General features: G+C 39.8%; 56 protein-coding genes and 1 pseudogene (1 of these 57 running past the window's edge). 10 read left to right on the top strand and 47 right to left on the bottom strand.

All coding sequences use genetic code 11. The features are described from left to right. Positions 1–38 carry the start of an FAD-containing oxidoreductase gene (locus A3I9_RS0105250; RefSeq protein ID WP_018377998.1) on the bottom strand. The gene continues 1,279 nt to the left of window position 1, outside the view, so the window shows 38 of its 1,317 coding nt (coding positions 1–38); its start codon is at positions 36–38; the stop codon falls past the left edge of the window. A gap of 530 nt (positions 39–568) precedes the next feature. Beyond that, the gene (gene nox / locus A3I9_RS0105245) at positions 569–1,936 is read right to left on the bottom strand and encodes a H2O-forming NADH oxidase (RefSeq protein WP_018377997.1); all 1,368 of its coding nucleotides are present in this window, start codon (positions 1,934–1,936) and stop codon (positions 569–571) included. A gap of 471 nt (positions 1,937–2,407) precedes the next feature. On the opposite strand from nox, the gene A3I9_RS12985 reads away from it, so the two are divergent. Continuing rightward, entirely contained in the window at positions 2,408–3,856 is a 1,449-nt protein-coding gene (locus A3I9_RS12985; protein WP_018377996.1) for a hypothetical protein, read from the top strand. Positions 3,857–3,922: 66 nt separating this feature from the next. Here A3I9_RS12985 and A3I9_RS0105235 read toward each other — a convergent pair whose 3' ends face one another. From A3I9_RS0105235 to A3I9_RS0105220, 4 genes are read right to left on the bottom strand one after another with little or no spacing between them, the layout of a single operon-like run. Beyond that, complete coding sequence (locus A3I9_RS0105235; protein WP_018377995.1) at positions 3,923–4,759, bottom strand: SDR family oxidoreductase; 837 nt, start codon at positions 4,757–4,759, stop codon at positions 3,923–3,925. 12 nt (positions 4,760–4,771) lie between these two features. Beyond that, the gene (locus tag A3I9_RS0105230; RefSeq protein WP_018377994.1) at positions 4,772–6,292 is read right to left on the bottom strand and encodes an ABC transporter permease/substrate-binding protein; all 1,521 of its coding nucleotides are present in this window, start codon (positions 6,290–6,292) and stop codon (positions 4,772–4,774) included. Beyond that, entirely contained in the window at positions 6,285–7,013 is a 729-nt protein-coding gene (locus A3I9_RS0105225) for an ABC transporter ATP-binding protein (RefSeq protein WP_018377993.1), read from the bottom strand. The genes A3I9_RS0105230 and A3I9_RS0105225 overlap by 8 nt, the downstream gene beginning before the upstream one ends. 25 nt (positions 7,014–7,038) lie before the next feature. After that, positions 7,039–7,488, bottom strand: a complete 450-nt coding sequence (locus tag A3I9_RS0105220) for a MarR family winged helix-turn-helix transcriptional regulator (RefSeq protein WP_026217343.1) — start codon at positions 7,486–7,488, stop codon at positions 7,039–7,041. Between the two features lie 199 nt (positions 7,489–7,687). Here A3I9_RS0105220 and A3I9_RS0105215 point away from each other — a divergent pair, with 199 nt between their 5' ends. Continuing rightward, the gene (locus A3I9_RS0105215; protein ID WP_018377991.1) at positions 7,688–9,424 is read left to right on the top strand and encodes a DUF1846 domain-containing protein; all 1,737 of its coding nucleotides are present in this window, start codon (positions 7,688–7,690) and stop codon (positions 9,422–9,424) included. 44 nt (positions 9,425–9,468) lie between these two features. Here the strand turns inward: A3I9_RS0105215 and A3I9_RS0105210 are convergent, their stop codons facing one another. The 12 genes from A3I9_RS0105210 to rpiA all read right to left on the bottom strand — a co-directional run bounded on the left by A3I9_RS0105210 (position 9,469) and on the right by rpiA (position 20,117). Beyond that, on the bottom strand, positions 9,469–10,404 hold the full coding sequence (locus A3I9_RS0105210) for an ABC transporter ATP-binding protein (protein ID WP_018377990.1): 936 nt from the start codon (positions 10,402–10,404) through the stop codon (positions 9,469–9,471). Then, a complete protein-coding gene (locus A3I9_RS0105205; protein WP_018377989.1) occupies positions 10,401–11,444 on the bottom strand; it encodes an ABC transporter ATP-binding protein in 1,044 nt (347 codons plus the stop codon). Before A3I9_RS0105205 ends, A3I9_RS0105210 begins: the two co-directional genes overlap by 4 nt. A gap of 9 nt (positions 11,445–11,453) precedes the next feature. Further along, entirely contained in the window at positions 11,454–12,485 is a 1,032-nt protein-coding gene (locus A3I9_RS0105200) for an ABC transporter permease (RefSeq protein ID WP_018377988.1), read from the bottom strand. Positions 12,486–12,495: 10 nt separating this feature from the next. After that, entirely contained in the window at positions 12,496–13,410 is a 915-nt protein-coding gene (locus tag A3I9_RS0105195; protein ID WP_018377987.1) for an ABC transporter permease, read from the bottom strand. Positions 13,411–13,482: 72 nt separating this feature from the next. Then, positions 13,483–15,126, bottom strand: a complete 1,644-nt coding sequence (locus A3I9_RS0105190) for a peptide ABC transporter substrate-binding protein (RefSeq protein WP_018377986.1) — start codon at positions 15,124–15,126, stop codon at positions 13,483–13,485. A 335-nt stretch (positions 15,127–15,461) separates the two neighbouring features. After that, a complete protein-coding gene (locus A3I9_RS0105185) occupies positions 15,462–16,124 on the bottom strand; it encodes an ABC transporter ATP-binding protein (protein ID WP_018377985.1) in 663 nt (220 codons plus the stop codon). Further along, positions 16,124–17,215: an ABC transporter permease gene (locus A3I9_RS0105180; protein ID WP_018377984.1), complete on the bottom strand. Its 1,092-nt coding sequence runs from the start codon at positions 17,213–17,215 to the stop codon at positions 16,124–16,126. Before A3I9_RS0105180 ends, A3I9_RS0105185 begins: the two co-directional genes overlap by 1 nt. Positions 17,216–17,360: 145 nt before the next feature. Next, positions 17,361–18,044, bottom strand: a complete 684-nt coding sequence (locus A3I9_RS0105175) for a DNA alkylation repair protein (protein WP_026217341.1) — start codon at positions 18,042–18,044, stop codon at positions 17,361–17,363. Beyond that, positions 18,013–18,381: a VOC family protein gene (locus A3I9_RS0105170; RefSeq protein WP_018377982.1), complete on the bottom strand. Its 369-nt coding sequence runs from the start codon at positions 18,379–18,381 to the stop codon at positions 18,013–18,015. Before A3I9_RS0105170 ends, A3I9_RS0105175 begins: the two co-directional genes overlap by 32 nt. A 10-nt stretch (positions 18,382–18,391) precedes the next feature. After that, on the bottom strand, positions 18,392–18,832 hold the full coding sequence (locus A3I9_RS0105165) for a VOC family protein (protein WP_018377981.1): 441 nt from the start codon (positions 18,830–18,832) through the stop codon (positions 18,392–18,394). Between the two features lie 59 nt (positions 18,833–18,891). Continuing rightward, positions 18,892–19,290: a PaaI family thioesterase gene (locus A3I9_RS0105160; RefSeq protein ID WP_018377980.1), complete on the bottom strand. Its 399-nt coding sequence runs from the start codon at positions 19,288–19,290 to the stop codon at positions 18,892–18,894. A 146-nt stretch (positions 19,291–19,436) separates the two neighbouring features. Beyond that, positions 19,437–20,117, bottom strand: coding sequence for a ribose-5-phosphate isomerase RpiA (rpiA, locus tag A3I9_RS0105155; protein ID WP_018377979.1), 681 nt, complete (start codon positions 20,115–20,117; stop codon positions 19,437–19,439). 313 nt (positions 20,118–20,430) lie between these two features. Between rpiA and A3I9_RS13650 the strand changes: the two genes are divergently transcribed. The 3 genes from A3I9_RS13650 (at position 20,431) to A3I9_RS0105140 (ending at position 24,005) form a co-directional block, all read left to right on the top strand. Continuing rightward, entirely contained in the window at positions 20,431–22,137 is a 1,707-nt protein-coding gene (locus tag A3I9_RS13650) for an SSURE domain-containing protein (protein ID WP_018377978.1), read from the top strand. Positions 22,138–22,270: 133 nt separating this feature from the next. Further along, a complete protein-coding gene (locus tag A3I9_RS0105145) occupies positions 22,271–22,960 on the top strand; it encodes a response regulator transcription factor (protein WP_018377977.1) in 690 nt (229 codons plus the stop codon). A gap of 1 nt (position 22,961) precedes the next feature. After that, positions 22,962–24,005 (top strand): sensor histidine kinase, encoded by a 1,044-nt coding sequence (locus A3I9_RS0105140; protein ID WP_018377976.1) that lies wholly within the window; start codon positions 22,962–22,964, stop codon positions 24,003–24,005. Positions 24,006–24,166: 161 nt separating this feature from the next. On the opposite strand, the gene A3I9_RS0105135 is transcribed toward A3I9_RS0105140, so the two are convergent. The 5 genes from A3I9_RS0105135 to miaA are packed head-to-tail and all read right to left on the bottom strand — an operon-like array spanning position 24,167 to position 28,644. After that, positions 24,167–24,922, bottom strand: a complete 756-nt coding sequence (locus tag A3I9_RS0105135; RefSeq protein WP_018377975.1) for an SDR family NAD(P)-dependent oxidoreductase — start codon at positions 24,920–24,922, stop codon at positions 24,167–24,169. Beyond that, positions 24,919–25,848, bottom strand: coding sequence for a ribonuclease Z (rnz, locus tag A3I9_RS0105130; protein WP_018377974.1), 930 nt, complete (start codon positions 25,846–25,848; stop codon positions 24,919–24,921). The genes A3I9_RS0105135 and rnz overlap by 4 nt, the downstream gene beginning before the upstream one ends. Before the next feature lie 54 nt (positions 25,849–25,902). Next, positions 25,903–26,529: a hypothetical protein gene (locus A3I9_RS0105125; protein WP_026217340.1), complete on the bottom strand. Its 627-nt coding sequence runs from the start codon at positions 26,527–26,529 to the stop codon at positions 25,903–25,905. Further along, a complete protein-coding gene (gene hflX / locus A3I9_RS0105120) occupies positions 26,529–27,767 on the bottom strand; it encodes a GTPase HflX (protein WP_018377972.1) in 1,239 nt (412 codons plus the stop codon). The genes A3I9_RS0105125 and hflX overlap by 1 nt, the downstream gene beginning before the upstream one ends. Next, positions 27,760–28,644, bottom strand: coding sequence for a tRNA (adenosine(37)-N6)-dimethylallyltransferase MiaA (gene miaA / locus A3I9_RS0105115; protein WP_018377971.1), 885 nt, complete (start codon positions 28,642–28,644; stop codon positions 27,760–27,762). Before miaA ends, hflX begins: the two co-directional genes overlap by 8 nt. Positions 28,645–28,785: 141 nt before the next feature. Here miaA and A3I9_RS13180 point away from each other — a divergent pair, with 141 nt between their 5' ends. Beyond that, positions 28,786–28,956 carry a DUF3042 family protein gene (locus A3I9_RS13180; RefSeq protein WP_018377970.1) on the top strand — a complete coding sequence of 57 codons (171 nt, stop codon included), beginning with the start codon at positions 28,786–28,788 and terminating at the stop codon, positions 28,954–28,956. A gap of 78 nt (positions 28,957–29,034) precedes the next feature. Here the strand turns inward: A3I9_RS13180 and A3I9_RS12495 are convergent, their stop codons facing one another. The 4 genes from A3I9_RS12495 to A3I9_RS0105090 all read right to left on the bottom strand — a co-directional run bounded on the left by A3I9_RS12495 (position 29,035) and on the right by A3I9_RS0105090 (position 32,440). Continuing rightward, positions 29,035–29,955: an FAD-dependent oxidoreductase gene (locus tag A3I9_RS12495; protein ID WP_018377969.1), complete on the bottom strand. Its 921-nt coding sequence runs from the start codon at positions 29,953–29,955 to the stop codon at positions 29,035–29,037. Between the two features lie 94 nt (positions 29,956–30,049). After that, complete coding sequence (locus A3I9_RS0105100) at positions 30,050–30,400, bottom strand: hypothetical protein (RefSeq protein WP_018377968.1); 351 nt, start codon at positions 30,398–30,400, stop codon at positions 30,050–30,052. A gap of 72 nt (positions 30,401–30,472) precedes the next feature. Continuing rightward, positions 30,473–31,651, bottom strand: coding sequence for an MFS transporter (locus A3I9_RS0105095; protein WP_026217339.1), 1,179 nt, complete (start codon positions 31,649–31,651; stop codon positions 30,473–30,475). Between the two features lie 54 nt (positions 31,652–31,705). Next, positions 31,706–32,440 (bottom strand): PHP domain-containing protein, encoded by a 735-nt coding sequence (locus A3I9_RS0105090; protein ID WP_018377966.1) that lies wholly within the window; start codon positions 32,438–32,440, stop codon positions 31,706–31,708. Positions 32,441–32,632: 192 nt separating this feature from the next. Between A3I9_RS0105090 and A3I9_RS0105085 the strand changes: the two genes are divergently transcribed. Together A3I9_RS0105085 and A3I9_RS0105080 are read left to right on the top strand one after the other, a co-directional pair. Beyond that, positions 32,633–33,703, top strand: coding sequence for a cobalamin-independent methionine synthase II family protein (locus tag A3I9_RS0105085; protein WP_018377965.1), 1,071 nt, complete (start codon positions 32,633–32,635; stop codon positions 33,701–33,703). A 91-nt stretch (positions 33,704–33,794) separates the two neighbouring features. Next, positions 33,795–34,103: a hypothetical protein gene (locus A3I9_RS0105080; RefSeq protein WP_018377964.1), complete on the top strand. Its 309-nt coding sequence runs from the start codon at positions 33,795–33,797 to the stop codon at positions 34,101–34,103. 31 nt (positions 34,104–34,134) lie between these two features. Here the strand turns inward: A3I9_RS0105080 and A3I9_RS0105075 are convergent, their stop codons facing one another. From A3I9_RS0105075 to A3I9_RS0105055, 5 genes are all read right to left on the bottom strand, one after another. Continuing rightward, positions 34,135–36,354 carry a glycoside hydrolase family 31 protein gene (locus tag A3I9_RS0105075; RefSeq protein ID WP_018377963.1) on the bottom strand — a complete coding sequence of 740 codons (2,220 nt, stop codon included), beginning with the start codon at positions 36,352–36,354 and terminating at the stop codon, positions 34,135–34,137. An 11-nt stretch (positions 36,355–36,365) separates the two neighbouring features. Next, positions 36,366–37,004 (bottom strand): DUF624 domain-containing protein, encoded by a 639-nt coding sequence (locus A3I9_RS0105070; RefSeq protein ID WP_018377962.1) that lies wholly within the window; start codon positions 37,002–37,004, stop codon positions 36,366–36,368. A gap of 94 nt (positions 37,005–37,098) precedes the next feature. Next, a complete protein-coding gene (locus A3I9_RS0105065; RefSeq protein ID WP_018377961.1) occupies positions 37,099–38,661 on the bottom strand; it encodes a type 2 periplasmic-binding domain-containing protein in 1,563 nt (520 codons plus the stop codon). Between the two features lie 22 nt (positions 38,662–38,683). Next, positions 38,684–39,568 carry a carbohydrate ABC transporter permease gene (locus A3I9_RS0105060; protein ID WP_018377960.1) on the bottom strand — a complete coding sequence of 295 codons (885 nt, stop codon included), beginning with the start codon at positions 39,566–39,568 and terminating at the stop codon, positions 38,684–38,686. Between the two features lie 9 nt (positions 39,569–39,577). Continuing rightward, complete coding sequence (locus tag A3I9_RS0105055; RefSeq protein WP_018377959.1) at positions 39,578–40,495, bottom strand: ABC transporter permease; 918 nt, start codon at positions 40,493–40,495, stop codon at positions 39,578–39,580. A 197-nt stretch (positions 40,496–40,692) separates the two neighbouring features. Between A3I9_RS0105055 and A3I9_RS0105050 the strand changes: the two genes are divergently transcribed. Both A3I9_RS0105050 and A3I9_RS0105045 read left to right on the top strand, forming a co-directional pair. Continuing rightward, positions 40,693–42,384, top strand: a complete 1,692-nt coding sequence (locus A3I9_RS0105050) for a sensor histidine kinase (protein WP_018377958.1) — start codon at positions 40,693–40,695, stop codon at positions 42,382–42,384. Then, positions 42,365–43,900: a response regulator transcription factor gene (locus A3I9_RS0105045; RefSeq protein ID WP_018377957.1), complete on the top strand. Its 1,536-nt coding sequence runs from the start codon at positions 42,365–42,367 to the stop codon at positions 43,898–43,900. Before A3I9_RS0105050 ends, A3I9_RS0105045 begins: the two co-directional genes overlap by 20 nt. 38 nt (positions 43,901–43,938) lie before the next feature. Here A3I9_RS0105045 and pheT read toward each other — a convergent pair whose 3' ends face one another. The 15 genes and pseudogenes from pheT to A3I9_RS13515 all read right to left on the bottom strand — a co-directional run. Beyond that, on the bottom strand, positions 43,939–46,341 hold the full coding sequence (gene pheT, locus A3I9_RS0105040; protein ID WP_018377956.1) for a phenylalanine--tRNA ligase subunit beta: 2,403 nt from the start codon (positions 46,339–46,341) through the stop codon (positions 43,939–43,941). An 11-nt stretch (positions 46,342–46,352) separates the two neighbouring features. Continuing rightward, a complete protein-coding gene (gene pheS / locus A3I9_RS0105035) occupies positions 46,353–47,399 on the bottom strand; it encodes a phenylalanine--tRNA ligase subunit alpha (protein ID WP_018377955.1) in 1,047 nt (348 codons plus the stop codon). 669 nt (positions 47,400–48,068) lie between these two features. Further along, positions 48,069–49,397: an ISLre2 family transposase gene (locus A3I9_RS0105030; RefSeq protein ID WP_018377954.1), complete on the bottom strand. Its 1,329-nt coding sequence runs from the start codon at positions 49,395–49,397 to the stop codon at positions 48,069–48,071. Between the two features lie 125 nt (positions 49,398–49,522). Further along, positions 49,523–49,792 (bottom strand): hypothetical protein, encoded by a 270-nt coding sequence (locus A3I9_RS0105025; protein WP_018377953.1) that lies wholly within the window; start codon positions 49,790–49,792, stop codon positions 49,523–49,525. Beyond that, positions 49,776–50,135 (bottom strand): hypothetical protein, encoded by a 360-nt coding sequence (locus tag A3I9_RS0105020; RefSeq protein WP_018377952.1) that lies wholly within the window; start codon positions 50,133–50,135, stop codon positions 49,776–49,778. Before A3I9_RS0105020 ends, A3I9_RS0105025 begins: the two co-directional genes overlap by 17 nt. Before the next feature lie 22 nt (positions 50,136–50,157). After that, a complete protein-coding gene (locus A3I9_RS0105015; protein WP_018377951.1) occupies positions 50,158–50,427 on the bottom strand; it encodes a hypothetical protein in 270 nt (89 codons plus the stop codon). Next, a complete protein-coding gene (locus A3I9_RS0105010; RefSeq protein ID WP_018377950.1) occupies positions 50,424–51,245 on the bottom strand; it encodes a ParA family protein in 822 nt (273 codons plus the stop codon). Before A3I9_RS0105010 ends, A3I9_RS0105015 begins: the two co-directional genes overlap by 4 nt. 141 nt (positions 51,246–51,386) lie before the next feature. After that, a complete protein-coding gene (locus A3I9_RS0105005) occupies positions 51,387–51,971 on the bottom strand; it encodes a hypothetical protein (RefSeq protein ID WP_018377949.1) in 585 nt (194 codons plus the stop codon). Positions 51,972–51,985: 14 nt separating this feature from the next. Continuing rightward, positions 51,986–53,371 (bottom strand): CHAP domain-containing protein, encoded by a 1,386-nt coding sequence (locus tag A3I9_RS0105000; protein WP_425423179.1) that lies wholly within the window; start codon positions 53,369–53,371, stop codon positions 51,986–51,988. Continuing rightward, positions 53,337–53,594, bottom strand: a complete 258-nt coding sequence (locus tag A3I9_RS0104995) for a hypothetical protein (RefSeq protein ID WP_018377947.1) — start codon at positions 53,592–53,594, stop codon at positions 53,337–53,339. Before A3I9_RS0104995 ends, A3I9_RS0105000 begins: the two co-directional genes overlap by 35 nt. Before the next feature lie 16 nt (positions 53,595–53,610). Further along, entirely contained in the window at positions 53,611–55,560 is a 1,950-nt protein-coding gene (locus A3I9_RS0104990) for a virulence factor (RefSeq protein WP_018377946.1), read from the bottom strand. 10 nt (positions 55,561–55,570) lie between these two features. Beyond that, positions 55,571–56,218 (bottom strand): hypothetical protein, encoded by a 648-nt coding sequence (locus tag A3I9_RS0104985; RefSeq protein WP_018377945.1) that lies wholly within the window; start codon positions 56,216–56,218, stop codon positions 55,571–55,573. After that, on the bottom strand, positions 56,218–56,523 hold the full coding sequence (locus A3I9_RS0104980) for a DUF5592 family protein (RefSeq protein ID WP_018377944.1): 306 nt from the start codon (positions 56,521–56,523) through the stop codon (positions 56,218–56,220). Before A3I9_RS0104980 ends, A3I9_RS0104985 begins: the two co-directional genes overlap by 1 nt. Before the next feature lie 142 nt (positions 56,524–56,665). Then, positions 56,666–56,950, bottom strand: coding sequence for a BRCT domain-containing protein (locus A3I9_RS0104975; protein ID WP_018377943.1), 285 nt, complete (start codon positions 56,948–56,950; stop codon positions 56,666–56,668). A 5-nt stretch (positions 56,951–56,955) separates the two neighbouring features. Continuing rightward, positions 56,956–57,671 (bottom strand): annotated as a pseudogene (locus tag A3I9_RS13515) (pLS20_p028 family conjugation system transmembrane protein); the annotation flags it as partial.

The raw sequence follows: 57,671 nt of genomic DNA, 5'->3' as shown, positions 1-57,671 counted from the left end.
TTCCCAAAACCAATCACCACTAGGTCATATTTTTTCATACTCAAATTCCTTTCCATTATTCTATCTTTAGTCTATCAAAGGATAAAGATTTTGTCAGAAATTTGCTACGGAGATTTGAACACTAGAAAGAGAATGGCACAAAAATGGGTATTTCGTGAGAATTCAATTTTTCACCCATTCTCGTTTTTTAAGTGTCCGATCTGAGACAGTCTCCCCCAGACCTTTTTTGACACTTGCTTTGTAAGCTTCATTTCCAAATTAAAAAGGTCTCCCAGACCTTTTAACCACCACAGCATAGCTCAAATGATTTGGAGAGCCTTTTAAAGTTGGAAATTTGGGAAACAGGGTTTCCCTCATTCTTTAAAACTATTCAGTTGGTAAGATTAACATGTAAGAGGAGTGAGCTACTCTACAACTGAGGATTTTCAACCTTCAATGCTCGCACACCTTGAAGCGCTCAGCAATCTTCACTGGTACTAGAGTTACTTCCAACTACCACTTCTTGTTTCATTGAAGATAATAAAATGAAGAGACCAGGATCTTGATCCCAGCCTCCTTATCATATGAATTATTTTGCACCAAGTGCTGCCATAGTGATGTAGTTGTATGGCTTGTTGAAGTGTGGTAAGAAGAAGATATCTGTCAATGCTAATTTCTCGATTGTTACTCCCTCTTGAACAGCAAGTGAGAACATGTGGATACCCATAGAGATATCTTCACGAGCTGCCATTTGTGCACCAAGGATACGACGAGAATCTTTATCATAAACAATCTTGATTGTAACTGGGAAGTTACCATGTTCCATAAATTCTGGTTTTTGGTTGTCAGTATACTCAGTTACTGCTGCATCAAAACCAAGGCGTTTTGCTTTTTCAAGTGTCAAACCAGTTGATACCAAGTTCAAACCGTAGATCGAGATACCGTTAGAGCCTTGTACACCGATACCCTCAAGGTCCGTACCACAAGCATTGTGTGCTGCTACGATACCAGTACGAACTGCGTTTGAAGCAAGTGCAATGTAGCTTGTGTCACGAGTTGCGTTGTCGTAGATTGTAGCACAATCACCGATAGCGTATACGCCTGGGATTGAAGTTTCTTGGTGTTTGTTAACAAGGAACGCGCCATTACGGAAACGTTCGATTCCTTCACCTGCAAATGCAGTGTTAGGACGGAAACCAACAGCCAAGATAACCATGTCTACATCGTATTCGTTCTTGTCAGTGATGATTTTCTCAACTTTACCGTTACCAGCAACTTCTTTTACTGTTTCACCAAATGCCAATTGGATACCATGGTCTGCCAAGTTTTGTGCCATCATATCTGACAAGTCGCGGTCATAGTAACCAGCCAAACATGTGTCTACAACGTCGATAAGCACAACTTCTTTGCCTTTACGTTGGAAAGCTTCAGCAAGTTCTACACCGATGTAACCAGCACCTACAACTGCTACACGATTGATGTCTTTGTTTTTCAAACGTTCGATAACGTCAGCAGAGTTTTGGTACAATTTCACAAATTGAAGATTTTCAAGTGTTGATTCGAATTCCAATGAACCTGGTTTGAATTCAGCACCTTTGATTGGAGGTAAGATTGGTTGTGAACCAGTCGCAAAAATCAACTTGTCAAAGCTTTCAACATGTTCTTTACCATCCACAAGAGCTGTAACAGTTTTTGCATCGTAGTCAATGGCTTGGACAGGTGATTGCATGTAGATACGAGCACCCATGCTTTCCAATTCTTCTTTATTTGAATAGAAAAGTCCATCAGCACCGCTGATTTGCTCACCAATCCAAAGAGCCATACCACAGCCTAGGAAAGAAATATTTGAGTTTTGGTCAAAAACGACAATCTCATTGGCATCTCCGTAGTTAGACAACATAGTTTTGATACATGCTGTACCAGCGTGGTTTGCACCAACAACAACGATTTTAGACATAGTAAAATCTCACTTTCAAAAAAATATTTTTTACTTTCTAAGTATACTAGATTATGTTACCGATTACAAAAAATATGCTCATTTCATCACAAATTTATTTTTCGCCCTCAAATCGCCACATTTTCGACTCTTCTCTTTCAAATATTTATGAATTGATGCAGAAAATAGACAAATTCTATCAATCAGTAAACGATTTATCACGACAAACGCATGAAGAAAACATCGTTTCCAGATAACGATTTTTCATAAAAAGTTATATTTTTAACCATAAAATTTTGTTATAATGTGGACGAAAAAGAGGATGAACCGTTGTACGTATGTAAATATTGTGGAAATCTTTTAAAAAAATGCATGTAGCTAGAAAATGGTTACATGCATTTTTTCATGCGTACGTCGTGACTATTTATTATTGACAACTATATATATTTATGTTACCTTAAACAAAAACAACATTTCTTTAAAGGAGACTATATGAAAAAGAAATCGCTCATACTGACTGGGTTAAGCCTGGTCTTACTATGTGGAGGCTCACTTACTCCAATTTCCGTCTTAGCTCAAGATAACATCACTACCACTACAATCAGCGAGAGTTCAACCACTACATCTGAAAATCAAACGGTTGCCCAGACGACCACATTGCCCACTACTGAGACATCTATTACAACTAGTTTAACTCCTTCATCTTCGACTAGTACAGAAACAACTCAGCCAACCACCTCAACTGTGACAACTAGTCCATCCACACAAGAAATCGTTTCTCAAGATGAAGCAGCCCAAGCTACCATCACAATTTACCGATTATACAATCCTCGAAATGGTGAGCATCTCTATACAGCTGATGCCAATGAAAAGAATGTACTCTTTCAAAAGCATGGATGGGGCTACGAAGGAGAGGCATGGTATGCACCAAATAAGGGAAATGGCAGCTTACCAGTCTATCGTCTCTATAATGCTGGTCTACAAAACCACCTCTACACTGTAGATACCAATGAAGTGCGCGTATTGACCACTAAGCATGGATGGCAAAAAGATAATGGTGGAAAACCTGTCTTTTATTCTGGTGGAACGGCTAATATTTTCCGAGTCTACAATCCTAAATTACGTGGTCTCCACCATTGGACTACAGATCAGAACGAGTACCGTGTTCTCCCTAAACATGGATGGTTTCAAGAAGGGATTAAATTGAAAGCCCTTCGTGTTGGTGTCCCAATTCGAACGCAATTCTCCGATGGTTTACCATCAGGTTCACAAACTATTGCGAATACTCCAGCTCATTATGCTATTGAAGCAGATGTTTCCTTACAAGGAAAAGGAACTGGCTATCATGCAAAACTAACCATGAATACCCCTACTTCTGCGATTAGCTTCGGAATGCAATTTGATAGTGCTGCACGCGCACCTCATACTGGTAAAACAGCTTTCATGGTAGAAAACATTGGCCATAATTATGCTGGCGGACAAAGTTACCAATGGACAAATCTCTATTCTCATAATCCCGGTAAATCCTACCGCCTACTATTAGCGGTGCAAAAAGATGGTTCTTATGCTGGATATATCAATGGCGCAAAAGTAATTACTGGGCGAAATGCTGCTCTTGCTAACCAAGTATTAGCACCTCGTGTAGAAGGGGCAGCTCGTAAATCAGGAGACAGCATCCAAGCGAACTTCAGTAATATCAAGATTCGTTACAACGGTTCCTATTCTGCAAGCAGAGTATGGACTGGAACACCTCGTTTCAATATCCGCAATGGCCTGACTACAAAATTAAATGGTCAAGTGGTTCCGAATAACGCTTCGGGAGACCGGCCAGTTCATCAAAACGTGAACATCTCTGGTACCCTAACTGGCCTACCAGGTCATGCTGATTGGGATACAGCAGGTTTCTTTGATAAAGTTTCCGGTCTTGTCCAATTTTATTAAGCTTCCACTAACGAAATCACTACATCCCAAAAACGAATGCTTGATTTGAGCATTCGTTTTTTTTTACTATTTGAATCGGCTTAAGTATTCTTCCAAAGTCGTTGGTCCATGTCCAGTAACACATTCAATATCCTGTGCGATTCCTTCTTGTTCACCTTTAGCAATAGCTGTGTAAGTCGACACCCAACTATCGTATTCCCACTGTTCTGCAGGCCAGGTTTTCCGCGATGCATAGGCTTCTTCTACTGTTTCATCAATATAGCGAATCGTTTTACCTGTCGCTTTCCCTACTCTATCCACTATTTCCTGCATGGTTAGGTTTTCAGGTCCCGTCATGTTGAGGACCTTATTTTCCCATTTAGCTGATTCTTTCATTATCTGACTGATGACTGCTGCAACATCCGAACGAACAACAGCTGACACCCGTCCATTTCCTGCTGGTCCCCTGATTTCATCATAGGTCAGACATAAATCCACAAAGAAATCAAGATAGAAGTTATCTCTTAGAAAGGTATAGGAAAATCCTTGCTTTTTAATATACGCTTCCGTTCGTGCATGATCACGCGCCAAAGTAAAGGTAGCATGTTCATCTGCGTTATAGAAAGAAGTATAGACGATATGCCGGACACCAGCCACTTTCGCCGCATCAATAAAATCTAGGTGCTGTTGCAGACGCTGAGGATGTTCCCTAGCAGAAACCATAAAGAGGACATCAACTCCTTCCAAGGCTTTTTGAGCTTGTGGAGAATTTTCATACCTCGCTTCTACTATTTCGGCATTCGGAAACACCTCTGCCCGCTCTGGACTGCGTGCTAGATGCCGTGCAGGAATGCCTGCTTCTGACAAACTACGAGCAATTTCCTTTCCCAAATTTCCTGTTACACCTGTCAGAGCTATGTTCATGTTTCTTCCTTTCTAGTCAATCAGCCCTTGTGACTTCAAGTATTGTTTTGCCACATCTTTAGCAGATTTCCCTTCGACCCCAACCTGGTAATTCATATCACTCATTTCTTGCTCAGAAATTTTTCCAGCCAATTGATTGAGCACTTTTTTTAATTCTGGATGTTTTTCCAGTAATTCTTTGGATAAAAGCGGTGCTCCTTGATAAGGTGGGAAGAGTTGTTTATCATCTTCCAATACCTGTAAATCGTACTGGGCAAGCTCAGCATCTGTCGAATAGGCATCTGTTATTTGAATGTCACCTGATTGAATGGCCTGGTAACGAAGAGCAGGTTCCATCGTAGAAACAGAAAGATTCAATCCATATAGAGATTGAAGCCCCTTATTCCCATCTTCACGGTCTGTAAATTCCAGTGTAAATCCTGCTTTTAATGTAGAGGCCACCTTTTGCAAATCAGAAATGGTGCGCAATTGATATTTTTCAGCTAACCGACGAGGGACTGCTACTGCATAGGTATTTTGATACTGCATTGGTTTGAGTAAGACCAACTTATCTTGCTTCAAAATCCCATCCCGCGCCTTCTCATACACTTCCGATGGATCATTCGACGTTGCTGGCGGATTCTTCAATAGACTAGAAGTTACAGTTCCTGTAAATTCAGGATAAATGTCAATATCACCAGATTTCAAAGCTTCATACAAGAAAGTCGTCTTGCCAAAGTTTGGTTTTACAACGGCCTCCATGTCCGTTTCAGCTTCAATTAAAAGGGCATACATATTAATGAGGATTTCAGGTTCTGGTCCTAATTTTCCCGCAATAACAACCGTTTCTTTCTCTTGCATTTGCGGAAAAATAACTGGTAAATAGGAGGAAACCACCCCAAAAATCAACACCAGAAAACTCAGAAAAATGGTTTTAAGAGAAGCTTTTTCTAATAATTTCAACACAAAATTAAACACGATGGCTAGGATGGCTGAGGACAGTGCACCAATGAGAATTAGGCTGCTATTATTCCGGTCAATCCCTAAGAGGATAAAAGAACCTAAGCCACCAGCCCCAATCAAAGCAGCCAGTGTAGCGGTCCCAATTACCATAACCGCTGATGTCCTCACACCAGACATAATGACTGGCATGGCTAAGGGAATTTCATATTTTTTCAGTCGCTCCCATTTAGTCATCCCAAATGCCACACCCGCTTCAATCAGACTCGGATCAATCCCATTTAAACCAGTCAGCGTATTTTGTAAAATCGGAAAAAGGGCGTAAATGACAAGGGTCGTGAGTGCAGGTAGAGTGCCAATCCCCATCAAAGGAATCAACAGTCCCAACAAAGCCAAAGACGGGATGGTTTGAAAGACACCTGCAATCTGCAAGGTCAGCTCTGCTGTTTTCTTAAAGGGACGTAGAAGAATGGTCAAGGGAATAGCAATGAGAATAGCTAATAAAATCGTCAGCAAAGAAAGCTGCAAATGTTCCACGATTGCCATCATCCAATCACTGTATCGATTTTGAAAGGTTAAAAGTACATCATGCATGGGCATTACCTCCAAATAAATCTGTAACAAATGCATTGGCTGGATGAGCTAAAATCTCATGAGGACTGGCTAATTGCACAATATTTCCCTCATGCAAGACAGCTATACGGTCCGCTAATGTCAATGCCTCATCTGTATCATGCGTTACAAATATCGTCGTCATTTTAAATTCACGGTGAAGCGCCAGAGTCAATTCTTGTAGCTGTTTTCGAGAAATGGCATCTAAAGCACTAAAAGGCTCATCCATTAATAAAATCTTCGGATTGGCAATGACGGCACGTAGAATTCCAACACGTTGTTGCTCACCCCCAGATAATTCTTTCGGATAGCGGTCTAAATAATCTTTTGCTGGCAACCCTACCTTGTCTAATAAAATCGCAGTTCTTTCCATACGTTCCTTTTTCGGCCATTTCTTCATTTCTGGAATCAGTTGAATATTTTCTCCAACTGTCATATTCGGAAAGAGGGCGATTTGCTGCAACACGTAGCCAATATCCAATCGTAATTCTCTCAGATTAAATGATTCAAGTGGTTGACCTTTTAGACAGATTTGTCCACTGGAGGGATCAATCAGGCGATTCACCATCTTTAAGAGTGTTGTTTTCCCCGAGCCACTTGGTCCTACTAATACAAGAAACTCTCCTTCCTTAATTGCTAAATCAACAGATTTCAACACATCTGCCTCTTTATAATGTTTGCTTACCTTTGAAAATGTAATCATCCATTCTTCCTTTCGTTTTGTTGTCCTAAGGCTTCTTCACAATAGCAGTTTGAAGATTTTTCAAAATTCGTTCTAGATAGGCTTCATATTGCATGATTTCTTCTTCAGAAAAATCTGCATAGAAAATATCAGCCAGTTCTTGACTCACTTTTTCACCAATCTTTTGTTGCTGCCAACCCACTTCTGTTAATCGAACTAGTTTTTTACGTTTGTCATTTGGGTGTTCTGATATTTGAAGCAACCCTTGTATCTCCAATCGCTTCAGCATACTGGTCAATGTATTATTGGCAAGACCAGTCTGTAGGGCAATATCCGTTGCAGTTTGTTCACCACTGTGTTCCCACAAGGATGATAAAATCTTTCCCTGTTCACTACGGTACAGGGCTTCTGACTCTTGATTCAACAAACGCTGAAACAAACGACCATTCAGTAATTGAACATGGAGCGTTAAATATCCTCCGCGTGCTTTTTCAATCATGATACCTCCTTTTTAGTTCTATATCGAACATTTAAATTAGATTAAAAGAATAGTACCATACTGACCCTTGAAATGCAAGAATTTGCTATATTAGATGAATTTTCGTATATTTTTAAATTTTTTAAAAAAACATACTGTTTTCTCTTGCTATTTTTTACGATTTTTCGTAAAATAAAAACAATTGAAAGGAGTCATCATGAACGAAGAAACATTAAAAGCGATGATTGAAGAACGATATGGGAGTGTTCGAGCATTTTCACTGGAAAATGATATCCCTTATACCACCATGCGCTCTATCTTAGAACGGGGCATACTCAATTCTAAGGCCGATACAATTTTTAAGATTGGAAAAATCTTGGGAATTAAATTAGAGGAATTTGATCAGACAACTAAAGTTCCTGTGGGAACACCACTCCATCATGCAGCAGTTGCAAAACCTATCCAAGTCGCTAAAAAAATAGCCTTTGACTCCGAAAAATACCTCAACTTACAGCGTGATCACATCCTAGAGCGAATCAACCAATTTGATGGCAAACTCTATATGGAATTTGGTGGAAAAATGCTGGAAGATTTCCATGCAGCTAGGGTATTACCGGGCTATGAACCAGATAATAAAATCAAACTCCTCCATGAACTGCGAGAACAAGTAGAAATCGTCATTGCCATCAATGCCAATAACATCGAGCATTCCAAAGCGCGGGGAGACTTGGGGATTTCGTATGACCAAGAAGTCTTCCGCCTCATTGATAAATTTAAAGATTTAGATCTCTATGTAGGTTCTGTGGTCATTACCCAGTACGCTGGCCAAACAGCTGCCGATACCTTCCGTTCCGAATTGACAAAAAATGGTATTGCCTCTTATCTCCATTATCCAATTGAAGGCTATCCTACTGCCATTGACCGCATCATTTCACCAGAGGGTATGGGGAAAAATGATTATATCAAGACCAGTCGCAATCTTGTCGTAGTAACTGCTCCGGGTCCTGGTTCGGGAAAACTTGCTACATGTATGTCCAACCTCTACCATGACCAAATCAATGGTGTGACTTCAGGCTATGCCAAATTTGAAACCTTCCCGGTCTGGAATTTATCCTTGCATCATCCAGTCAATCTTGCCTATGAGGCAGCTACTGCTGACTTAGATGATGTCAATATGATTGACCCCTTCCATTTGGATGCTTATGGCAAGACAACGGTCAATTACAATCGGGACGTTGAAATCTTCCCCGTTGTCAAACGGATGCTGGAACGCATTTTAGGAAAATCGCCATACGAGTCGCCAACAGACATGGGTGTTAACATGGTGGGCTTTGCCATTGTAGACAATGAAGCAGCCATCGAAGCCTCTAAACAGGAAATCATTCGCCGCTACTATCAAACACTGGTTGAATTTAAGGCAGAACGCGTATCAGCCACTGCTATCAAAAAGATAGAACTCCTCATGAATGACTTAGGCATCTCTGCTTTAGATCGAAAAGTCACCTTGGCTGCTCGTCAGAAGGCAGAATTGACTGGAGACCCTGCTCTAGCACTCGAATTGCCAACAGGACAGATTGTCACTGGTAAAACATCTGATCTCTTCGGGCCATCCGCTGCTGTGATTGTCAATGCCATTAAAGCATTAGCAGGCATTGATAAACAAACTCTCCTTATTGAACCAGAGTATGTGAAGCCGATTCAAAATCTAAAAATCAACCATCTCGGTAATCGCAATCCTCGACTTCATTCCAACGAATTACTGATTGCATTAGCTATCACTGCAATGAACAAGCCTGAAGCGGACATTGCGATGAAACAACTCGGAAACTTAAAAGGTAGCGAAGTCCATTCAACTGTGATCCTACCTGAAGAAGATAAAAATGTCTTCCGAAAACTAGGAATCAATGTAACGGTTGACCCTGTCTATCAACAAAATAAACTTTATCGAAAATAGCACAAAAAAACTGAGCTTCCACACGGAAACTCAGTTTTTTATTCTTATAGACTACGTTCTGCACGATAAGCAGCCGCTTCTTCTTCTGTTGATAAGACAAAGTGACCTGGCGTGATTTCATGCATTTGACGTGCTTGTCCATCTTGCTCTGCACTCGGATCATATTCGACATGAACGCGAGCACGTTCCACTTCAGGATCTGGTTCAGGAATAGCTGATAATAGGCTCTTTGTATAAGGGTGAATTGGATCATGATAGACATCATCCGATGTTCCAATTTCCAACATTTTCCCCCAATGCATCACGCCGATTCGATCAGAAATGTATTTAACCATTGACAAATCATGCGCGATAAAGAGGTAGGTTAATCCGCGTTCATGTTGCAATTTTTGCATCAGATTGACAACCTGCGCTTGGATAGAAACATCCAAGGCTGAGATTGGCTCATCGGCAATGATAAATTTTGGTTTCACAGCCAAGGCTCGCGCAATTCCAATCCGCTGACGTTGACCACCAGAAAATTCATGAGGATAACGTGTTAAGTGGTCCTTGTTAAGTCCAACTAAATCCAAAAGGTATTGTACGCGTTCATCACGTTCTTCCTTAGAAGAAGTCAAGCCATGAATATCCAATCCCTCTGCAACAATATCACGAATTTTCATCCGTCCATTCAGACTGGCTTGTGGATCTTGGAAAATCATTTGCGCATTTTTACGAAAATCTTTTAAGCCTTTACCAGATAAATGCGAAATTGATTCACCATCGAAAGTGATATCCCCCTCATTAAAATCATAGAGTTTTAGAATGGTCCGTCCCATCGTTGTCTTACCAGAACCTGATTCACCAACTAAACCAAAGACTTCACCCTCATAGATATCAAAAGAAACATTGTCAATTGCCTTGACTTCATTTTTCTTACCTGTATTAAATGTCAGGGAAACATTTTTGACTTCAACCAATTTTTTTCGATGGTCACTCATTTGTTTTCCTCCTTCTCCTGCCATTTTGCCCACCGTTTTTGAATGGCAATTGGGGGTGTAATCTTAGGTGCTCTCTCATCTAGCAACCAAGTTGCTGCATAATGCGTATCTGAAATTTGAAACATTGGTGGTTGTTCTTTAAAATCAATGTCCAATGCGTAAGCATTACGAGCTGCAAAGGCGTCTCCAACTGGTGGATGGAGCAAATCTGGTGGTGTTCCAGGAATAGATTCCAAACTGCCTGATTCTGTTTCAGTTGTTGGCATAGAATTTAGTAAGCCCCAAGTATATGGATGTTGAGGATTGTAGAAGACTTCTTCCACAGTCCCAACTTCGACAATCTTCCCAGCATACATCACTGCTACACGATCCGCCATACCAGCTACCACGCCTAAATCATGCGTAATAAAAATGATAGATGAACCTGTCTGCTCCTGCACTTCTTTCATCACCTTCAAGATTTGTGCCTGAATGGTCACATCTAAAGCTGTTGTTGGCTCATCGGCAATCAAAATTTCAGGATTACTTGCAAGGGCAATTGCGATGACTGCCCGTTGGCGCATACCACCTGACCATTGATGTGGGAAATCCTTGATATGCTCCTCTGCATTTGGAATACCAACTCTATTCATTAAATCAAGGGCACGTTCTAACGCTTCTTTTTTTGAGACCTTCTCATTAAGAATAATAGGCTCAGCAATCTGCATGCCAATCGTCATGGTCGGGTCCAAACTTGTCATTGGATCTTGAAAAATCATGGCAATATCATTCCCACGAATTTTCACCCAATCACTTTCTGATAGCTGACTTAAATCTTTCTCTTTGTAAAGAATTTTCCCGTCCAAGTGTGCATTTTTTGCATTAAGTCCCATTAAGGTCCGTGTCGTTACTGACTTACCAGACCCTGATTCTCCTACAATCGCTAATGTTTCGCCCTTTTTAAGGGTAAAATTTACATCACGAATAGCCTGTACCTCACCAGCGTAGGTTTGAAAGGTTACATGGAGATTCTCAACGTTTAAAATCGTTTCTTCTGTCATTATTTCCTCCTAATCTGCGCTGGATTTTGGATCCAAGGCATCACGCAAGCCATCTCCCAAGAGGATAAAGGCCAATGAAATGACTACCAATGCAATTGCTGGAATCATGACTTGGTAAGGATAGTATTGCAAGTTTTCTTGCGCATCCGTAATCAATGATCCGAGTGATGCAGTAGGTGGTTTCACCCCTAAGTTAATCGCGGACAAAACAGATTCATACATGATGGCACTTGGTACTGTCATCATAATTTGCACTATAATAATCCCTGAGATATTTGGTAATACATGTTTAAAGGCAATCTTGAGATTACTTTCTCCCAAAGCACGCGAAGCTAAGATGAAGTCACGTTCTTTGTAGGACAGTGTCAAATTCCGCACCTGCCGTGCCATTGAGGTCCACCCGACGATGGCAATTGAGATGATGATAGAGGTTACACCATTCCCAAGTAAGAGACCTAACATGGTCACAATGACTAAATTCGGGATAGAGGAGATAATCTCGATAATCCGTTGCATGATAGTATCGACTTTTCCACCAGCAAAACCAGAAATCAGACCATAAGTAACACCGATAATCAGGTCAATAAAAGTGGCAATAACGGCAATCAATAAAGAAATCCGAATACCAACGGTGACTCGCTTGGCGATACTACGACCTAGATTATCCGTACCAAGTGCAAACTTCTTTCCTTCAGGTACACTCTGGTCTGCATAGGCATCATTAGCTTCTGTATTACCAGAGTAGACAATTTTACCATTCCAAAACGGCAAATTATCACTGACTTTAGGTGGTAGGTTTCGGTAAACCTCTACCTGTTCACTGTTAAATTTATTAGCATCCTTGGTCGATACCACAAAGGTTGAACCAATTGCGAACACAAGCAGTAGGCAAATAAACCACAAAGAGACTACTGCTAATTTGTTCTGTTTCAAGCGTCGCCATGCATCCTGCATAAACGACAAGGCTGGTTTTTCAATTCTCTCTTGAGCATCAGAACTGCTTGTTCCGACCAGCTTAAACGTTTTTGTTTCTTCTGTCATCCTACACTCCTTAGCTCAAACGTACACGTGGGTCTACAAGACTAATCACCACATCCGTAATCAAAATCGCAACCATCAACATCATGGCATAGACAATCGTTGTCCCCATAATCACCGGATAGTCCTTAGTTGGAATAGAGGTCACAAACAATTGACCAATCCCTGGAATTGAAAAGATTTGTTCCATCAAGGCAGAACCGGTCAAAATATTAGCAGCCATCGGTCCAACTAAGGTCAACACAGGAATCATTGAATTGCGGTAAGCGTGACGGTTGGTCACCTGACGATTGGTCAGTCCCTTTGCACGCGCCAATTGAATGTAATCTGTATTCAACGTTTCAATCATTTCACTGCGGAAAAAGCGAGTGACTTGCGCAAACACTGGAATGGCTAAACCAAGTGTCGGCAAGATTGTTTGTGCAAATGTTCCCCAACCTGATAATGGCAAGAGAGCCCATTTGAACCCAAGATAATCCAACAAAAGTAAACCAATGATGAAGGCTGGAACAGAAATCCCTAAGGTAGAGATAACACTCAAGAAACCATCAATTTTGTTATTTTTATTTCGAGCTGAAATCGCACCAACCAAGAGACCGCTACTAATTCCAACCACCAGTGCTTGAATACCAAGATGAACAGAAACACCTAATCGTTGCATAATCAGTTTTGTCACCGATTGGTTGACAGATTGGTAACTTGTTCCAAAATCACCATGCAAAATATCTACTAGATATTTTAAATATTGTTGCCAGAGTGGTTTATCCAAACCATACTGTTTATTCATCATGGCAATCATTTCATCTGTCAATTTTGGACTATTATAAGGTGTTCCTGGCATGATTTGCATCAAGAAGAACGACAGGGTAATGACTACCCATAGGGTTGCTAGTAAAATCGCAATCCGTTTTAATAAATATTTTGTCATAGTAATCCTCAAATCAAAAGGCAAGAATTGGATGGTCCAATCCTTGCACTAACTATAAATGTAATCGATTGATTACTTTTCTTTATAAGCGTAAGTGAAGTCAACATCAAGACCTGTTGAATTACGAACAAGACCTTTAATAGATGGATTTTGCAATCCTTTGTTTGACAAGTTGTACAATGGGTTATAGTGTGCATTTTCATAAAGAGCTGCTTCTGCTGCTTTATAATCTGCTGCCGCTGCATCTTTGTCTAATGCATCTGTTGAAAGAGCTTTTTCGTATGCTGCATCGTATTCTGGACTTGAGAACTTACCATAGTTGTAAGCAGAATTTGTTGTGAATAATCCGTAGAATGTTGAACCTTCTGGATAGTCACCACCCCAACTTACAAAGGCTACTTCAAAGTTTTGTGTTTTCGTATCTTCCAAACGTTGTTTGAAGGTTACAAATTTTTCTTCCAATGTCAAACCAGGAAGTACTGATTCCCATGTTTCTTTCAAGTAGTCTACAGCAGCTTTCTTAGCTGGGTTATCTGAGTCAGCTGTAATTGTTAATGTTAAGCTATCAGCACCAATTTCAGCCAAACCTTCTTTGAACAATTTTGCTGCTTCTTCCTTATCATAAGAATAAGGTTGTGCAACATATTCATTCAAGTCTGTACCGTCTGTCAATGTAGAGAGACCTGCTGGAGCTAAGGCTGTTGCTGCAACCGAACCTGTATCTACCGCAGCTTTGACAATTCCTTCACGGTCTGTTGCCAAGTTCAATGCTTGACGAATCTTCAAATTAGAAAGGGCTTTAACACTACCAGTTTCATTGTATACAAGATAATCTGCACGCGCCTCAGCAATATCCATCACATCTTTGTGGTTTTTATTTGCATTGTACATAGCAGAAGTTTGTGAGATGTTTGCAAAATCAAGCTCGCCTTGTTTGTACATTTGAACAGCTGTATCTGGTTTTTTAACTGCTTGGACATTGATTGTTTTTGTCTTCACATTTTTTGCATCCCAGTAATTGTCATTTTTCACAAGCTTGAAGCTACCGCTTGTCCCATTCCAATCTTCAACTGTGTATGGACCTGAGTAGAGCATATCTTCAGAAGTTGTACCGTAATCATCGCCTGCCTCTTTCACAAACTCTTCTTTTTGTGGCACAAAGTTTGAGAAGGAAAGGAGACTTTCAAATTGTGGAGCTGGTGTTTCTAAAGTAAAGATAACTTTGTTTCCATCCGCTTTTACACCCAACTCTTCAACTGGTTTTTCACCAGCCATGATTGCTTCTGCATTCAACACATGCGCATCCGTCACGAGGTAAGCATATTCAGAAGCTGTTGCTGGATCTACCATCCGTTGCCATGAATAGACAAAGTCTTCTGCAGTTAAATCACTGCCATCAGACCATTTCAATCCTTCACGAAGAGTAGCTGTGTAAACTTTCCCATCTTCAGAAATGTCAACTTTTTCTGCTAAGTCTGGCTGTAATTTTCCATCCGCGCCTACACGAAGTAAACTACTACCTGCATTCCCAATTGCCATTGCAGAATAGCGGTCTGTATTTTTAGAAATATCCAATGTGATGATCTCTGTTGGAGTATACCAATTGATATCTGTTGATGCATCCTTAGAAGCAGATGAACCTCCACCACAAGCTGCTAAAAGGGATACCGTCGCAACTGTTAAACCAGTTGTTGCCAGCTTCTTCCATGTATTCATATACAAAATCTCCTAATTTGCGTATTTCTCAACTCGTCTTGGTTAAGATATGTTTAAGATTATAACCTAATATTTATTCAGATGCAAGCCTTTTGTTTAAATTTTCTGATTTTTTTGATTTTTATATACTTTTTAAATACTTTTTATAAAAATGAAATATTTATGTTTAAATATTAGGTTTTATATATTAGTATAGTATTATATGACTGAATTCTGAATATTTTGGATTATATATCGACAATCAAGGTTAATCCAACGATTGCATAATTGAATAAAATTTCCAAATACATAAAAAAGAGAGGTCTCCCTCTCTGTTTTCTACCTAGTAGCCCTTCTTATTTTTCTTCCGTCAGCTTCCCATCCACTAGACGGTAAACTTTATCTACCAAGTCTAATACGCGCTCATCATGTGTCACCATCACAGCAGCTTTTTGTTGTTTTTTAACTTCTTTCCGAATCATTTCAACTACTTGACGTCCTCGTTTTGCATCTAATGAAGCTGTTGGTTCATCTGCAAGAATCAAGTCTGGTTGACTCGTAAAAGCTCGCGCAATTGCTAAACGTTGACGTTCACCACCACTCATTTTTGCAGGATATTTATTGGCACAATGGCTCAAATCTAAATCGGCTAGTAGTTTATCAGCATCTACTGTGACACCTTTTCCTAAAAATTCAGTCAGTTGTTCACGCCCTTTCAGATAGGGAAAGAGTTGATGGTTTTGAAAAATAAATCCCAAATGTTTGTTCCGGATACTTGTCCACTCAGCCTGTTTGAGATGAAACATCGATTGACCAGCAATGACTACTTCCCCACTATCCGGAGTTAACATCATTCCTGCAATGGTCAATAAGGTACTCTTTCCTGAGCCTGATGGTCCAACAATTGCAACGAATTCACCTTCATTCACCTGCAAATTCAAGTGATCTAAAACAATCTGCTGCTGATCTCCATCTTGAAAAGATTTACAAATTTCCTTTAATTCTAATACTGATTGCATTATTCTTCCCCTCCAATCACTGTAACAGGATCAATTTTGGCGACACGAAGAACCGAGAATAGTCCTCCAAGAACAGATACAATCACGAAAACTGATGTAACGAGTACAATACTTGACCACTGTAAATAGAAGGGCATAGTTGCTGGTAAAGTTTGCGCCATTAAAAAGACGAGACCATCTGCAATGAGAGCCCCTAACATCGCAATTGAAAAAATTTGCCAAAAGATAATGGAACTGATTCTTCCCATTGAAATCCCAATCGCCTTCATGACACCAAATTGTCTTTCTTTCTGAATTGTTATCACATAGTAGAAAATGGTAATCACTACAGCTGTAATGGCAACCAGCAACCATTGCACCATGCTGATAGTTGCCTGCTCTGCTTGATAACCAGGAAGGGCTGAAATGATTGTCGCCTTATCGACAACCTCCACACCATCCATTTCTAAATCAGTGGTATCCGTTCCCTTAACTAGCAATGCATGAGTTCCTGTATATGGCATCGGACTGGTCGCTGCACGTAGCTCAAGATAGGTTTCATGAGAGATAAAACCAACAGAAACATGACTATACATCTGATCTTTTGAAAAACCTACCACTGTCAATGGAAGCTCGCTCGCACTATCCATGATGGTATCTCCCAACTTTATTCCCTCTGACTGAAAATCGTCATCAAGTACAATCGGGCGTTTTGCATCACTATCTGCTAATGCTGTTCCTTCATATACAGTCGGAGCTGCAAAGCTATCCTCTTCTACGCCAAAATAGACGACATCTAGTTTTTCGTCCTCGTGCTCTTTTGTCACATACATCCGCATGATATCCAAGGTCGTAGTGTCATCTTTGGTCTTTGTTCGCAATTTATCCACTGTTTCATCTGATAATTGCGAAACAGTTATCAAGTCCTCTGATGTATCATTTAACACAAAGTATTCTGCAGGAAGATTCTCAACTCCAGACGATACTGCTCGACCTAATCCATTGACTAAACCAGATAAGAATAACACCATAAACAATAAGAGTATAACAATCAATTCAATCAATAAATAGCGTTTTTTATGGTAACGCAATTCTTTCCATGCTGTTTTCATTTTATTTTTCCTTTCATAAAATTTTCAATATTAGTTCCTATGGGAATTATTATAGTTCTTATAGGAACTACTGTCAAGAAAATTGACTGTCATAAACAAAAAATGAACGAAGCTATGTCGTTCATTTCTACATTTTTTCTTTCATTCACTTTATATATTTACTCGCCTCTTTCATGGTTAAATCAGAGAGGCCTTTTTTATGTCGCTGCAAAAAGGTCCGAACCCACTCTGGATTGGTCTTTGAATAATCTCGCAATATCCAACCCATCGCCTTATTGATGAAAAACTCAGTCTGGTGAAGATTATTCACCAAAATTTGCTCTAACAAATCCGTCTTCATTTTCTCCTTACGTAGGAGTTGATGGTCAATAGCTACACGGCGTAGCCAGATATTCTCATCCAATGACCATTCTAGCATGATATTGTCTAATTCTTCATTTGGAAATTGGATATTGCCAATGGTTCTATCCAGACTATCCACTGTATCCCACCAAGATTTGGTCGTCACCAGCTGGCGCAAACGAGGAACATCCTCTAACGTCAAGTAGACTTGCAGGATCCTCAGATAATCAGCTGCTACATACTGAAATTCACGTTCTTCTAGATTCCAGAGTTCAAAAACAAAGTCCCAGTCGATTCTTTTTGCTGCCTTAGCTTTCTTGAAAAAGTCCTTGGTTAATTCCCGACGTAAGGGAGTTGGAATGCCTAAAAAAGAAAATCGATTCCGCATATAGGCTTTCATTGAAGTAACACGTTCTTCATCACGCGCTTCATAAAGTCTGCCAATTAACTGCTCTTTATTTTCCTTTGACAGCATAATAATTCCCACTTGGTGAAGCGAACGAAAAATTTTTGAACGGTTCTGCTTGAATCGGGCTGATTTTATCTGTTACTGCAGTAATCCGTTCATGGAGTTGCTCAATCTCTTCTGTTTCAAATAAGATGCTTGGCTGGTTCTCCACTACTTCTGGTGATACTTGTCGGATAAATTTCTTATCATAGACCGTAAATAGTACCGTGCTATCTTCGTGTTGTTTCATTTCAAAACTCGTGAATCCCATTATTTCTGATTCTGAAACCATTTCAAAACCAATTGACTGCCAAAAAGCCTTTTCTGCTTGGACATTCTCTACATATAGCATGAGACCAATAGTTGCTGAAAACATGGACAACCTCCTAAAATTGAACCTTTTCTGAAACGAATCCGTCGATATCAGTATTGATTTGCCAAGTCATCCCAAACCGGTCCACAACGATTCCATATGCTGGACTCCAAGGGGTCTCTTGCAATTCCATATCAATTCTATGTGCATTCTCAGCTAATTTTTCATAGATTGCCTTAGCCTCCTCAACAGTATCTAATTGTATACAGGCTGTCATGTTCGTCCCCTGAATATAAGGATAGTCAGGATTATTATCTGAGATTTGCAAGCGAATGCCATCAATGTTCAGGCTTGCATTGAGCAAGAGTTTTTTATTCTCCTCTGGTGTATCAGGAATCGCCTGCCCAAATGTTGTACAAGCCACCACTTCGGCTCCGAAAACTTCCTTATAGAACTCCACTGCTTCTAAACCATTTCGTTCTGTTACTAAATACAATTCAATTGCTTTGACCATTTTTTCTCCTTTTCTATCACCCAAATAATACTATTTCGTGATAATTTTGTCAAACAAGGCTACTTTAAATTTTCTTCCTTATGTTGACCAATGACGTACATCGTGAAAATTCCTTTAGCAACAGCCTCATTTTTCTGATTTGTAATGGTGACTTCAATGATTTTTGTCGTACGTCCATCATGAACACAAATCCCTTCGATCGTCAAACAATCACCCTTACGACCAGAACGCATATAATTGATACTAGATTGCATGGTCACCGCATCAAAACCCGTTGAGATAGCTGTCACCCCAGCAACCTGGTCACACATAGTAAACAGATAACCTCCGTGAGCATTACCATAGTAATTCAAAGACGAATCAACTACCTTGGAACGGACTACAACATGCCCTCTCTCAAACAAGTCCAACTGATAATTCTCAAAAACTTTAATTTCGTGTAAGAAATGTTCCTTCATAATTTCCTCCTCTATTCAAAACCAAGTCTTATTATAGCACTTTCAGAAAAAATGGGGCATTTAAAGTGACAGAAATAGACCAGCTTCAGCAAATAGATAGAAAAATCCCACTTAAACAATTTCAAGTGGGTGAAAGGAGAGCAAAGCTATTTTACCTCTTTTTCAATAACTTCTGGTCCTTCTGGACGTCCAACGATGACTTTAGAAATCAAGCCAATAAACAAGCCATGTTCCACAACTCCAACAGTGTGATCTAATTCATTAGCGAGGGCTTCAGTATTTTCAATCTTTTTCAAATCAAGGTCAATAATAAAATTTCCTTGATCCGTCACAAATCGTGTTCCCTCAGCCATTCGAAAACTTGGGGAATAGCCCTTTGTTTCAAAATGACGGAAGAGATTTTGGGAACCATATTGTACAACTTCAATAGGTAATTTAAAGGCTCCAAGACATTCTACCATTTTAGATTCATCTACAATCCAGATGCAATCTTTACTATTTGTGGCAACCACTTTTTCCATTAAAAGGGCTCCACCGCCACCTTTGATGCCATTAAAGAGTGGGTCAACTTCATCAGCTCCATCCACTGTCAAATCAACAAACTCCACTTCATCAATGGATTTTAGCGGAATTCCTAGTCCATTAGCTTGTGCTGTTGTCCCACTTGAAGTTGTTACACCAGTAATTTGGAGCCCCTCTTCCTTCATCCGGCGTCCAATTTCTTCTACAAAATAGTAGGCAGTCGAGCCTGTTCCCAAACCAACTACCATTCCATCTGTGACAAATTCAGCTGCCTTTATTCCTACTTGTTGCTTCAAGTTTGACATTCTATTTCTCCCTTAAAAATTGTTTGATTGATAAAACGGTTACAGGAACATTATACCATGTTGACGATTGGATTTCTACCAAAATTCAGTGTATTATCCAGAAAAAAGGACTCTCCATTTTTGAACCGATGTTCTAAGACTTTCTAAAGAGACTATCTAATTAGATTGTTCTAGACAATTTGGGTGCATTTAAAAAAATAAGATTTTTATAAGAGTCATTTAAGAAAAATTTTAACTTTGAATTAAATCTAGTTAATCCTTGTTTGCTATACTCCAGTCAAGAACAAAAAATTATTACAAAGGAGTATTTCTTATGTTCAATCGAAATGTGCAAAAAGAAACTGGCAAACGTTTCACAAAATGGTCTCTCCGACGTGTTGGTAAGCAGACTGCATCAGTCGTAGTCGCTAGTGGACTTTTTCTTTCCATCAGCCAACCTGCTTTAGCACAGGTCATCATCGCATCACAGACCGACACTATCACAACAACTGCACCGGCTGATTCCTCATCAATCAGTCAAACAACGACTCCAACTACTACAGTTGAAGCTCCTGTGACATCCGAAGAACAACCTAATACAATTGTCCCTCAAACAGAGGCTCCTGTCCAAAAGAACACTCCAAGTGAAACACAAGTACCACAAGAGGTTGAAAAAGCAGAAGATGCTATGTCAACGGATGCTGTGCCTCACCACGATGAAGTCAAGAATGCTATTGCACATAACTTTAAAGATGTCGTAAACGTTCCTGCTGAATGGTTGGATGCTGCTAAAGCAGATGGGCCTTTCACTGCTGGGGTCAACCAAATTATCCCATTCGAACTCTTCGGTGGAGATGGGATGTTAACTCGTCTCTTGCTTAAATCTTCTGATAAAGCACCTTGGTCTGACAACGGTACTGCTAAACATCCATTCTTATTGCCTTTCGACAAACTTGAAAATGGGAAATATTTCTATGAAGTAGACCTTGACGGAAATGCTGCTGGCAAGAAAGATGGCGAATTGCTCGCTCAATTGAAAGAAAACGGTACGCATTCTTATCAAGCAACGGTGAAAGTCTACGCTGCCAAAGATGGTAAAGCTGATACAAGCCATGTCGTTGCGACGAAGACGGCTACCATTAACTTGAAAGCCATTGACCACCACAGCGCTGTCAAGAAAGCTGTTGCGCATAACTTTAAAGATGTCGTAAACGTTCCTGCTGAATGGTTGGATGCTGCTAAAGCAGATGGTCCTTTCACTGCTGGGGTCAACCAAATTATCCCATTCGAACTCTTCGGTGGAGATGGGATGTTAACACGTCTCTTGCTTAAATCTTCTGATAAAGCACCTTGGTCTGACAACGGTACTGCTAAACACCCATTCCTACTGCCTTTCGACAAACTTGAAAATGGGAAATATTTCTATGAAGTAGACCTTGACGGAAATGCTGCTGGCAAGAAAGATGGTGAATTACTCGCTCAATTAAAAGAAAATGGTACGCATTCTTATCAAGCAACGGTGAAAGTCTACGCTGCCAAAGATGGTAAAGCAGATACAAGCCATGTGGTTGCGACAAAGACGGCTACAATTAACTTGAATGGAATTAAACAAAAAGCGCCTAAACATGATCAAAAGAACGAAGTGATTCAACCAGTTTATCGTCTCTACCATAGTGGTCTGAAATCTCACCTTTATACAACAAGTGTCAATGAGCGCAACACCTTGACAAAACGTGGTTGGAAGTATGAAGGCATTGCTTGGAACACCACAACTAAGACAGGGGCTCCCGTCTATCGTCTCTACCACGAGGGACTCCGCGTTCATCTTTATACTAAGGATGCCAACGAATACAAGGTGTTAGGTACACGCGGCTGGAGACAAGAAGGAATTGCTTACCGTTCAAACGGTGAGGTTCCAGTTTACCGCCTCTACCATGCAGGTATCAAAAAACACCACTATACAAAAGATGCCAATGAATATAAGGTATTAGGCACACGTGGTTGGAAACAAGAAGGAATTGCTTGGTATAGTGAAAAATAATTTCATCCCATTTAATCATAGCTCCTTCTTTCTTCTTATAAAAATTAAAACTTAATGGACTTGTGTTTTACATAAAAATAGTGTTATACTTTTCCTAAAGTATAACACTATTTTCAATCTAAGAGGTATCAGAATGTCCAAGACAATTTTACTCGTCGATGATGAAATCGAAATTAGAGAAATCAATGCACGCTACCTTCAACAGGCTGGCTATACAGTTAAAATAGCACAGAATGGTAAAGAGGCGCTGACAATCTTTAAAAAAGGGCCTATTGACCTAATTATTACAGATATTATGATGCCGATAATGGATGGATACGATTTTATGAGTGAAGTGCAGACACTCTCTCCTGAACAACCCTTCCTCTTTATCACTGCAAAAACTTCTGAGCCAGATAAAATCTATTGTCTTAGCTTGGGAGCCGATGACTTTATCACTAAGCCATTTAGTCCACGTGAGCTGGTTCTCCGTGTCAATAATATCCTCCGTAGGATTCACCGACATAGCCCTGCTTCTGACGAAACGATTCGCTTGGGAGATTTGACGATGAATCATCTAACACGAGAAATCAAGGTCAACCAGCAAACACTCGATATGACACTCAAAGAGTTTGAATTACTCTGGTTATTCGCAACAAATCCTCAGCAAGTATTCTCCAAAACAGAATTGTACGAAAAAATCTGGCAGGAAGATTACGTTGAAGATAGCAATACCTTAAATGTCCATATCCATTCTCTTCGGAATTATCTCAGCAAATATGGGACAGAAGAGACTCCTTCCATCAAAACCGTCTGGGGTTTAGGTTATAAGATAGAGGTCTAAGATGAAATTAAAATATTTCTTTTTCATTGGTTATCTTATTTCAGCGAGCATCGTTGTCATTTCCATCATCTGGGCAGTCAATAAGATGCTGATTGTACATACCAATGCTTACTTTATTATCGCCATTACGATTCTTGCTAGCATTGCTGGTGCCTTAGCCAATCAGCTTCTTTTGTCGCGAGTTCTCCGATCATTGGATAAATTAAAACAATTTACCTATAAAATTCCTCGCAAAGAATTTGAGATGATTACAGATGTTCAATCACCAGTTGAATTTAAAGAACTGGCAGACGCTTTTAATGACATGTCCACTAATCTAAAAAACACCTTCGCTTCTCTGGAAGAGAGTGAAAAAGAGAAGCGGATGATGATTGCCCAACTGTCACACGATATTAAGACACCGATTACTTCTATCCAGACAACAGTAGAAGGGATGATTGATGGCATCATTGCCCATGAGGAATATCCTCACTATCTCCAAACGATCAGTCGCCAAACAGAGCGCCTAAACAAGCTGGTGGAACAATTAAACTACCTCACCTTGAATATCAACGAAGAGGTGGATGTCACAAATAATCAGCAAATCATTTTTCTTGATAAATTGCTCATTGATATATTGTCTGAATTCCAACTCTTAATTGATCGAGAACACCGTGATGTCAATATTCACATGAATCTGGATTCTCCAAAAATGATCAGCAATCATGACAAGTTAGCACGAATTCTCCTCAATTTGGTCAATAACGCGCTTAAATATTCTGATTCAGGAACAACATTAGATATTGAGGCTAAAAGACAGGGGTCCCAACTTCTTATTTCTGTCACAGATGAAGGGCAAGGTATTCGTCCAGATCAGCTTGAAAAGATTTTCAAGCGTCTCTACCGCGTGGAATCCTCACGCAATATGGCAACTGGTGGACACGGTCTTGGTCTCTATATCGCCCAGGAATTAGCTCATCAACTCAATGGTAACATCACCGTTCAAAGTGAATATGGCAAAGGTAGCACATTTACCCTCACTCTCAATCAAGTGTATTCCATTTAACAGTAAACAGTCTTGATAGCTCAATCATTGTGATTCCAATATTTAAAAAGAGTTTGCTATTGATACACCTATCGTATCAGTAGCAAACTCTTTTTTATCAGTCATTCCATCTTCAATAGACCCACAAATCACCACTGAAAACGCTTTGTACTATGACACGCCTATTTGTAATTAAAAATAGTACGAGCCAGATAGTCGGAAATAGTCGGAAATACTGTATAAAATTTATGGGCAACATTTAAAATAAAAGGAAGATTGATTTCCCGTTTTTTCGTTCCCATAGCCGCAACAATTTTTTTGGCTACTACTTCAGGCTGAATGAGGAACGATTTGACACTTTTTTGATAGCTACCGTCTGGATCCGCTTGATCAAAGAAGCTCGTTGCAACAGGTCCTGGATTGACTGTCGTAACACCAACCTGATAGGGGGCCAACTCTAACCGAATCGTATCCGAAAATCCAAGAGCGGCGAACTTCGTAGCCGAGTAAACGGATGATTTTGCGGTTGCCATCTTACCAGACATACTGACAATATTGATAATATGACCTGATTTAATTTTCTTCATTCTTTTCCCGACATGACGACAAAAGGACATTAGTGCAAAAAGGTTTACATCAAACATGTCGCGCACTTGTTCATCTGAAAACTGTTCAAAATCATCATAGATAGCATAACCAGCATTGTTTACCAGTACATCAATCTGACCATAATCTTGATAGATTTTCTCCACCAAATTCGCAATACTTGCTTCATCTGTCATATCAATGCCATAGACAACTTTATTTGAATGCTGAGAATAAAGAGCCTCGATTTTCTCCACATTGCGTCCTAGCAAAATCAGAAAATCATCTGTCAAGAGTGGCATCATTGCCTGCGCAATTCCACCAGAAGCTCCTGTAATTAAAATGGTTCTCACACTTCCACCTCTTCCAAATCTTTTACAACATGCACATTTTCAAAGACCTGCATGGCATCACGGCGTAGCTGACTGACATCTTTTGAAAGAAAGCGCGGGCTAATATGATTGAGAAGAAGACGTTTAGCACCTGCATCTTTCGCCACTTGGGCTGCTTCCACGTTCGTCGAATGCCCATGTCTTCGCGCCATCTTCTCGTCTCCCTTACCATAAGTTGATTCATGAACGAGAATATCCGCGTTGACCCCCAAACGGACACTTGCATGACACTTTCTGGTATCTCCTAAAATGGTCACGACCTTCCCAGGGCGTGGTGGCGACACATATTCACTAGCGATGATTTCAGTTCCATCTTCTAATACTACATTTTCACCATTTTTTACTCGTCCAAAGAGTGGACCAAAAGGAACACCCGCAGCCCTTAACTTTTCTGCATCCAAGGTCCCATCCAAATCCTTTTGAATAACACGATACCCCACACAGAAGGTTGTATGATCCAACTTTTCAGCATAGACTGCAAATTTATCATTTTCAAAAATATTGCCTAGATGATGCTCGTCAAATTCATGGAAATAGATCCGATAAGGCAGGCGACTTCCCGATACCTTTAAACTCGTTAAGACAAAGGATTTAATGCCAACAGGACCGTAAATCTCGATATCTGTCTGTTCTTCATTTGCCTGAAAAGACCGACTAGACAAGAATCCTGGCAAACCAAAAATATGGTCACCATGCAAGTGAGTAATGAAAATCTTTGAAATTTTCCGTGGTCGAATGGTCGTCTCCAAAATCTGATTTTGCGTTCCCTCTCCACAGTCGAACAACCAAATTTCATTGAGTTCATCCAGTAATTTGAGAGCCAAGCTGGATACATTGCGAGACTTGGAAGGCTGGCCAGCCCCCGTCCCTAAAAATTGAATAAACATAGTTCTCCTTGTTTCATAAGTTCTGTCAGTAGGCTAAATCAAGCCTTCGGAAATTTATTTTTTAACATAAATAATGGCCGTTCTTACTGACCAAGCGTAGTAGATTTCTCCAGAATATTGTGTGCTTGCTTGACAAGCTTCTTCTTGATTGAGGGAAGATACCTTGACCCAGTCTGTATTTTCAGCAATATCTGTTAATAAAAACTCTTCCTGAATTACTGTTTGCCAATCTGCCGGCTCCTTCCATTCTTTTATAAAGATGCGCCCTGCCTTCTCAAATACCACGTCATGCGGGAAAATCTGGGCAATCTCAAAGAGACGCTCTGTTGTCATTTCCTCTTTCTCCTCCGCAAAAACCTGTGCCAGACCTGTTTCATCCTGATAGGCAAAACCAAAGGCTTTTCCAGATAAGTTCAGACGAACAAAGGGCTTCTCTTCTTGAAAACTAGGATTTGTCTGAAAGAGCTGGAGTGCTTTTGACAGGTTAAAAAAATAATCTGTCGCAGCCTCTGGTGACTGTTTTTGATAAAGTTCAGCAAAATAGGCATTGATGACAGAGGGAGGCGGTGTGATGAAGGTCAACTGCTCCTCTGTTGTTAATCGAGATAAGACACCCTGTAGGTATACCCTATCCAAATTCGTAAAGCCACCGTATTGGATAGCCAAATCCACCATATCCATCATAAAAATTCGTCCAACTTCCATTTATTATTTTCAGCGATGTAACCTGTCAAGTGTTCCAGATTGTCTGTATACTCCCTTTTCTCAATCAGAGCAATCGTAGATAAGTCATGCAACCGATAGGTTAGCGACAAGGGAACCTTGATGTCAAAAGGAACGAACATGGTCTTGATCTTAGCCAGTACCATCATCTGAATATGGGCACGCGCCTGTTCGTCTTTAGCCGAAATCATGACATGGGGGAACTGGGTAGGTGTAAAATCTTCCCCAACCTTGTCTAATTTGTTATAGAGAGCCAAGCGTGGAATATCCAACATTTCTAAATCCTTCAAAATATCCAAGACCACCCGCTCCTGCTCAGCATGATTGGGGTCAGAGGCATCAATGACATGAAGCAGCAGGTCCACATTCATCGATTCTTCCAAAGTGGATTTAAAGGCTGAAATCAGCTCTGTTGGTAAGTCTTGAATAAACCCAACCGTATCGGTCAAGGTTACCTGAAATGTATCTGACAGGTGAATCTGCTTAGTTGTTGCATCTAAGGTTGCAAATAATTCATCCGCTTCATACTGGCGTTTGTCTGTCATGGCATTCATAATCGTTGATTTACCCGCATTGGTATAACCAATCAATCCTATTTTGAAAACACCTGACTGCACACGGCGTTCCCTAACAGTTGCCCGATTTTTCTCGACCACCTTTAGCTGACGTTCAATATCGTGAATCTGATTGCGGATACTTCGCCGATTTAATTCCAACTGGCTTTCACCTGGTCCACGTGAACCAATTCCCCCAGCCTGACGGCTGAGCATAATCCCTTGCCCTACTAGACGCGGTAATAAATATTTAAGCTGAGCTAGGTGCACCTGCAATTTCCCCTCATGACTACGTGCCCGCATGGCAAAAATATCCAGTATCAGCTGCATCCGGTCAATAACCTTGACTCCTAAAATACTTTCTAAATTGGCATTTTGGCGAGGCGTTAGGCGATTATTGACAATGACTGTATCAATCTCATCAGCCTCCACCATCTGGGCAATTTCATCCAGCTTTCCAGAACCCACAAAGGTTTTGCTGTCGTATTTTTCCCGCTTTTGGGTGTAGGTTCCCTTGACTACTGCTCCTGCTGTTTTTGCTAAACTAGCCAACTCCTCCATAGACATGGCAAAATTCTCTGTCGTCTGCAATTCCACACCGACAAGGAGGACTGTTTCTGCTTCTTTTCTTGTTTCAATCATGTAAAAATGCCTCCACATCTGCGAAAATTTTCTCTCTCACGCCCGTTTCTGACACCTGATAAAAGGGAGCCTGCATCCGATTTCGGAACCAAGTCAATTGGCGCTTGGCAAAACGACGGGTATTTTGCTTCACTTTCTCAACTGCTTCAGTCAAACTAATCTCACCTGTAAAGTAAGGAAAAAACTCCTTGTAGCCAATGCCTAGACTAGCCTGTGATTGCGGGTAATGTTCATAGAGCCACTCCACTTCTTCTAGCAAGCCCATTTCCATCATGGCGTCCACCCGCTGATTGATACGCTCGTAGAGCCAGTCTCTCTTATCTGTCAATCCAATCAAGAGGGTTTCATAAGGCTGCTCTTGATTCTGCAAATCCTGTCCAAATTTTGCCAATTCCAAGGCACGTATGGCACGACGACGATTGATTTGAGGAATGTCTAGATTTTCTCGTTCTACCATTTGAAAAAGGTCTTCATCCGTCAATTTCTCCAGTTCTAAACGATAGTGCAAGAGAGCTTGTTGATCCAGTTGGCCACCCAAATGATAGCCTTCCAGTAAACTTTGCAAATAAAGACCCGTTCCTCCCACAATGATCGGAAGTTTCCCACGACCACTGATTTCCTCAATCTTCTCTCTTGCTTCTTGGACAAAATCAAAGGCTGAATACCCTTCTGCTACAGAACGGACATCAATCAGATGGTGGACAGCCTGCATTTGTTCTTCTTCATTGACCTTTGCTGTTCCAATCATCAATTCCTTATAAACCTGTTGGCTATCTCCAGAGATGATTTCACCATTGAAATTCTGAGCCAGTGCAATCCCTAGAGCCGATTTGCCCACGGCCGTTGGCCCAAGGACAACAATTATTTTTGTTTTCATCTTTTTTCCTTGAAAATTTCCGATTTTTTCGCTAGTATTATTATAACATAAGTAAAAATGATTGGAGAACTAGACTGTTTTCCATCATCAATTGGTTTCAATTGAGGCAGCTTGACTGTCCGCTAGAAAGGAAGAATCAATATGGCTAAAAATTTTGGAAAAGGTTTCCTAACCGGTGTTCTCTCTACTGTTGCAGCTGCAGCTGGCGCTGTCTATGCTATTCAAAAAGTAATCATTGAACCAGAAGAAAAGAAAGAGGCTTTCATCGAAGAAAATCGTAAAAAAGCGGCACGACGTCGCGTGACACGTTAATACTAATCTACTTAAAAACTTCCTGAGTCTATAGATTCAGGAAGTTTTTTTGTAAAAAATATTTTTCTAAATAAAGAGTTACATATTGGCTTTCTCGCTATCACCAATAAAGGTCGCTACACCACCATATTCCACAAAGTCGAAGAGCTCTTCTTTCTCAATTCCCATCAAGTCCATACTCATAGTACAAGCCACAAATTTTACACCTAATTGATGTGCTTGTTCAATCATATCTGGCAAAGAATCCACATTCTTTTGCTTCATCAAATGTTTAATCATGGCAGAACCCATGCCACCCATATTCATATTTGAGAGAGGAAGATTTTTGGCACCCGATGGTAACATGAGATCAAACATCTTAGCCAACCCTGATTTTTCACCTTTTTCTTTTTGAGAATGGAGCATCTGTGCCATTTCAAAGTCAATGTTTGGCATTACCTGCGGAGCCATCTCCACCAGCTGAACTTGGATACCCAACTCAACCAAGTTTTCCATCATTTCAAGGCCGATGAAACCACCACCAATAACCGTTGCACGTTGCACATCATGCTCTGCAACATAAGCTTTTATCAAATCCATATCTGGAATATTTCGCAGACTAAAGACATTTTTCGCATCTTCAAGACCAACAATTGCAGGGAGTATCGGCTTTGCACCTGTTGAAATAATCAGTTTATCATACGTTTCCTCATAGGTTTCCCCCGTTTGATGATTCAGAACAGTCACTATTTTTTCTTGAGGATGAATGCTTGTCACTTCAGAAAAATGACGGACATCCAAACCATATTGACTATTCATCCTATCAACAGTCTGCAAAAGCAGCTCTTGACGGTCTTTAATCGCTCCACCAACATGGTAAGGTAATCCACAGTTGGCAAAAGAAATGTATTCACCCTTTTCAAACAAAATAATTTCATCATCTTCATTTAAACGACGTAGACGTGTTGCAGCAGTCGCCCCACCAGCAACCCCACCAATAATCACAATTTTTTTAGACATAAACATCTCCTAAATAGTTCTTTCAACATCATATACCCACAGAGGTATACAAGTCGAGTTCCTATTTCCAATTGAAGCAATAAAAAAATCAGCTCTAAGAACTGATTTTGTGTTTCATAATACGGACAATAAAGGAAATACCGGTTGCAAGAGAAAATAGGACAAGGGATAAGTAAAAATAAAAGAGCGCTGAATCATTGTAAATACCATAAATTGCTATCAAGGCTGTCGCTATATGCATCGTCAGATAAAGAACCAAGCTAGCTTTTCTTTTAAGAACTACTCCAGCAATAATTGGATAGAATGTTAGTGTAAACAAGCCTAAAAACATATATTTTGTATAGGCATCTAGATAATAATCTACTTGCATCCAACCCAAAGATAGAATAAGGTTCACCACAATAGGACTAACAATCATTAACTTTTCAACAGTCGACAACTTCATTTCGTCCCTCCTTTCCCATATATTATACCATTTTTTAAAAGCAAAAAAAATAAAAACCAAGAAACTTGGTTTTTAAAGAATGACATCATGTTTTTCAATCGCAATAATGGTTGCCATCATGGCAACTGTGACAAATAGCAAGGCATAAATCAGTGGATTCCATGTCCCAAAGACCGGAAAACTATATCCTAGCACTGCTGGACCAATCGAAGCAATGAGATATCCACCTGATTGAACCATACCTGATAATTGTGCTGTTGCCTGTCCATCACTGGTCTTCAATGTAAAACTCAACATCATATAAGGGAAGAGCACACTAACTGATAGCCCTAATAAAAGGCTAATCATCACCCAAATGACAAAATTTGCTGGTGCAAATAACATCCAAACAAGTCCAACAATTGTCAACAACGAAACGCCTGACATAAACCAGGCACGTTGAGAATTTGTGAGACGAGAAACAATAGTCGGTGTCACCATTGATACTGGGATACTAATAAAGGTAAAGATACCAGCTAGCAAACCTGCTTCTGCCTTTGAAAGTCCTGCTGTCTGTGCAATCGTTGGCAACCAAGTCATTTCTGTGTAAAAAAGCATAGATTGAAGCCCACCAAACAACAGAAATACCCACGCTACTTTGTTCTTCCAAACAGAATTGTTCTTATTTGCTTGCTTTGTTTGGGAAAAATGATGGTTGTACCGCATATTTGGAAGCCACAAAAGAGTAGCCAATGCTACAAAAACGGTCAGTAGCAGGATAAAGATTTGCCAAGAAGTAGCCGCTACAATTGGAACTGCCACCATGGAGCCAATCGTCCCTGCAACCCCCATTGTTGTAATGTAAATCGTTGTATACATTCCCACTTTCATTGGAAAATGAACGGACACAAGACTGGGCATCAATACATTGATGATAGCGACAGCAGCACCGATTAAAAGAGTTCCAATATACAGCGTAGGGACATTGACAACCCGCATCAAGGAGCCAACTGTCATCACTACTACAGCCAATCCTAAAACTTTTTCAAGTCCAAGGCGCGCAGCCCATTTCGGAGCTAGAGATGAACAGAGGGCAAACATCAGCAATGGCAAGGAGGTTAAAATCCCTAAATCACTGACTTGTACACCAAGCCCTGCAGCAATATCTGTCAAAACAGCAGGAATCGCTGTAAATGGGACCCGCATCACGGCTCCCATCATCATAATCCCTACCAATAAAAATTTTGAATGTTTTAAATGGTTATCTTTCATAAGAATAGTATAGCATGCTTTGAGGTAGGATTTCAAAAAATAATCCTATTTTTCTCATAAAATCTCTTCTTCACGAATTCCATACTGGCTTAGCAGTGCTTCAATACGATCAAACCGTAGACGGAAGTGTTCTAGTTTGTGTCCATCAGATCCCACAGAATAGCGATGACACCCCATCTCTTGCAGTAAACTAAGAGCATAAAGATACAGATGCTCATGACCATAGAGATACATGGATTTACTATTGAACTCAAAGGCAAGGTTGTGAGCCATCATCTTCTGGAAAATACGACGAAGTTGGGATTCATATGCTTGTAATTCTTCAACTGTCACTTTAAACTTACGGAAGCCATAATCAAAATGAGCCAATACATCCGCCTCCACTCGTCCAATGGCATATTCCAACTTATCCAGATACTCCTGAATGACCGCCTGTTTATCCATATCAGCCACTTCATCATCCAAATAATCATTGACACCGTTATGATGGACAGAAAGGAGTTTGACATCATAGTCCTTATCGGCCAGATAGGCAATAATATCAGCTTCCCTTGGTTGATAATAGCCGATTTCAATTCCTTTTTTAATGCGATTTCCGTAGCGACTATTCAGCTCTGCTATTTCCTGAGAATAGGCCTCATAATCAGGTACGTCATCCTGTTGGCTATAAGGATTTGACAAATCATAGTGCTCTGTTGTCACGATTTCCCCCTCAAAGGCCTTTAAATAGGATTCAAAATCCGCCTCAGAGTCAAAGGAAAAATGGGTGTGCAAGTGGTTGTCACGCATAAGAAACCTCCTAATAGTGTCTGCTTTCCTTACTGCTATTTTAACAAATAGTTCCATAAAATCCAATCATTTTAAGAGTAGTGTCGTTTCCATATAGTTTAAAACTATATCAAATCCTGTATAATAACTATTTTTCAAATTAAAAGAGATAGGTTACAATAATACCATCACAAATCATTGAGGTATAGAGACATGACACAATCAAAATTCCAATTAGTTGGTTCACTCCTTCGTCCTGCGAATCTTCGTCAATTCAAAACCGAAATTGAACACCGTGACGATATCCAATATCCATTTTATGATGCACTTCCGGGTTACCAAGAAACTGAAACTGCTGACATCAAGCAAATCATCGCAGACCAAAAAGCCAATGGCATTGATATCTTGACAGATGGTGAATACGGTCGTTCAATGTGGCACCTTGACTTCGTTTGGGGCTTGAAAGGAATTGAGCGCTACATTGCTGAGCATGGCTACCGCTTCAATGACCACGATGGTGGTGACTTTGAAACTCGTAAAGACATCGGTATCCGCATCACTGAGCCACTGTCAGGTAAAGGGCACCACTTTATTGACATTTTCAAGTTGGTAAAAGCTGAAGCTGGTGAAGGGCAAGTCTATGAAACAAATGAAGAGTTGAAGAATGGTTTAATTCAAGCCTACAAAGAATTCTTGCTAGAATACAAGGAAGCTGGCGGCGAAATCATCCAATTTGACGACTGCCTCTGGGAACTCTTTGACGAATCAAATCCTGCTTCATTCTTTGCAGATGGTAATGCAGCCCTAGCAGATTTGGCAGATGAATTTATCGCCATCAACAACGAAGTTGTTGACTACGGTCATGAAATCGGCTTAACAGTTTGGACACACAACTGCCGTGGAAATTACGAAAGCCGTTCTGCCGCAGAAGGAACTTACGAAGCCATTGCCAAGAAATTCTTGGCAGAACAACACTACGACCGCTTCTTCTTGGAATGGGATAGCGAGGTTGCAGGTGACATCAAGGCACTTGAAGCTTTGAAAAACAGCAAGGCTGAAGTGGTGTTGGGACTTCTTTCATCAAAAACAACCAAACTTGACGATGAAGCACGCGCGCTTGACCTCTTGGAGCAAGCAAGCCATATCTTACCAAAGGACCGCCTCTTCCTCTCTCACCAATGCGGATTTGCCTCATGTGACTCAGGAAATGAACTCGCCATCCCACAACAATGGGAAAAAATCAAACAAGGTCAAGAAATCGCAGAAAAATTCTGGAATAACTAACCAAATCGAGGTGGGAAACCGCCTCTTTTTCTAGTCTAATTGCTTTCTATTCTCTCCTGCTTTTGCTACAATGAGAGAGAAAGCGAGGTTTATGGTGATTTATGAATTTTGCCTAGAGTATGGCAGTTTTCCTGTCAAGGAGCGCAATGGTTTTTTCTACGAACGTCAAGAAGTTCCAGCGTTTTTGGAACACGATACCGAGTTGGTTGCCAAACTAACTGAGATGAACGATCTCTTCCACGAACTCTTCTTGACCATCGAGTGCAAATTTGACTACATCGGTGGCCAATTCCCTAAAAAAATTGAACAAATTCGTGCCCTTTACGAAGAAAACAGCAAGGAAACCCTTGAAAAATACAGTAACAAGGTCGTGATTTACGTCGAAGATTTTCTATTATGATATGAAAAAGCCCCTTGGGGGGCTTTTTTTACTAGCTTAAATAGAGTAGCTCCGTGAGTTGCTCACGTAAACGTTGTTCTAATTGGTTGAGGACGACTACGATTTGCATGGTTGTTTGGCATTGCTTCAGCTCATAAACCAATTGATGTTTGATGTCGTAGGAGATTTCCATTCCTTGGAGGCAATCATAAACCTGTACCAAGAAAGTCTGTGTGTCTTTCTGTTCTGTACCATCAAACGGTATAGTCGCATCCACATTCTCAAGTACAATATCCGCTTGCTCCATTGCATGAAAAACTAGTCGGTGGGTGCGATTAGCTGGCAATGTTTCCCGTTCACCCGTTACCGAAAGAGCAATCGTTTGGCTTTCCCAATCCATTTTAAGACTGGTCACCACACGCTGACCATTCACCATTTCAACGAGATCAAACTGATTAGACTCCCCTGGGAAAATGTGCCATTCGATTTCCTCTGGCAAGGCAACTCCTGCTGCTGCAGGTTGGGCGTCTAGTGGAATGATGGCTCCTTCCTTGGCAAAGACTGGCATGGCTTCTTTTGCACGGTAGACAGGCAATTTCACGCCACCTGTGTAGCAAGCATCCGTAAAGAAATCATACCATTTCCCTTCTGGGAACCAGACCTCAACACGACCTTTTTTATCTGCCATATCTGATTTTTCGGTAATCGGCGCCACCATCAACTCCGAACCAAAGAAGTACTGATTAGGCACTTGGTAACTCTCCTCTTGCAACGGATAATGGTAATACATCGGTGTGATGAGCGGCTTGCCCTCTTCATGCGTCCGAACATTCATCGTATACAGATAAGGAATCAATTGATGACGCAAGCGCAGATAATGCTTCATACTAGTCGCAATCTCTGGACGATAGCCCCATGGCTCCTTACTTGAAAATGGACTATTGGAACTATGAAGACGATTGATGGGACTAAATACGCCAAATTGCAACCAGCGCAAGGACAATTCCTCATCATGCTGCCCTCTCATATGTCCTCCAATATCGTGGCTCCACCAAGTGTAACCAATGTTGGACGCGGTGCTTGTAAAATAGGGTTGGAAAGCCAAGGATTCCCATGTGGTAAAGGTATCCCCTGAAAATCCGATTGGGAAGCGATGACTGCCTGGCCCTGCATAACGGGACAAAATCACATCATTTTTCCCCTTGCGTGCTGCATCCATATAGTGGTAATAATTGAGCATCCACAGAGGATCAATTTGCCCTTCTGTTCCCTGCTGCCAATCAATCCACCAGAAATCAACCCCCTGTTCCTCCAACGGATGATGCACATCCTTGAAATAGGCCTCACGGAAGATTGGATTTGCCATGTCAAACAAGGCAGGCTCTTCCACGGCTGTATTCAAGCCCATCCGCTCGGCAACTGCTGGATAGGCATCTTCAAAGGCACGAATGCCATCTGCGGGGTGCACATTAAGTGTTGTTTTCAACCCTCGCTCATGCAAGGCAGTCAAAAATCGTTTCGGGTCTGGAAATAGCTCTTTATTCCAAGAATAACCCGTCCAACCGCTACCAAAACGTGATGGTACATCGTGTGTCCGATGCCAATCCATATCAATCACGCTGACAGACAGAGGCACCTGTTCCGCCTCAAATCGATCCATCAAACTAAGGAATTCTTCTTCCGAGTAGGCCCAATAACGGCTCCACCAATTCCCCAAAGCATATCGAGGAAGCAAAGGCGTTGCTCCTGTTAACTGATAAAAATCCTTTAAGGCTGCAAAGTAATCACGCCCATATCCAAAGAAATAGAGGTCAATCACCTTACTTGATCGTTCAATAGGATTTCCATTTTCATCAAAAACAAAACTATTGGAATCATCTAGAACCGCAAAGCCATTCTTGCTGAGAATCCCATCTTCCAACTCCATAGCCCCATCGACCATATCCAATGTCCGCGTTGTTCCGCCCAAATTTGGATAGTCATTGCCAAAATACCAACGGTTACCATAAGCAGATAGATTGCTCTTGACATCAATAAAGAGACCATTGGCGCTGAATGCTTGCTGATCATAGTGCAAGTGCAAAGCGGACGTCATAATCTCCAATCGTCCCTCTTCCTCAATCACCTCAAATGGCGCACAGTCAAAAGCACGAGATTGCACCACCCGTGTCGGACGGTCTTCAAAATAACCCTCTTCCGAATACTCCAATCGGAGCAACTGATGGGTCAATACCGTGATGCGATAGTGTTCCCCTTGAAAAGTTGTCTGCATACCTTCTCCTTTTAATTCTCTTCAATTTTTTTAAATATGTGCTTAACACTCCAAGCATTGATTCCTGCTAAGAGAGAAAAACCACCAAATGTCCCAGCATAAATTGCTGTCATCATTCCCACCACACTCCCTAATGCAAAATATACCACAAATGCATTCAGCCAAATTAAGAAAATGCAGTAAAATGGACATTTAAAAGCCAGTAGTAGACTATTTTTCATTGACTGAAACAGGCTACCTGTATAACGGCCAATGTAGGTCAGTCCAACTGTACTAATGAGAATCCATATAACAGAAAGAAATAGTAACACAACTAGCCCCAACCACCTAACAAGACCTACTTGTCCTAGAAAAAATATGGATTCCAAAATCAAAATTATTCCAGAAATTATCAATCCGAACCACATGTAAGTTGCTTGATAAAAATTATCTTTAAAATAACCAAAATAGGACGATACAATCTTTTCAGTTTCACCGCGAAAAATTCGTTGCCAACTACAATTAAGTGCAGTAATAGAAGCTCCAATTGTCAGAATCGGAAAACTTGTTAAAATAAATAAAATATTCAGTATCATAAGATCTGCCAGCAATGCTAATCTTCTCATTAGCAAGCTATCTATCGAAAATAATTTTATCATTTTTTCTACCATGATTCTACCAAAATGAGGAGCAAGACCACTAGTTGGTCGTGCTCCTATTTAATGATACCCTAGTGCTTTAGGAGTTTTTTTAGGGAATCATTCCTTATTCAGTAATAGACTGATATCGTTCATAAGCTTTCGTTTGAATTTCCATAAATTTATCTAGCCCCATCGCTTTCAGTTGCTTAATGTATCCATCCCATTCTTTATCAATACCACCTTCAACAACCCACTTGGAAGTCATTTGTTTCGCATAAGAATCAATATCTACGTAAATTGCAGATAAGCGTGTTAATTCCTCTTGTGAGTAAGTCACATTTGGAAAGGCTGGAAGAGCATACTGCTTGATTTCTTCATCTAGTTTCAATTTCAAACCATCTCCTTGAGTGTCATCAATATCAACTTTACTATTAAAATCATCTGTTACATATTTTGGACCAAAATCACGAAGAGAATTAATCCAAGCCCATTCATCAGCAGATTTACCGTCTTTTGGAGCTAACACTTTATAGCCCGTACCAGTTTTCTCAGTTGCAATATCAAATGAACCATAGAATGTCTGGATACTTGCATCATCTGTATAGAATTGATCTGCCCATTTCAAAAGTTCTTCTGGTTTTTCGCAATTTTTTGTAATGAGCAATTCATTACGAGCATAGTTATAATGGTCTGGATCAGATAGCACATAACGATTCCCATCTGGACCTTTGAGCGGTGTCATAGCTACATATTCATCCGCATGTAGTCCAAATGTTGCATCTGCAGTCCAACCACCTGATACACCAACACGTGACACTTCTTTATCCATCCGTTTGGCAGAAGCCATTGATTCATCTTGTGTATATAATTCTGGATCAATTAAACCTTTTTTGTAGGCTTCACTCATCCACTTAATTCCTTCTTTATAGCTTTCTTCTGCACGAAGATAGACAGGTTTATCATTTTTTACAGACATCTCCATCGTATTATCTGCTCCAAGACGGTTATTGAATGGCAAGATAAACATAAATGTTTCACTGACATTTCCTGCACCGAATGGAATTTCATCATTTTTGTCCCCATTACCATTAGCGTCTTCATTTTTGAAAGCTTCAAGAACTTTAATAAATTCTTCGTAAGTATCTGGCATTTCGAGATTAAGATTATCTAGCCATTTTTTATTGATGAACACTTGATTACTAATCGTTGGGCGCATTGGTGATTTTTTAGGCAAACTATAAATATGACCATCTGGAGAAGTAATCATCGCTTTCATCTTCGGATTTTCTTTCAAGATTTTTGAAAGATTAGGCATATGTTTCTCAATCAAATCTTCTAGTGGGATGAAAAGTGCTTGGTTTTGTGCAATCTCAGAATCGTTAAAAACATTAGAACCAAGGAACGCATCTGGTAAATCACCACCTGCTAATAGGACAGCTTTTTTATCTGTCCAATCTGCTGCAACATGGACATCCCAATCAATCTCAATTCCGCTATTTTTCTCTGCTTCTTCAAGATAGCCCTTGGTAAAGGCATCTCCCCAATCAGACCAACGGACTGTTGTGATAGTATAGTCTCCATCTTTTTTAGAAGATGAATTTTCCTTACTACCACCAGTTCCACATGCAGTTAGAGCAGATAATAATACTGTTGAAAGCAATAGAGAACGAATAATTCTTTTTTTCATGACAATATGTCTCCTTATAAATTTATTCTTTTATAGCGCCAATCATGACGCCTTTATTAAAGTACTTTTGTAAAAATGGATACAACATCATAATGGGTGCTGTTGATACCACAATAGCTGCGTATTTCATCATATCAGCCGTTGCTCGTAATTCGGAAGCTAATTCTCCCGTAGCTTGTGATTGAAGCATTTGATTATTGATGAGAAGACGCCGTAAAATCAGTTGCAATGGTTGTAAATTTTCATCTGTCAGATAAATCAAGGCATTAAACCATGAGTTCCAAATCCCCACAGCTGTCCAAAGTCCAATAACAGCTAAAATCGCCTTTGAAAGAGGGATGACAATGCTGAAAAAGTATCGTACAGTACTACAACCATCAATTTGTGCTGCCTCCCAAAGACCATCTGGAATGCTATTATTGAAGAAGGTCCGAGCAACAATGATATTATAACTTGAAACAGCAAACGGTACCACCATCACCCAAAATGTATTGACCAAACCAACTTGTTTCACTACTAAATAAGTTGGTATCAAGCCTCCCGATATAAACATAGGAACAATGATGAAAATAGATACCCATTTCCGCCCAAATAAATCCTTGCGAGATAAGGCGTACCCTGCCGGAATATTAACAAATAGAGCTACTGCCGTTCCAATCAATGTATATAAAATTGTGTTGAAATATCCTCTCCAAAAAAGTGGTTGCTCAAATAATTTTTGATACCCTTCTAATTTCCATTCTTTTGGTAAAAGCCAAACATTACCATTAGCGACGTCTGCTGGATTGCTGAAAGAAGCGATGATAACAAACCATAACGGATACAAAATAACTAGTATTAGAAGAATTGCTACACCATAGACAAAAAAGTCAAACATATGTTCAGAAAATTGTTTTTGTTTATTCATAACCCTCTCCTAAAATAATCCTGTTTTTGTTATTCGTCTAGACAACCAATTGACAAAGAGCAAGATAATAATATTGACAACTGTATTGAAAAGACCAATCGCCGTTGAATAACTATATTGGAAATTTACCATCCCAACCTTATACACATATGTCGAAATAATTTCACTTCCAGATTGGTTGAGAGAATTTTGCAGTAGCAAAACTTTTTCAAATCCAACACTCAGAAGACTACCCGCTCGCAAAATCAGTAGAATCATAGTTGTTGGCAAAAGCATCGGTAAGTCTATATGGATAATTTTCTGCAAACGTGTTGCTCCATCCATCGTTGCTGCCTCATAATAGGTTGGGTCAATTGCAGATAATGCCGCTAGGTAGATAATACTATCCCACCCTACATGTTGCCATACATCACTCCACACATAAATTCCAGCAAAATGTTTCGGTGTAGATAGTAAGGATGGCAGTTCAATTCCGACTACTTTAAGTATATTAGCAATCAGTCCACTACTAGGAGACAAGAATAAAATCAACATCCCACACATGACCATAGTGGAAATGAAATGTGGTAAGTAGGTTGTTACTTGGAAAAATTTCTTGAACTTCTCTACTCGAATCTGATTACAAATAATTGCTAAGATAATCGGCAAAGGAAAACCAATCAAGATACTATAAATTGAAATTTTAAGTGTATTACTGATGGTCGTTCCAAACTGAAAGGACTGGAAGAATTGGATAAAATATTTGAAACCAGCCCAAGGACTATTCATAATGCCCAACGAAGGAGAATAATCCTTAAATGCAATGACTAATCCTACCATCGGTACATATGCAAATAGTAGTAATAGCACAATCGACGGTAATAATAACGTATATAAAGCTAGTGTGTCTTTATTTTTTCTAAGAATGCGATTGAATTGCTTCTTCATCACTTCGTACCCTCCTTGATTCTGATTATATATGAAACCTGTTATAAAAGATATTCTTTTTGACACCGTTTTCATGAACAAAAACGATATTTTTTATAAAAGTATGTACTATTCCGTCATAAAAATTGAATGTATCGGAATTGTGTCATTCTACTTAGATAAAAAAACGATATAATAAGAACTGAGGTATCTATACTATGTCTGTTTTAAAAAAATTTAAAGAATTAAAAACAAACCAATCTATTGATTTTCTTTCCAAATCTTTAGCATTCGTACTGATTATTATCTTTATCGTGAATTGTACACTCAGTTACTTTTATATTGCAAATATAAAAAAACAAAACCTGGCCCAAATTGAAGATACACTTAATATCTTCACTCGCTCACTCCACCAAGATTTAGTTGCAGAAGAGCGATTCATGTATTGGACAATTTTACATGATGAAACACTTGATAATCTAGTAAACAGTAATCACTACGGTCATAACCTTGAAAATTTACAAAAAATTCGTTCCCGTGTTCAAGAATTTGAATCCTATAATAATGTCGATTTTTCGCTTTTTGTCCAAGATCAATTAACAAAAGAATTGACTAATATTTCTACTTTTCACATGCCTTATGCAGAATTTTTACTACTAGAAGAAATATTCAAGCAACCGCGAGATTATACTGCTACAACCTATGATACTTGGAATACCTTAACAATAGAAGGAAAACACTATCTCTATAAGGTTATTACCTACAATGAAAAAACAATCTATTCTGTAGCTTCCACAGAAGCTATCCTAAAACCATTACAAGAAATGGAAATTGGAGAAAATGGTCAAATAAGCATCACTGCTCCCGCTGAAAATTTTCAGTCTAATTCAACTCTTTCAAACACCAATGTAATCATAGCTAAAAAAAGTCGTACACAACTTCCCTTCAATATTTACGTGAGTGTTGATTATCACGATGCTTTCCGTGATGTCCTTATTTTACAATTCTCTATTTTATTACTGCCGTTTGCCATCTCCTTCATTGCTTTTGGAACACTCCTATATATACAAAGACGAGTGATTTCTCCTACAAAAAGGCTCCTTCAGCATTTACAAGGGATGTCTCCCGAAGAAATTAAATTTAATAAGGAAGGAATTATCGAAATTGATGATGCCAATACTCAAATCAATCATCTCTTCACTGAAATTCAGGTTTTAAAACATGATGTATTCAATGCCAAACTCAAGCAAAAGAGCATCGAAATGAATCATTTAAAAAATCAAATTCGACCACATTTCTATTTGAATATTTTAAGTATGATTCACAGTATGGTTCAAACCCAACATTACCAAGAAATTGAACAATTAACACTCTCCACTTCTCGCTACTTCCGTTATCTATTTCAAACAAATCAAGATTTTGTTTCTTTAGAAGATGAAATACACCATATTGAAGACTACCTTCAAGTGCAACATTTACGCTATGGTGATAGTTTTTCTTTCCAGTTGAATATTGAACCAGAGGCACATATATTACATATTCCCCCTCTTATTTTACAAACCTTTGTAGAGAATATCTTTAAACATTGCTTCTCTATCGATACCAATCTCAGCATTCACTTATCTGTAGATATCGCTAGTGGAGAGAAAGACTACTATCGTATTATCTTAGAAGACAATGGCCCTGGGTTTCCACAGGATATTTTATATAAATTGAAATCACGCACTTCCTTAATTACAAAAGATGGTAAACATATTGGTCTAACCAACACCTACGAACGCCTCGATAGCCTCTATCAGCAAAATTATTATCTTCAATTTCTCAACAAACCTACTGGTGGAGCTATGATTAAACTGATTCTACCAAGTCAAATACCGAAAGGAAAATTACATGAAAGTCTTACTCGTTGATGATGATGCTTACATTATCCAAGCTCTTAATGAAAAAATTGATTGGTATTCTATCGGTGTTAATCAAGTATTTTCTGCTTATAATATGAAACAAGCGCAGGACATCCTAAAAGAACAAGCCATAGACCTGCTCATCAGTGATATTGAAATGCCTCAAGGATCCGGTTTAGAATTATTAGCTTGGGTACGTGAAGAAAATCTTACAACACAGGCTATTTTCCTAACAAACTACGCAGATTTCAATTACGCACAAAAAGCGATTGAATTACAAAGTTTTGAGTACTATCTCAAACCAATTGATTTTGAAAGATTTGGATTTATCATTCAAAAAGCAATTAAAAACATTCAAAATAATCATGACTACATACATACTCGCTTGATTCCTGAAGATAATTTCTGGTCTGATTACCTTAGAAAACCCAATGCTCACTCGCTTGATACATTTCTTGAAGATGCCAAAAAACAACAGATTCAAAATCAATGCTTCCAACCTGTTATCTTGACTCTTCAACTTTCTTACGAGGATAGCCTAACAACTGGAATCTCTTGGAGCAAACAACTCAAGCAACAAGTAGTCACTTTTACAGAAAATAATCCCACCTATCACTTAGCTTCTTTTTTTAAACTAAATCAATATGCGGAAAAATATTTTTTCCTCTTTAAAAAAGAAGAACCAAAAAAATCCACTCATTTTTTCCATTCTCTACATCAATTTCTTGCTAAAGAGCATCCTATTCAATTATTACTTGGCGAAGAAGGTAATCTATATTCCATTCTTCAAGCTGTTCAAGATTTACTTGCTTATAGTCAGCAGTATATTGGTCATCAAGGAAAAATATACACTCCTTCTGAAACAATCTATCAAGAAGGAGAAGAAAAAAACATTTTTCCTCCCGAAATGGTATTACTTTCTTCTAATGACTTACAATTATTCCTCTTGAAATATTATCCCTATCTCACAAAAGAGGGAATGTTCTCCAATCAGTTATTAAAACGGCTCCAACTCGATATTTTTCAAAAAATTGGAACCTTACTGGACCGAAAAGGAATTTTAGCACATAGACTCTTCCAAGATCCACGACATGATTTTCTTCAGCAACGTTGTCTAAATAGCATCGAAGATTGGTTGTGCTATATTGAGTATTACAGCCAAACAGCAGGTGATTATATTCAATTTTTAGATTCTCAACAGTCAGTTTCAAAAGTGATTACTGACTACATTGACCATCATTTTTCCGAAGAACTAAATCGTAAATTCCTTTCAGACTTAGTCTTCATAAGCCCTGACCATCTTGCTCGACTTTTTAAACAAGAAACAGGAAAAACGCTTATTAACTATATTACAGATAAGCGAATTGAAGAGGCAAAAAAACTCTTATCCGCTAGTCAGGCAACTGTTTATCTTATTGCTGACCAAGTTGGATATGATAACTACTCCTATTTCTCAAAAATCTTTAAAAAAATGACTGGCCTTACTCCACTTGAATATCGACAAATCCATCAAAATACTTACTAAGGTATAAAAAATAAAACCAGCCTTACGACTGGTTTTTCTTATCTCACTTCTGCTCCCACGTTTTCAACGAGGGATTTGGTGATTTTGTCCATGTAACCTGCGACTTCTTCGTCGGTCAGGTTGGCTTCTGGGTTTTGGAAGGTCAGGCTATACGCCATAGACTTAAAGCCAGATTGGATATTAGCTCCTGCATAGACATCAAAGAGGGTGATGTCTGCCAGGCGTTTCACCTTGGCAGAAGCAATAGCACGGACAATATCGTCATGCTGGATAGTCGTTTCTACCAAGAGAGCAATATCGCGGCTCACTGCTGGGAATTTACTAATTTCAGTAAATGGCTGCGCTGGTTGAAGGGCTGCTTCCATCACATCCAAGTTTAATTCAGCCACATAAGTCTCTGGAATACCGTAGTCTTTGGCTGTTTGCGGGTGAACTTGTCCAATAACACCCAACAAGGTTTCTCCAAGATAAATCTCTGCTGTACGACCTGGGTGAAGGGCAGCAATAGCGCTGGTTGCACGGAATTCTGCTGTCAGATTGTACTTAGCAAGGAGAGCTTCAACAATGCCTTTGGCATGGAAGAAGTCAACGGGTACTGCTGCTGTTTGGAAGTCTTTCTCAGCTACCAACCCTGTCAAGACAAAGGCAAATTTGCTGATTTCTTGCGGTAAGTCTTCTTTTGGATTGCCTGTTTGCTCAAAGATTTTGCCGATTTCATAAAGGGCAAGGTTTTTGTTTTTACGGGCCACATTGTAGGCGACTGTGTCCAACATACCAGAAATCATATTCTGACGAAGGGCAGAGCGGTCAACGGTCATCGGCCACATGAGTTCTGTCACAGTGGTTGGAGCGACTGTAAATTCGACTGCTTTTTCAGGAGTGGTGAGGGCATAGGAAATAATCTCTGTCAATCCTGCTCCTTCTGCCAAGTTACGAATCTGACGGCGTAGTTTTTGCGTGCTAGTCAACTCCCCTGCTGTGCCATCTTCTTGTGGAAGAGTGGTTGGAAGGTTGTTGTACCCATAGATACGAGCAATTTCTTCGACCAAGTCAGCTGGAATGGTAATATCCCAACGACGACGCGGCACTTGTACCGTAAAGCTTTCTTCATCACCAGAAATATCCATACCAAGACGACGGAAAATCGCTGCGATGTCTGCGTAAGCAAGATTCGTTCCCAAAGAACGATTGACATAGTCAATGCTAGTTGTCACAGGAATATCGCTATTATCCACTTGACCAGCTACTACACTACCTGATAAGACATCGCCACCTGCTAAGTCTGCTATCATGGCTGCTGCCGTATCCAAGGCTTGCGCCAGCGTTGCAACGTTAATCCCTTTCTCAAAGCGTGAAGAAGATTCAGAGCGTAGATTGAGGCGACTAGATGTTTTTCGGATAGACTTGCCATCAAAAAGGGCTGCTTCTAAGACCACATTGGTAGAGGCATTGTCAATTCCCGTTGAAGCACCACCCATGACACCACCGAGGGCAACTGCCTTATCTGCCACAGAAATCACGATGTCTTCTGCCATCAATTCACGTTCTACATCATCCAACGTAACGATTTTTTCGCCTGTTCTTGCCTGACGAGCTGTGATTTTCTTGCCGTCAAATTTATCCAAATCAAAGGCATGCATCGGTTGGCCAAAATAGAGCAGGATGTAGTTGGTTACGTCCACCACATTGTTGATAGGTCGAATGCCTGCATTCATGAGAAGATTTTGCAACCACTGTGGACTTGGCGCTACTGTGACATTTTCGACGACACGAGCCTGATAAGTCGCCACACGGTCCGACTCAATCGCCACTTCAATCACATCACTTGCTTTTTTCTCAATTTCAAGGAGGTTTACTTCCTTAAAGTTGACAGGCTTATCATAAATCGCTGCCACTTCGTGCGCAACACCACGCATAGAAAGGGCATCGGCACGGTTTGGCGTGATGGATAATTCAATGATCTCATCATCCAAATCTAGATAGGAAAAAATTGGTTCACCAACAACTGCATCTTCTGGCAGGTAGTAAATACCATCTGCGTATTCCTTGGGTACAACCGCATCCGCTACGCCAATTTCAGCGAGGGAACAAATCATTCCCAGCGATTCCACACCACGGATTTTCCCTTTTTTAATCTTGTGATTACCAGCAATGCGTGCGCCCGGAAGCGCCACGATAACTTTGATCCCCGCCTTGACGTTTGGTGCACCACAAACAATCTGTGTCACTTCTTCACCGACATTGACTTGGCAGACATTCAAGTGAGTTTCTGGAATTGGATCGGCAGAAAGCACTTCACCTACAACCAGCTTAGATAACCCAGCGCTGAGTTGCTCTACACCTTCTACCTCAATCCCTGTGGTTGACATGGCTTCTGACAAATCCTGACTTGTCACATCGATGTCCACCAGTTCTTTTAACCATTTATAAGATACTAACATATAACCCTCTCTTACTTAAACTGTTCTGAAAAACGGACATCCCCTTGATAGAAACCACGGATATCGTTAATCCCATAGCGGAGCATGGCAATACGTTCTTGCCCCAAACCAAAGGCGAAACCTGAATACTGACTAGAATCAATACCAGACATCTCTAGCACATGAGGATGTACCATACCAGCTCCCAGAATTTCAATCCAGCCCGTTTTCTTGCAGACATTACAGCCGTCACCACCACATTTGAAGCAGGAAACATCCACCTCAACAGATGGCTCTGTAAATGGGAAATAAGACGGACGAAGACGGATTTGACGCTCTTCTCCAAACATTTTCTTGATGATCATTTCAAGCGTGCCCTTGAGGTCGCCCATAGAAACATTTTTACCAACCACAAGTCCTTCAATTTGATGGAATTGATGGGAGTGAGTGGCATCATCTGTATCACGACGGAACACACGTCCCGGTGAAATCATCTTAAGCGCACCCTTTGAAAAATCGTGCTGGTCCATAGTCCGAGCCTGAACTGGACTGGTATGCGTCCGCATGAGAATGTCTTCTGTGATGTAGAAGGTGTCCTGCATATCACGCGCAGGGTGATCCTTTGGCAAATTCATGCGTTCAAAGTTGTAGTAGTCTTTTTCCACTTCAAAACCATCTACAATCTGGAAGCCCATGCCCAAGAAGATGTCTTCGATTTCTTCTGATGTTTGGGTCAAGACATGACGCTTACCAACCTTAACAGCACGCCCTGGCAAGGTCACATCAATGGATTCAGAAGCCAATTGTGCTTGAATTTTCGCATCAGCCACTAATTTTGCTTGCTCTTCAAAGGCAACTGTCAACACATCACGCACTTCATTGACTTGTTTTCCGATGACAGGCTTCATCTCATTTGATAAGTCTTTGAGTCCCTTGAGAAGATCTGTCAGAGAGCCTTTTTTACCCAAGACAGCCACACGAAGGTCTTGCAATTCCTTCTCATTTTCGTGATGCATGGTTTTTAATTTTTCCAACGTCGTCTGACGCAATTCAACTAATTGTTGTTCGATATTCGACATAATTCCTCCAATTTTTATCAAACTAAGGTACCTCTTTACGCTCATGCTCAGACTGCATCAATGTCCCTAAGCTCGCTAAGGGACATAGAAAAACGCGCGCCAAACTCACTAGCGGAGCGTTGACACGCGGTACCATCCGTTTTCATTTACTTTCGTAAATCTTAATTACTAAGTCCTTGCGCGAGTGAATTCGCCATACTTTCCTCTAGCCGACTTCCAGTCACGGTCAGCACTCCCTGATAGAGTTCCCTATGGGTACTAGTCTCACAGACTTCTATTCAATTACTGCTATTCTAACAAAATTTATTTTATTTGGCAAGCAAGTCTAAGCGATAGTATGCGGTAGAATTTTTTAGAATGAGCAATACTGTATTATTTGAGGAGAACTTGTTACCGAGGTGTAAAGAAAAAACTGAACAATTTCTTGCTCAGCTCTTGACATAGATACCTTTATCCTGTATCATAAATTAGAGACTGAGTAAGAAGGACGAGTTCTTACTCGGTAAGACGGAAAGTGTTGTCGCACTTTTCGTCTCTTTTTATTCGATTAAGTTAGTTAGATTATAACACACAAAGACACACGAAGCAAGCATTTTATGTAAAAAGCAGCACAAAAAGACCTTTATCACGAAGGTTTTTTATTATATAACTTATTATATATCTTTTCATCTATAGATTATGGTGATTCCCATATCTCAGGCGTCCAACGGATTGGAGTTGATATTGTTTGTCTAGCTTATTCTGTTCTTGTTTGATTTTCCCTGCACTAAAAGACTCCAGATCCATATATTTCTCATAGTCTTCACGCCAAGAACCAAAGAATAACTCTCGTAGCTGATCTTCATAAGCTAAGACAATCATTTGGCTCATAGTCTCTGCTCCCCAAATAGTCCAATACATGCCACGCTTCTTCATCCTATAGGTGATCTTGCGATGTTGAGATTCCATAACACCAATGCCAGCATGAGTGAATCCTCTCATTTCAGCTGGTTTAGTGTATTGAAAATTGTTAAGTAGTTTTCTTTTGAAGCGTTCGAACTCCTCCATTTCCTCTTCAGTCAATACCAAGGCTTCTGTCGTATCTAGAACTGTGCGCAATTTACTTTTATCATGTTGTCTAATCGCCTGGAAAGCCTTATCTAATAACTCCTCCGAGTAAGGCTTGAAAAAACCTTTTATATCTCGATTGAGATGGTATTCATCCCAGAAATGCTCGTGTCGCTTGATTTTCAAAGCTTTGGCAATTTCCCTGAAGACATATGGAGTATAGCCATGGCCACCATCAGAATTGGTTATAAGCAGAGTATTATCCGCTATTTCATAAGTGTTGTAAAGATAGTCCAATACCTGATCTCTAACCAAGCGATTATTCAGTCCAACAAATTCTTTCTTATCTTTCAACTCAAATCGATTACTTCCTACCTTATAGCTTCCAGTATGAACAACAAAGTGAGATAAATCATAATTTTTATTATCTGTATCGATATCACGGGCCTTCACCATTACGCCGTCACCTTCAATATAAATAACGTCTACTTTTTGCCTCTCACATTCTGAAAGATCCTCGTAAAACCGATACGTTGCACGTTCCTCAAGTAATTTGTCACAAATCTTAACTGCCTGTACAACAGTTGGTTTTGTAATAATGATATGGTAAGTCATTTGAATTACTTGTGTTACCTTCTCATATGGCATCATCGTAGATAATCTAGCAATCTGATACATGAATTCCCAAGAAAAACGCACGTTCTTTTTCAGCCCCAATTTTTCATCCACTGGAACAACCCATTTATCTCCCTTTTTCCAACGTCGACGACGAAAGGTAAATTCCCCAAAGGTAAAAGCGACTGTCCGCTCCATAGAATGGATACATGTGTAACCTCTAGCCTTCATAATGGGAACCATCTCTTCATCATATTTACTAATAAAATCATAAAAATCAGTTGCATTTTGAGCAATAAGTTGTTCTTTTAGCTGTCGTTCATCAAAGGCTGCCATTGCCCCTCTCCTTTTTTTAAAAATAACGATAACTATTTTAAAGATTCATTGGCTTCTTTTCAAATTTATTTTAATTCTGAATTACAAAAAGCCCTTCCAATGAGATGATGGAAGGACTTCTACGTTTAATTATTATTCAGTAATTCTAAGATTTTCGATTTGGAATAAACTTCCCCAGGGGAAAATCTAATACCATGATATTCATACGGTTGATCATTAACTACTTCATAGTATTCTTCATGAATCGAATGAAGAAATTTACTAATTTCCTCCATGCTATCACTGGTTCCCGTTTCCTCAGCTTTAACACGATAGCTATTTACCTCATCAGTACAGAGCCGTAAAACAGGATGAGAACCATAAAATAATTCTGAAATGTTATTTCCTTTTTCCATAAACAGTCTCCCTAGTTTTTAGTTTTTTAGCCTCTTTAAAGGCTTTTATCTGTTCATCAATAAACATCCACATTATAAAGACAAAAGGAACTCCTATAATCATAACGATTCCTGCTTCCAAAAAATCAGCAATGAATGAAAAATCTCCTGAGAAATGGACACCTACTGCAATCAAAAGAATTGGTAAGAACAAGACAGGTACAAATTTTAAAGACAACAGACCCAAAACTAACAAGAAAAACATATTTAACCCGATTGTCTGATAAAAGACATATAGGGCCATAGCAGCAATCAACCACCATAAAGTCTGAACAAGTTTTTTGATCGAAACGAAAATAATCATCTTATCTCCTTTAACTCTTGAATTAACCCTTTAATTTTCGCTGCATTTTTTCCCATTCTTGGATAATCAATTTCTCCAGGTAATCGGATGCAGATTTAGCACTATGGTAATGAACGAGATCTTCTAGTTTTTCATAACGCACATCATGATGTAACGAGAAGGGAAAACGCCCTTTTTTATTGTAGCTATCAGGTGATTTTTGCGCCGCCTCTTTACGGGGTACCCCACTTCGCCTTTTTGAAGCTTCCTTGTCAAAATTTTCTTTTAATTGGGCAAAACGATTGTCCGTCATGATGCAACCTCTCCTTCCAGTACTGTTAAAATATTTTGATAGACATACTCTATATTATCATAAAACTTCTGATGGTCTTGTTTTTGTTTATCTGTCATATGGTCACGTTGCTCAAAGACACTTTGGTTAATCACTAAACTCTTGGCAACCAGTTCTTTCTTCTGAATAGATCCCAAGTAAGCCTCATCTTCTTGAACCACTTCTAAGAATTGCTTGCAAGTCTCGGTCACATTATTTCCATAATACTCAATCTTATTGCCAATAAGATAAGCTTCAGTCTTAACATAACTTTTCTTTGTAATTACTTCTACTGCTTCACTCTTGATATAATCTACAAATTTTTTTAGAGCTAACCAGGCACGAAAACCATTTGTGGAAGCATCTGTTACCCCCAGGACAATATCAGATACAGCAATAAAATTCGCGGTCACTAGACTTTCATCATTGTGAGTATCAATCAAAATGATATCAAACTGTTCAGCTAATTCATCGTAATGTTCACTAAACCACATAAATAACTGAAGATACTTATTGTTTCGACTGGATAAGTCTAACTGTTCATCTGTCAATCGCTCATCACCACGAATTAAGCTAAGATTATCATTAATACGGCAGATTTCATACTCACCTGTTGTAAAAATATCATAGATGGTCTTTTCACTCGTCACATCAAAAGAGTGGGTCAAGTTACATTCTCTAGCCCCGTCAATCAATAAGACTCGCTTATTTTTAACACGTGATAACCAATCTCCCTCGTTATAGGTATGACTACTTTTTCCTCCTCCACCTTTATCGAGGTTAGTTGTTTGAATCTTCATAGAAGCACTCCTTTTGTGTAATTAGTTATCTAAATTGTTATATAACTTTTTATATCTCTATTTTACAATATACAGATCTTTTTGTCAACAAAAAAATACACAAATTGTTGTATAACTTTTTGTGTATTTTTCTTTTATGTTTTAACCAAAAGTTCCTCCGATATTCCCACCAATATAGCTTATCAGCTGAATTTGATGGACTGTTGTATTGAAGTTACCGACAAAGTAACAATTGTCCTCGCCTTCTTTTGTTAGAACGATTAAAAATTGAACCACGTCATCATTCTCAGATGATGTCACTTCTAGTTTGGAAGCTTGATAGCTGTATTGATTTACCAAAATTGCCATTGCCAAGGTTTGGACCATACCATCTTGACTCATAGATAAATGGTTTTCTATGGTTCCTTTGACCTCTGTCAAATGCTTAGCTTCCTTAATGGAATTAATCGCTTCATCAAATGATTTTGCGACTTCTTGTTTTTGTTCCTCACTACCTTCTGTATAGGGATGTTCTAACTTCAATTTGGCTGTTCGATAGTTCCTTTCATCGATAGACTCTGGTTCTACCACTTGGGAAGAATCAGGATCTGAAGGTTTTGTTTGTTTCGTTTGAGTAGTGTCAACCTTGTTGTTGGTATAGTTTTTATAAATAGCTACTCCTGAAAAGAGAAGCAATAAGCTAACTACGATCACATAAATCATATTTTCTTTCATCCATTCTTTCATTGAGAGGTCCTTTCCTATTTTCCAAGTTTAGGTTCTTTACCGTCTGGATAAGCAAAAGTCGTGATTTCTGCTTTTTGTTGTTCTGGAGTCCAGATACGGTAATTCCAGGTATAAGGTGTCTTGAAGTAATCCCATCCTGATAATGGTGTGTTTTGTTCTACAATCAAGATAGAGCCATCCTCAAAGACATGACAGACAATCCCAGTATGACCATAGCCTCCACCGCCATTTTGAGTGGAAAAGATAGCACCCTTCTTAGGCGTTGTTTTGACACCATTTCCAAAGATGGATGCCCAAGCAGCAGCCTGATCTTTCCCATTTCCAGTGACAGATCCTGAATGTCCCCAGATATGATTTCCTAAACTAATGGTTAAGTTAACACATTGACCATCCATCAATGGCCCCTGGCCAGTCACATACCAGCCTGTTGCGTTGGCATAGGCCATCCCTAGACTTTTAGGGTCAATAATGTACTGTTTTAAGCTCTCTGGAATGTTATTTGGACTATACCCCCAAGCTGTCGCATCTGCTGGAACTGTTCCTGTTCCATCTGTTGCATCACCTGAAGACTTGTCACTACAATCTCTGGCAGTGCTTGTAAACGTATCTGACGGGCTATCCTCTCCTGGAGAAGGGGCCTCCTTGTAAGGTTTGTCACCATAAGCACTAATAGCTTCCTTATCTAACCACTCATACTTCCTTCCAAGTGTGTTATACATGTCAACAAGTTTGGTTTTATAGGTGCCATCAGTGGCCCAACCACCATCCGCAATAGCTGAAAGGGTAGATACGCCATCTGTATTATTGATAGCCTTGGTATAAAGGGTTTGGTGAGCCATAAACTCAGCTTTGCCAACAATGCCTGCATCATAACTTGAAAACCAAGCATAAGCACCACCCGTTCCATCGCCAACATTGGCTCCTGGTTTCGTTCCTGATAAATCAACACTATCTTGCCCATAAGTTGCGATTGTTACAGGGAAATCACTCAACCTTGAAGTTTTGACCCCTCCCATATTATGCGCCTGCCAAAAGGAGGTTCCATTAGGATTGGAGAAGTTAAACCCATTTTCAATCATCGTCTGTGTAATCGAGGCAGATGGTAAAAAGCCACCAGCTTTCCAGGAAAGGATATAAGCTTCTTTATGCTCCTTCACAAAGGAATCGATAGAACCATCACCTGAAGAGACTGAAGAGCCAGTCGACGTTGAAGTAGTTACTTCTGTCGTACAATTTGTCTGTGAACTGCTAACAGCTCCCAAAATACCAGCTAGTATGGTGACACCAAGGCTAATGAAGAAAACGAGTGAGACAAGGGGAACCAGTATTTTTAAGAAAATAACTTTCTTCACATCAATCCTCTTTCTACCACAAGCCCAGAGCGGTTTTGAGAAGGGCATAAAAGATTAAAAAGATAATAAATCCGATTCCTAATTTCTTCAAACTCCTTAAAAATTCTTGATCCCGTGCCTTTTGAGCAGCTAAGCGCTCAGGATCAGATTCTCCCTCAGAAGCGAAATAATCCCTAATTTCCTGACTTCTAACTTTTCGGACTGTAATATATTGATTGATCGCTTGTTTACGTCGAGCAATTAGACCTAGTTTTTCTGGATTCTTATTCATCACATTCTTATCCTTCCTACTGAATTCCGCCATACCGCTGTACTTCAGGGTTTAGTAATTGTTGGTTAAAGACTAAGTTCCCAACTCCTGCAATATTCATAAACAGCTGCCCCTTAACGAGGCGTGGTAAAGTCTCTAACTCTGATTGATTCATGGATCCTGACAAAGCAGTCGCAAGCAAAGGAACACTTGTTTCATCTGTTTGCGCAAATACTCTGTATTGCATAAGGCCAAAAATCCGCTGCACTGCTGTGACATAGGGATCCTTATGGTTACCTGCTCCTGATTCAAAGAGAATCCCTCGAAGGGAGTTGACGGATAAGACAACCCCTGCAAAGTTCTCTCCCATGGAATCAATCATATCTGCTAGCAATTCAACGCTACTTTCATACTTAGGATTAATCAGCGTTTGAGCTTCACTGATGTTCACAATATAATGTTCCATATCCGTTTCTGTCAGATGAGGATGACTCTTTAAAAGTTGCTTGCAACGTTTACCATTGTTGACAATATCCGCAGAAACCAAAGAAAGCACCGAGAAAATTTGAGCATTCAACAAATGCGGTGTCCCTTTAAGACCTGAGAAGTCAAAGGTTACCACTTGCTCTGAAGAAATATCCTGAAACTCTGTTGTCCCTTCAAACATCTCCGCATTCGTTGTTAGCAACTCATTGAAGGTGTTATAAATACGATTGACTGATTTAATTTCGATTTCATCAGGCTTACTTTGGCTCATCAGACTCCGCTTATAGTCATCCGCATACAAAATAAAGTCAGATAAGATTGGATATTCTTCATTTACCAAGTCCGTAGCCTTTAGTCTTTCTGGATTCAGTTTAGGATTACGTGCCCATAACCCTTCTTCAATATAAAACTCATTAAGCATCTTACCAAAAGTCGTTAGGTCATCACCTGTTACTTCACTATTAAGTAGCTTGAAGATGCTCTTGAGTTTCTGGATATGAAGGTTATAGGATTTCTTCTTATCGATCTCTGTTCCTTCTTCGTTTGTAACAGTCGGGAAGACTTGGAAAATGTTAATACGGTTAGCTTCACCTGATAAGTCCAAGATCACCCCATGCTGCTGTCTTGTTTGCTCCAAGAAAGTACCATTAGCATCAAAATTGCGAATATAGTTTCCCTTCGCATAGAGGCCATCCGTATGTTTTAGAAGAAAGGAACGTTGCCCCATTTTGGGATTTCCTGAGATAATCATAAATGACCGTGTGCGACGATCATCTCGTTCCAGGAAGTTAAAATTAACTGCACCCTTAGTCGGTGTCCAACCTAAATAGACCCCTCGTTGATCTTCTAGCTTCGTATGGTTAAAGAAATAACCACCTGCTAAATCATGGGCTCTAACTGGAATACCACGCCTGTGGTTCGGTAGGTCTATTTGATACTGTGCTGGAATAAATGGTGCATGGTACTCAAAGTCCAATTCACCTGAGAGAATCGTTGATTTGAAGTTGGAAGTCTTATCTTTAATATCCTCCACTTTTTTAAAAAGGGCTTCCTTAGTTGAAGCAGAAGAATAGTTCCGAACATACATTCCTAACATTGCAATGTTCTTCTTGGTAATCTCTCTATCCAGTTGAGTCAAATCTTTGATTTCATCTATTTCTTGTTGGTTATCAACAATCTTGCTATTGGCTGTAATGCGTGTGGATTTTTCTTCTATAGAGTCCTTAATCTCTTTCTTCAGCTCTTTATTGTTTGCTCGATAAAGCGATAAAAAAGAACGTGTTCCTGGAATTAACATGAGGTCAGATAACCAAAATTGATCTAGGTCTTCTGACGGGTATTCGTAGAAATGGAGTACCGTATGATAACCGTCCCCACTCATCCAGGAACGGTCGTCTTTTTTGAAATCAATGTTTCCTTGTGGCTGAATACGACTGAGAAAAGCTAGATCATAACCTTGTGCTTTTAGCTGACGTTGCCTACGTTTAGATAATTCTGGCATGTGTTTCTCCTTATACTTTTTCGTTCATATTGTTGAACTGCTTGATAATTTGTTCCTTCTTAATTCTGGTGATCTCACGTGGAACAAAATCATTATTTCCATAAGACTTTGCCTTACGGACTAAATCATCTAACTCAGTTGTCGTTGGTGCAAAGAGCCAAAGAATGAACTCTGTATTATAGATTTCTTGCTGGATATTTTCTTCAACCTGGATTTCGTTTCTAAGCCAGCTCTCACGATCCAGCAACTGCAAGTAGCGACGGGAATCAGGCAATAACTTTGCTTTTTCTTGACGAACCAAGTTCAAATGATGGCGAAGGTCCATAATCTGAGTATCTGTATTTGTTGGTAAAATGGTTGTTTCAATCTGAATATCTGTGTTAAAGTCTGTTAGCCATTTTTCAAAGTTATCAATTGTTCGTCTAATCTCGTTATAGGAGAGGGAACCGAGATCCTTTCCTGGAATCTCCATCAGCTGAAGATAACCATAATCAACTAACTGAATGTAGGCTTGACGATTATCAATAATTGACTTAACATCGAGTAATTCTACACAAGAATGAAGATCAAAATACTCTTGTTTCTCCTTCTTTTTATCCTGCTTGCGCCCCAATGGCCGTTTTTCTAAAGACTGTGTTTGCGTTTGTTTAATAGCCATTACCGTCGCTCCTCTCTTTGATAATTCAGACTAACATAGCGTTTCCGTCTCCTTCTGAAGAAGAGAAACATGCTGTGCCAATTTTTCTTTCCACCATTAGTTGGTAGAACCAGATAAAGGCATATCAGCGGTGTTAGAATCACGAAAGCTAATAATTGGGCCCATTGACTCGTCGGGAAAATCTTCGTTCCAAATGATACCGCTGCAACAGCTGAACCTCCGACAAAGACAATATCTGCCATGAATAAGCCTATAATTTTAACTTTGGCATAGATGTCACGTGGAACACCGTATTTTTCATTCATTTTCTGTCTCCTTTCTCTTACTAGTTCTATCATAAGAGATAATGACAATTCTTGCATTAAGGGGATAAATTACATAGACTCTCCTTCTAAAAGTCATCTTATGTATAAAAAGTTATATATCTTTATGGACACAAAAGAAGCCTCAATATTGAGACTTCTTTACCATATTGAAAAACTCTTCTTCTGGCAGAATCGTAATGGTTTGACCTTCTGCTATCCTGGACATTGCAGCTTCATATTTCTTAGAACGTTTGTCAGGTTCAAAGAGATTTAATTGTTTATGGCCCGCAATGAGGATATCTGTTTGAGCTGAAACATAGTTCTGAACAATTGCTCCCCTATCTTCCAAAAAAGCAACAACATCTTGCCTGGTCATTGGGCGCAAACTCCCTGTAACTGCAACAATTTTTCCAGCAACATCAATCATAAGCCTTACTCGTCACTTTCATCAATTTCAGCACCTCTGATATGCGATTGTCCTTGCATACGTTGAGCAGACTGTTGCATTTGTTGGCCCATGTAATGCATTTGATTCATAGATTGCTGGAAATTGTGTTTGGAAGAAGGTTCTAGTGCTGATTTTTGAGGATTATCATTCGACACATTGGAAGGAACAACTTTTCCAGATGGGTATGTTGGTTCACTAATGCCTCCAAAAGCCTCTCCTGATGGTTCAGTAGGTGCTACGGTAGGATCTGTAATCCCTCCACCACTTGAGCTACTATCAGCATTTTCAAGCGAGTTAAGTTCATCTGAGAAAAGACTTTCTCCACCATATTGCCCTGAAGGATTTAAGGTGTAGTTCGCGTTTGGATTGAACACTGAATCAAACCCAGCACGTGGCGGAACTGCATCATTCCTCAATCCTCGATATACCGCATCATGAGCAGCTTGTTCTTTTTGCCCTAAGTGATCAGCTACTCCACCTGCAAAATCTTTGGTCTTACCGATAGCTTCTTTACCCATAACCTCTGCTAAATCAACCATGTTGCTTACTCCTCCTTTGGCAGCACCTGCGACACCTTGATCTCTCACAGCATTGAAGGCTCCTCGAAGACCTCCACCTGTTACAGCTAGACTATCCCCAAATTTCTTAGTTCCTGCAGCAATGGCTCCTGGAGCTTTACTAGCGACATCCATCCCTAGTT

Source organism: Streptococcus ovis DSM 16829 (genome assembly GCF_000380125.1).
Lineage (GTDB): Bacteria > Bacillota > Bacilli > Lactobacillales > Streptococcaceae > Streptococcus > Streptococcus ovis.
The sequence above is the reverse complement of the archived record's forward strand: the minus strand, read 5'-3'. Positions and strand labels throughout refer to the sequence as shown.

Coding starts and splice junctions, on each gene's coding strand:
- A3I9_RS0105050 (WP_018377958.1), top strand. CDS start 40,693: ATGTCTGTTTTAAAAAAATTTAAAGAATTAAAAACAAACCAATCTATT.
- A3I9_RS0105085 (WP_018377965.1), top strand. CDS start 32,633: ATGACACAATCAAAATTCCAATTAGTTGGTTCACTCCTTCGTCCTGCG.
- A3I9_RS0105215 (WP_018377991.1), top strand. CDS start 7,688: ATGAACGAAGAAACATTAAAAGCGATGATTGAAGAACGATATGGGAGT.
- A3I9_RS0105195 (WP_018377987.1), bottom strand. CDS start 13,410: ATGACAAAATATTTATTAAAACGGATTGCGATTTTACTAGCAACCCTA.
- A3I9_RS0105080 (WP_018377964.1), top strand. CDS start 33,795: ATGGTGATTTATGAATTTTGCCTAGAGTATGGCAGTTTTCCTGTCAAG.
- A3I9_RS0104995 (WP_018377947.1), bottom strand. CDS start 53,594: ATGAATAAGAATCCAGAAAAACTAGGTCTAATTGCTCGACGTAAACAA.
- A3I9_RS0105010 (WP_018377950.1), bottom strand. CDS start 51,245: ATGAAGATTCAAACAACTAACCTCGATAAAGGTGGAGGAGGAAAAAGT.
- A3I9_RS0105140 (WP_018377976.1), top strand. CDS start 22,962: ATGAAATTAAAATATTTCTTTTTCATTGGTTATCTTATTTCAGCGAGC.
- A3I9_RS0105205 (WP_018377989.1), bottom strand. CDS start 11,444: ATGACAGAAGAAACGATTTTAAACGTTGAGAATCTCCATGTAACCTTT.
- hflX (WP_018377972.1), bottom strand. CDS start 27,767: ATGATTGAAACAAGAAAAGAAGCAGAAACAGTCCTCCTTGTCGGTGTG.
- A3I9_RS0105210 (WP_018377990.1), bottom strand. CDS start 10,404: ATGAGTGACCATCGAAAAAAATTGGTTGAAGTCAAAAATGTTTCCCTG.
- A3I9_RS0105200 (WP_018377988.1), bottom strand. CDS start 12,485: ATGACAGAAGAAACAAAAACGTTTAAGCTGGTCGGAACAAGCAGTTCT.
- A3I9_RS0105125 (WP_026217340.1), bottom strand. CDS start 26,529: ATGGATATGGTGGATTTGGCTATCCAATACGGTGGCTTTACGAATTTG.
- A3I9_RS12495 (WP_018377969.1), bottom strand. CDS start 29,955: ATGTCTAAAAAAATTGTGATTATTGGTGGGGTTGCTGGTGGGGCGACT.
- A3I9_RS0105145 (WP_018377977.1), top strand. CDS start 22,271: ATGTCCAAGACAATTTTACTCGTCGATGATGAAATCGAAATTAGAGAA.
- pheT (WP_018377956.1), bottom strand. CDS start 46,341: ATGTTAGTATCTTATAAATGGTTAAAAGAACTGGTGGACATCGATGTG.
- A3I9_RS0105065 (WP_018377961.1), bottom strand. CDS start 38,661: ATGAAAAAAAGAATTATTCGTTCTCTATTGCTTTCAACAGTATTATTA.
- rnz (WP_018377974.1), bottom strand. CDS start 25,848: ATGTTTATTCAATTTTTAGGGACGGGGGCTGGCCAGCCTTCCAAGTCT.
- A3I9_RS0105020 (WP_018377952.1), bottom strand. CDS start 50,135: ATGATTATTTTCGTTTCGATCAAAAAACTTGTTCAGACTTTATGGTGG.
- A3I9_RS0104980 (WP_018377944.1), bottom strand. CDS start 56,523: ATGAATGAAAAATACGGTGTTCCACGTGACATCTATGCCAAAGTTAAA.
- A3I9_RS0105005 (WP_018377949.1), bottom strand. CDS start 51,971: ATGAAAGAATGGATGAAAGAAAATATGATTTATGTGATCGTAGTTAGC.
- A3I9_RS0105185 (WP_018377985.1), bottom strand. CDS start 16,124: ATGCAATCAGTATTAGAATTAAAGGAAATTTGTAAATCTTTTCAAGAT.
- A3I9_RS13180 (WP_018377970.1), top strand. CDS start 28,786: ATGGCTAAAAATTTTGGAAAAGGTTTCCTAACCGGTGTTCTCTCTACT.
- A3I9_RS0105100 (WP_018377968.1), bottom strand. CDS start 30,400: ATGAAGTTGTCGACTGTTGAAAAGTTAATGATTGTTAGTCCTATTGTG.
- nox (WP_018377997.1), bottom strand. CDS start 1,936: ATGTCTAAAATCGTTGTTGTTGGTGCAAACCACGCTGGTACAGCATGT.
- miaA (WP_018377971.1), bottom strand. CDS start 28,644: ATGAAAACAAAAATAATTGTTGTCCTTGGGCCAACGGCCGTGGGCAAA.
- A3I9_RS0105095 (WP_026217339.1), bottom strand. CDS start 31,651: ATGAAAGATAACCATTTAAAACATTCAAAATTTTTATTGGTAGGGATT.
- A3I9_RS13650 (WP_018377978.1), top strand. CDS start 20,431: ATGTTCAATCGAAATGTGCAAAAAGAAACTGGCAAACGTTTCACAAAA.
- A3I9_RS0105030 (WP_018377954.1), bottom strand. CDS start 49,397: ATGGCAGCCTTTGATGAACGACAGCTAAAAGAACAACTTATTGCTCAA.
- A3I9_RS0104975 (WP_018377943.1), bottom strand. CDS start 56,950: ATGATTGATGTTGCTGGAAAAATTGTTGCAGTTACAGGGAGTTTGCGC.
- A3I9_RS0105190 (WP_018377986.1), bottom strand. CDS start 15,126: ATGAATACATGGAAGAAGCTGGCAACAACTGGTTTAACAGTTGCGACG.
- A3I9_RS0104990 (WP_018377946.1), bottom strand. CDS start 55,560: ATGCCAGAATTATCTAAACGTAGGCAACGTCAGCTAAAAGCACAAGGT.
- A3I9_RS0105045 (WP_018377957.1), top strand. CDS start 42,365: ATGAAAGTCTTACTCGTTGATGATGATGCTTACATTATCCAAGCTCTT.
- A3I9_RS12985 (WP_018377996.1), top strand. CDS start 2,408: ATGAAAAAGAAATCGCTCATACTGACTGGGTTAAGCCTGGTCTTACTA.
- A3I9_RS0105025 (WP_018377953.1), bottom strand. CDS start 49,792: ATGGAAAAAGGAAATAACATTTCAGAATTATTTTATGGTTCTCATCCT.
- rpiA (WP_018377979.1), bottom strand. CDS start 20,117: ATGTCAAACTTGAAGCAACAAGTAGGAATAAAGGCAGCTGAATTTGTC.
- A3I9_RS0105165 (WP_018377981.1), bottom strand. CDS start 18,832: ATGGTCAAAGCAATTGAATTGTATTTAGTAACAGAACGAAATGGTTTA.
- A3I9_RS0105075 (WP_018377963.1), bottom strand. CDS start 36,354: ATGCAGACAACTTTTCAAGGGGAACACTATCGCATCACGGTATTGACC.
- A3I9_RS0105015 (WP_018377951.1), bottom strand. CDS start 50,427: ATGACGGACAATCGTTTTGCCCAATTAAAAGAAAATTTTGACAAGGAA.
- A3I9_RS0105230 (WP_018377994.1), bottom strand. CDS start 6,292: ATGCATGATGTACTTTTAACCTTTCAAAATCGATACAGTGATTGGATG.
- A3I9_RS0105090 (WP_018377966.1), bottom strand. CDS start 32,440: ATGCGTGACAACCACTTGCACACCCATTTTTCCTTTGACTCTGAGGCG.
- A3I9_RS0104985 (WP_018377945.1), bottom strand. CDS start 56,218: ATGGCTATTAAACAAACGCAAACACAGTCTTTAGAAAAACGGCCATTG.
- A3I9_RS0105235 (WP_018377995.1), bottom strand. CDS start 4,759: ATGAACATAGCTCTGACAGGTGTAACAGGAAATTTGGGAAAGGAAATT.
- A3I9_RS0105180 (WP_018377984.1), bottom strand. CDS start 17,215: ATGAAAACAGCATGGAAAGAATTGCGTTACCATAAAAAACGCTATTTA.
- A3I9_RS0105170 (WP_018377982.1), bottom strand. CDS start 18,381: ATGTTTTCAGCAACTATTGGTCTCATGCTATATGTAGAGAATGTCCAA.
- A3I9_RS0105000 (WP_425423179.1), bottom strand. CDS start 53,371: ATGCCCTTCTCAAAACCGCTCTGGGCTTGTGGTAGAAAGAGGATTGAT.
- A3I9_RS0105055 (WP_018377959.1), bottom strand. CDS start 40,495: ATGAAGAAGCAATTCAATCGCATTCTTAGAAAAAATAAAGACACACTA.
- A3I9_RS0105070 (WP_018377962.1), bottom strand. CDS start 37,004: ATGGTAGAAAAAATGATAAAATTATTTTCGATAGATAGCTTGCTAATG.
- A3I9_RS0105160 (WP_018377980.1), bottom strand. CDS start 19,290: ATGAAGGAACATTTCTTACACGAAATTAAAGTTTTTGAGAATTATCAG.
- A3I9_RS0105060 (WP_018377960.1), bottom strand. CDS start 39,568: ATGAATAAACAAAAACAATTTTCTGAACATATGTTTGACTTTTTTGTC.
- A3I9_RS0105225 (WP_018377993.1), bottom strand. CDS start 7,013: ATGATTACATTTTCAAAGGTAAGCAAACATTATAAAGAGGCAGATGTG.
- pheS (WP_018377955.1), bottom strand. CDS start 47,399: ATGTCGAATATCGAACAACAATTAGTTGAATTGCGTCAGACGACGTTG.